This window comes from Breoghania sp. (assembly GCF_963674635.1).
Lineage (GTDB): Bacteria > Pseudomonadota > Alphaproteobacteria > Rhizobiales > Stappiaceae > Breoghania.
In genome coordinates this window covers 3880344-3938014 of sequence record NZ_OY771475.1, presented here as the reverse complement: position 1 = coordinate 3938014, position 57671 = coordinate 3880344, and the positions used below count along the sequence as shown (strand labels likewise).

General features: G+C 63.5%; 52 protein-coding genes and 1 tRNA gene (2 of these 53 cut by a window edge). 20 read left to right on the top strand and 33 right to left on the bottom strand.

All coding sequences use genetic code 11. The features are described from left to right. Window positions 1-645: the 5' end (the start) of a S8 family serine peptidase gene (locus ABGM93_RS17100; protein ID WP_321501509.1), read on the bottom strand. It extends 1014 nt beyond the left edge of the window; 645 of the gene's 1659 nt are visible here — the first part of the coding sequence; it begins with the start codon at window positions 643-645; the stop codon falls past the left edge of the window. 195 nt (window positions 646-840) lie between these two features. Between ABGM93_RS17100 and ABGM93_RS17095 the strand changes: the two genes are divergently transcribed. Beyond that, window positions 841-2466, top strand: a complete 1626-nt coding sequence (locus ABGM93_RS17095) for an acyl-CoA synthetase (protein ID WP_321501507.1) — start codon at window positions 841-843, stop codon at window positions 2464-2466. Window positions 2467-2525: 59 nt separating this feature from the next. On the opposite strand, the gene ABGM93_RS17090 is transcribed toward ABGM93_RS17095, so the two are convergent. After that, complete coding sequence (locus tag ABGM93_RS17090) at window positions 2526-3155, bottom strand: MarC family protein (RefSeq protein ID WP_321501505.1); 630 nt, start codon at window positions 3153-3155, stop codon at window positions 2526-2528. A gap of 308 nt (window positions 3156-3463) precedes the next feature. Then, complete coding sequence (locus ABGM93_RS17085) at window positions 3464-3640, bottom strand: DUF465 domain-containing protein (RefSeq protein ID WP_321501503.1); 177 nt, start codon at window positions 3638-3640, stop codon at window positions 3464-3466. 554 nt (window positions 3641-4194) lie between these two features. On the opposite strand from ABGM93_RS17085, the gene ABGM93_RS17080 reads away from it, so the two are divergent. Continuing rightward, window positions 4195-4401: a DUF465 domain-containing protein gene (locus tag ABGM93_RS17080; protein WP_321501501.1), complete on the top strand. Its 207-nt coding sequence runs from the start codon at window positions 4195-4197 to the stop codon at window positions 4399-4401. 132 nt (window positions 4402-4533) lie between these two features. On the opposite strand, the gene ABGM93_RS17075 is transcribed toward ABGM93_RS17080, so the two are convergent. Then, window positions 4534-5193, bottom strand: a complete 660-nt coding sequence (locus ABGM93_RS17075; RefSeq protein WP_321501499.1) for a GGDEF domain-containing protein — start codon at window positions 5191-5193, stop codon at window positions 4534-4536. 215 nt (window positions 5194-5408) lie between these two features. On the opposite strand from ABGM93_RS17075, the gene purE reads away from it, so the two are divergent. After that, on the top strand, window positions 5409-5906 hold the full coding sequence (gene purE, locus ABGM93_RS17070; protein ID WP_319775080.1) for a 5-(carboxyamino)imidazole ribonucleotide mutase: 498 nt from the start codon (window positions 5409-5411) through the stop codon (window positions 5904-5906). 4 nt (window positions 5907-5910) lie between these two features. Further along, the gene (locus tag ABGM93_RS17065; RefSeq protein ID WP_321501496.1) at window positions 5911-7011 is read left to right on the top strand and encodes a 5-(carboxyamino)imidazole ribonucleotide synthase; all 1101 of its coding nucleotides are present in this window, start codon (window positions 5911-5913) and stop codon (window positions 7009-7011) included. A gap of 59 nt (window positions 7012-7070) precedes the next feature. Here the strand turns inward: ABGM93_RS17065 and ABGM93_RS17060 are convergent, their stop codons facing one another. Next, window positions 7071-8459 carry an MATE family efflux transporter gene (locus ABGM93_RS17060; RefSeq protein ID WP_321501494.1) on the bottom strand — a complete coding sequence of 463 codons (1389 nt, stop codon included), beginning with the start codon at window positions 8457-8459 and terminating at the stop codon, window positions 7071-7073. Between the two features lie 408 nt (window positions 8460-8867). Between ABGM93_RS17060 and rpsU the strand changes: the two genes are divergently transcribed. Together rpsU and ABGM93_RS17050 are read left to right on the top strand one after the other, a co-directional pair. Next, on the top strand, window positions 8868-9095 hold the full coding sequence (rpsU, locus tag ABGM93_RS17055) for a 30S ribosomal protein S21 (RefSeq protein WP_319775077.1): 228 nt from the start codon (window positions 8868-8870) through the stop codon (window positions 9093-9095). Between the two features lie 383 nt (window positions 9096-9478). After that, window positions 9479-10060, top strand: coding sequence for an NAD(P)H-dependent oxidoreductase (locus ABGM93_RS17050; RefSeq protein WP_321501492.1), 582 nt, complete (start codon window positions 9479-9481; stop codon window positions 10058-10060). A gap of 386 nt (window positions 10061-10446) precedes the next feature. Here the strand turns inward: ABGM93_RS17050 and ABGM93_RS17045 are convergent, their stop codons facing one another. The 7 genes from ABGM93_RS17045 to ABGM93_RS17015 form a co-directional block, all read right to left on the bottom strand. Then, complete coding sequence (locus ABGM93_RS17045) at window positions 10447-11844, bottom strand: NAD(P)(+) transhydrogenase (Re/Si-specific) subunit beta (protein ID WP_321501490.1); 1398 nt, start codon at window positions 11842-11844, stop codon at window positions 10447-10449. A 13-nt stretch (window positions 11845-11857) separates the two neighbouring features. Next, window positions 11858-12340, bottom strand: a complete 483-nt coding sequence (locus tag ABGM93_RS17040; RefSeq protein WP_321501488.1) for a proton-translocating transhydrogenase family protein — start codon at window positions 12338-12340, stop codon at window positions 11858-11860. Beyond that, on the bottom strand, window positions 12340-13482 hold the full coding sequence (locus tag ABGM93_RS17035) for a Re/Si-specific NAD(P)(+) transhydrogenase subunit alpha (protein WP_321501486.1): 1143 nt from the start codon (window positions 13480-13482) through the stop codon (window positions 12340-12342). Before ABGM93_RS17035 ends, ABGM93_RS17040 begins: the two co-directional genes overlap by 1 nt. A gap of 190 nt (window positions 13483-13672) precedes the next feature. Beyond that, window positions 13673-13957: an aa3-type cytochrome c oxidase subunit IV gene (locus tag ABGM93_RS17030; RefSeq protein ID WP_321501482.1), complete on the bottom strand. Its 285-nt coding sequence runs from the start codon at window positions 13955-13957 to the stop codon at window positions 13673-13675. 136 nt (window positions 13958-14093) lie between these two features. Then, a complete protein-coding gene (locus ABGM93_RS17025) occupies window positions 14094-15470 on the bottom strand; it encodes an AarF/ABC1/UbiB kinase family protein (protein ID WP_321501480.1) in 1377 nt (458 codons plus the stop codon). 265 nt (window positions 15471-15735) lie between these two features. Further along, window positions 15736-17496 (bottom strand): DUF882 domain-containing protein, encoded by a 1761-nt coding sequence (locus ABGM93_RS17020; RefSeq protein ID WP_321501478.1) that lies wholly within the window; start codon window positions 17494-17496, stop codon window positions 15736-15738. Window positions 17497-17933: 437 nt separating this feature from the next. Next, the gene (locus ABGM93_RS17015; protein ID WP_321501477.1) at window positions 17934-19586 is read right to left on the bottom strand and encodes a sigma-54 dependent transcriptional regulator; all 1653 of its coding nucleotides are present in this window, start codon (window positions 19584-19586) and stop codon (window positions 17934-17936) included. A gap of 314 nt (window positions 19587-19900) precedes the next feature. Between ABGM93_RS17015 and ABGM93_RS17010 the strand changes: the two genes are divergently transcribed. Together ABGM93_RS17010 and ABGM93_RS17005 are read left to right on the top strand one after the other, a co-directional pair. Beyond that, window positions 19901-21724 (top strand): M3 family oligoendopeptidase, encoded by a 1824-nt coding sequence (locus ABGM93_RS17010; protein WP_321501476.1) that lies wholly within the window; start codon window positions 19901-19903, stop codon window positions 21722-21724. A gap of 119 nt (window positions 21725-21843) precedes the next feature. Beyond that, the gene (locus ABGM93_RS17005) at window positions 21844-22782 is read left to right on the top strand and encodes a DUF3445 domain-containing protein (protein WP_321501474.1); all 939 of its coding nucleotides are present in this window, start codon (window positions 21844-21846) and stop codon (window positions 22780-22782) included. Window positions 22783-22868: 86 nt separating this feature from the next. Here ABGM93_RS17005 and ABGM93_RS17000 read toward each other — a convergent pair whose 3' ends face one another. The 3 genes from ABGM93_RS17000 to ABGM93_RS16990 form a co-directional block, all read right to left on the bottom strand. Beyond that, window positions 22869-23138: a DUF2312 domain-containing protein gene (locus ABGM93_RS17000; protein WP_319775067.1), complete on the bottom strand. Its 270-nt coding sequence runs from the start codon at window positions 23136-23138 to the stop codon at window positions 22869-22871. A 170-nt stretch (window positions 23139-23308) separates the two neighbouring features. After that, window positions 23309-23626, bottom strand: coding sequence for a DUF1244 domain-containing protein (locus tag ABGM93_RS16995; protein ID WP_321501472.1), 318 nt, complete (start codon window positions 23624-23626; stop codon window positions 23309-23311). A gap of 81 nt (window positions 23627-23707) precedes the next feature. Further along, window positions 23708-24571 carry an N-formylglutamate amidohydrolase gene (locus tag ABGM93_RS16990; RefSeq protein WP_321501470.1) on the bottom strand — a complete coding sequence of 288 codons (864 nt, stop codon included), beginning with the start codon at window positions 24569-24571 and terminating at the stop codon, window positions 23708-23710. A 216-nt stretch (window positions 24572-24787) separates the two neighbouring features. Between ABGM93_RS16990 and ABGM93_RS16985 the strand changes: the two genes are divergently transcribed. The 3 genes from ABGM93_RS16985 to pyk all read left to right on the top strand — a co-directional run bounded on the left by ABGM93_RS16985 (window position 24788) and on the right by pyk (window position 28082). After that, on the top strand, window positions 24788-25801 hold the full coding sequence (locus tag ABGM93_RS16985) for a DMT family transporter (RefSeq protein ID WP_321501468.1): 1014 nt from the start codon (window positions 24788-24790) through the stop codon (window positions 25799-25801). Between the two features lie 452 nt (window positions 25802-26253). After that, window positions 26254-26649: a DUF1036 domain-containing protein gene (locus tag ABGM93_RS16980; RefSeq protein WP_319775700.1), complete on the top strand. Its 396-nt coding sequence runs from the start codon at window positions 26254-26256 to the stop codon at window positions 26647-26649. Then, entirely contained in the window at window positions 26646-28082 is a 1437-nt protein-coding gene (gene pyk / locus ABGM93_RS16975) for a pyruvate kinase (RefSeq protein WP_321501466.1), read from the top strand. The genes ABGM93_RS16980 and pyk overlap by 4 nt, the downstream gene beginning before the upstream one ends. Before the next feature lie 82 nt (window positions 28083-28164). Here pyk and ABGM93_RS16970 read toward each other — a convergent pair whose 3' ends face one another. The 4 genes from ABGM93_RS16970 to ABGM93_RS16955 all read right to left on the bottom strand — a co-directional run bounded on the left by ABGM93_RS16970 (window position 28165) and on the right by ABGM93_RS16955 (window position 30216). Next, window positions 28165-28953 carry a tetratricopeptide repeat protein gene (locus tag ABGM93_RS16970; RefSeq protein ID WP_321501464.1) on the bottom strand — a complete coding sequence of 263 codons (789 nt, stop codon included), beginning with the start codon at window positions 28951-28953 and terminating at the stop codon, window positions 28165-28167. Window positions 28954-29218: 265 nt separating this feature from the next. Beyond that, window positions 29219-29344 (bottom strand): type B 50S ribosomal protein L36, encoded by a 126-nt coding sequence (ykgO, locus tag ABGM93_RS16965; protein WP_319775061.1) that lies wholly within the window; start codon window positions 29342-29344, stop codon window positions 29219-29221. Between the two features lie 145 nt (window positions 29345-29489). Beyond that, window positions 29490-29564 (bottom strand) — tRNA-Val (locus tag ABGM93_RS16960). Window positions 29565-29853: 289 nt separating this feature from the next. Beyond that, window positions 29854-30216, bottom strand: coding sequence for a response regulator (locus ABGM93_RS16955; RefSeq protein WP_319775060.1), 363 nt, complete (start codon window positions 30214-30216; stop codon window positions 29854-29856). 468 nt (window positions 30217-30684) lie between these two features. Here ABGM93_RS16955 and ABGM93_RS16950 point away from each other — a divergent pair, with 468 nt between their 5' ends. After that, a complete protein-coding gene (locus ABGM93_RS16950) occupies window positions 30685-31620 on the top strand; it encodes an N-formylglutamate amidohydrolase (protein WP_319775059.1) in 936 nt (311 codons plus the stop codon). A 434-nt stretch (window positions 31621-32054) separates the two neighbouring features. Continuing rightward, a complete protein-coding gene (hisN, locus tag ABGM93_RS16945; protein WP_321501461.1) occupies window positions 32055-32870 on the top strand; it encodes a histidinol-phosphatase in 816 nt (271 codons plus the stop codon). Between the two features lie 14 nt (window positions 32871-32884). Here the strand turns inward: hisN and ABGM93_RS16940 are convergent, their stop codons facing one another. Then, entirely contained in the window at window positions 32885-33877 is a 993-nt protein-coding gene (locus tag ABGM93_RS16940; RefSeq protein WP_321501459.1) for an alpha/beta hydrolase, read from the bottom strand. A gap of 131 nt (window positions 33878-34008) precedes the next feature. Then, window positions 34009-34467, bottom strand: a complete 459-nt coding sequence (locus tag ABGM93_RS16935; RefSeq protein ID WP_321501457.1) for a PepSY domain-containing protein — start codon at window positions 34465-34467, stop codon at window positions 34009-34011. Window positions 34468-34861: 394 nt separating this feature from the next. On the opposite strand from ABGM93_RS16935, the gene ABGM93_RS16930 reads away from it, so the two are divergent. Continuing rightward, complete coding sequence (locus tag ABGM93_RS16930) at window positions 34862-35320, top strand: Hsp20 family protein (protein ID WP_321501455.1); 459 nt, start codon at window positions 34862-34864, stop codon at window positions 35318-35320. 107 nt (window positions 35321-35427) lie between these two features. Here ABGM93_RS16930 and modD read toward each other — a convergent pair whose 3' ends face one another. From modD to ABGM93_RS16900, 6 genes are all read right to left on the bottom strand, one after another. Continuing rightward, window positions 35428-36270 (bottom strand): ModD protein, encoded by an 843-nt coding sequence (modD, locus tag ABGM93_RS16925; RefSeq protein ID WP_321501453.1) that lies wholly within the window; start codon window positions 36268-36270, stop codon window positions 35428-35430. A 75-nt stretch (window positions 36271-36345) separates the two neighbouring features. Next, window positions 36346-37395: a low specificity L-threonine aldolase gene (locus ABGM93_RS16920; RefSeq protein WP_321501451.1), complete on the bottom strand. Its 1050-nt coding sequence runs from the start codon at window positions 37393-37395 to the stop codon at window positions 36346-36348. 69 nt (window positions 37396-37464) lie between these two features. Beyond that, the gene (locus tag ABGM93_RS16915; RefSeq protein ID WP_321501449.1) at window positions 37465-38040 is read right to left on the bottom strand and encodes a DoxX family protein; all 576 of its coding nucleotides are present in this window, start codon (window positions 38038-38040) and stop codon (window positions 37465-37467) included. A gap of 40 nt (window positions 38041-38080) precedes the next feature. Next, the gene (locus ABGM93_RS16910; RefSeq protein WP_321501446.1) at window positions 38081-38866 is read right to left on the bottom strand and encodes a DNA-binding domain-containing protein; all 786 of its coding nucleotides are present in this window, start codon (window positions 38864-38866) and stop codon (window positions 38081-38083) included. Then, a complete protein-coding gene (locus ABGM93_RS16905) occupies window positions 38850-39749 on the bottom strand; it encodes a DUF692 domain-containing protein (RefSeq protein ID WP_321501445.1) in 900 nt (299 codons plus the stop codon). Before ABGM93_RS16905 ends, ABGM93_RS16910 begins: the two co-directional genes overlap by 17 nt. Window positions 39750-39756: 7 nt before the next feature. Next, on the bottom strand, window positions 39757-40074 hold the full coding sequence (locus ABGM93_RS16900; RefSeq protein WP_321501443.1) for a DUF2282 domain-containing protein: 318 nt from the start codon (window positions 40072-40074) through the stop codon (window positions 39757-39759). A gap of 607 nt (window positions 40075-40681) precedes the next feature. On the opposite strand from ABGM93_RS16900, the gene ABGM93_RS16895 reads away from it, so the two are divergent. The 3 genes from ABGM93_RS16895 (at window position 40682) to ABGM93_RS16885 (ending at window position 47392) form a co-directional block, all read left to right on the top strand. Then, entirely contained in the window at window positions 40682-40849 is a 168-nt protein-coding gene (locus tag ABGM93_RS16895; protein WP_321501441.1) for a hypothetical protein, read from the top strand. A gap of 396 nt (window positions 40850-41245) precedes the next feature. Further along, window positions 41246-45946 carry a glutamate synthase large subunit gene (gene gltB, locus ABGM93_RS16890; RefSeq protein WP_321505982.1) on the top strand — a complete coding sequence of 1567 codons (4701 nt, stop codon included), beginning with the start codon at window positions 41246-41248 and terminating at the stop codon, window positions 45944-45946. Between the two features lie 12 nt (window positions 45947-45958). Further along, on the top strand, window positions 45959-47392 hold the full coding sequence (locus tag ABGM93_RS16885; RefSeq protein WP_319775048.1) for a glutamate synthase subunit beta: 1434 nt from the start codon (window positions 45959-45961) through the stop codon (window positions 47390-47392). A 281-nt stretch (window positions 47393-47673) separates the two neighbouring features. Here the strand turns inward: ABGM93_RS16885 and ABGM93_RS16880 are convergent, their stop codons facing one another. The 4 genes from ABGM93_RS16880 to ABGM93_RS16865 form a co-directional block, all read right to left on the bottom strand. Continuing rightward, complete coding sequence (locus ABGM93_RS16880; RefSeq protein WP_321501438.1) at window positions 47674-49017, bottom strand: HAMP domain-containing methyl-accepting chemotaxis protein; 1344 nt, start codon at window positions 49015-49017, stop codon at window positions 47674-47676. A gap of 142 nt (window positions 49018-49159) precedes the next feature. Continuing rightward, window positions 49160-50353, bottom strand: a complete 1194-nt coding sequence (locus tag ABGM93_RS16875) for a GDSL-type esterase/lipase family protein (RefSeq protein WP_321501436.1) — start codon at window positions 50351-50353, stop codon at window positions 49160-49162. A gap of 101 nt (window positions 50354-50454) precedes the next feature. Then, window positions 50455-51666 carry a lytic murein transglycosylase gene (locus ABGM93_RS16870; protein WP_321501434.1) on the bottom strand — a complete coding sequence of 404 codons (1212 nt, stop codon included), beginning with the start codon at window positions 51664-51666 and terminating at the stop codon, window positions 50455-50457. 158 nt (window positions 51667-51824) lie between these two features. Then, window positions 51825-53381: an outer membrane beta-barrel protein gene (locus ABGM93_RS16865; protein ID WP_321501432.1), complete on the bottom strand. Its 1557-nt coding sequence runs from the start codon at window positions 53379-53381 to the stop codon at window positions 51825-51827. A gap of 388 nt (window positions 53382-53769) precedes the next feature. On the opposite strand from ABGM93_RS16865, the gene ABGM93_RS16860 reads away from it, so the two are divergent. From ABGM93_RS16860 to ABGM93_RS16850, 3 genes are all read left to right on the top strand, one after another. After that, window positions 53770-54726 carry a KpsF/GutQ family sugar-phosphate isomerase gene (locus ABGM93_RS16860; protein WP_321505981.1) on the top strand — a complete coding sequence of 319 codons (957 nt, stop codon included), beginning with the start codon at window positions 53770-53772 and terminating at the stop codon, window positions 54724-54726. Window positions 54727-55208: 482 nt separating this feature from the next. Next, entirely contained in the window at window positions 55209-55976 is a 768-nt protein-coding gene (locus ABGM93_RS16855; protein ID WP_321501430.1) for a MotA/TolQ/ExbB proton channel family protein, read from the top strand. Between the two features lie 15 nt (window positions 55977-55991). Continuing rightward, complete coding sequence (locus tag ABGM93_RS16850) at window positions 55992-56843, top strand: flagellar motor protein MotB (RefSeq protein ID WP_321501428.1); 852 nt, start codon at window positions 55992-55994, stop codon at window positions 56841-56843. Between the two features lie 122 nt (window positions 56844-56965). Here ABGM93_RS16850 and ABGM93_RS16845 read toward each other — a convergent pair whose 3' ends face one another. Both ABGM93_RS16845 and ABGM93_RS16840 read right to left on the bottom strand, forming a co-directional pair. Continuing rightward, window positions 56966-57427 (bottom strand): NfeD family protein, encoded by a 462-nt coding sequence (locus tag ABGM93_RS16845; protein ID WP_321505979.1) that lies wholly within the window; start codon window positions 57425-57427, stop codon window positions 56966-56968. Window positions 57428-57429: 2 nt separating this feature from the next. Next, on the bottom strand, window positions 57430-57671 hold the final stretch of the coding sequence (locus ABGM93_RS16840; protein WP_321501426.1) for an SPFH domain-containing protein. It continues 772 nt past the right edge of the window; 242 of the gene's 1014 nt are visible here — the last part of the coding sequence; its start codon lies beyond the right edge, outside the window — the gene reads right to left on this strand; the stop codon is at window positions 57430-57432.

Genomic DNA, 57671 nt, shown 5'->3' with positions numbered 1-57671 from the left:
ATCCACGAGCCGGTCACCCAGATGCCACTGGCGCGGCCAGCGCGGCACAGTGCGCAGCACGGAGCGCGGCGCGCGCCTGCGCAGGACTTCCGGATGACAATGGGTGACGGCAGGCTCGTCCAGCAAGGCGAGCGCCATCTCGAAGACCTTCGGCCCCAACCTTTTTTGCGGCCGCAGCACGTAGGTGTGGCGGGCAAAGGGAAGCCTGCGAAAGAGCCCCAGATGCGCCGCATACCTGTCCAGCAGGCTTTTCACGTCCGCTATCCGGCAGTCGTCGGCGAACCGGATGAAGATATCGCCGGAATAGAGGACCGGCTCGCCGGAGACCGCGTCGACCAGCACCTTGCCAGCGAACTCGACGCCCTCATCGGCATCAAGAACGGCACAAAGATCCGTCACGTCCTCACCGCCTGCCGAAAAGATGCCGATATCGGGCCGATCCATGCCCTGCATCGGCTTCAGCCTTTCGCAGGCTGCGCGCGCCTCCCGCCCCAGCTCCATGAACGCCGCCACGCCCTGTGGCCCAACCCCGCCCGTGCTCCCCCGCGCCTCCGCGATCCGCGCCCCGCTTGTCATGCGAAGCGCGATCATCGTGTCGCTGGGAACAAGATCGGCGGCCTTGCCACCGCAAATGTAGCGGACCATCAAACTCTCCTTGCCGTAGGTGGGGCGAAGATGACCTCGCCCGCCCCCTGCGTCAATTCCGTCTTGCCGCCATAAAAGACGTGCACGTCTGTTTGCGACCGCTTGCCCCCCTTTGCGGCTTGGTCTTTGATGTGGACAAACGCGCCATACGTCACCCGACGCAAGCCCCTGGGCCGTAACTCTACGGGAGGAACCGTGACAAGCCCCTATTCCGTCGATCTCGACAAGAACCCGGCCAATTTCCAGCCGCTCTCGCCGCTCTCATTCCTGTCACGCGCTGCGATGGTCTTCCCCGACCATGTGGCGATCGTGCATGGTGCAGCGCGCATCACCTATCGCGAGTTCTACGCCCGCTCCCGCCGCCTCGCCTCGGCCCTCCACAAGGCGGGCATTGGCAAGGGCGACACGGTTTCGGTCATGCTGCCCAACGTTCCTTCCATGCTGGAGGCCCATTACGGGGTTCCAATGGTCGGCGCGGTGCTGCACTCCATGAACACCCGGCTCGACGCCGCCATCATCGCCTTCCAGCTCGACCATGCGGAGGCCAAGCTCGTCATCACCGACCGAGAGTTTTCCGCGGTGATGAAGGAGGCGCTGGAACTGGCGGACGTGAAGCCCATCATCATCGACTATGATGACCACGAGTTCCCGCAAGCCGGGGAGAAGCTCGGCTCCATCGACTATGAGGATTTCCTCCAGAGCGGCGATCCGGAGTTCGAATGGAAGCTCCCCGACAACGAGTGGGACGCGATCAGCCTCAATTACACCTCCGGCACCACCGGAAACCCCAAGGGCGTGGTCTACCACCACCGCGGCGCCGCGCTTCTGGCCCAAGGCAACGTGATCACCGGCTCCATGGCCAAGCACGCGGTCTATCTGTGGACGCTGCCCATGTTCCACTGCAATGGCTGGTGTTTCCCGTGGACCCTGTCGGTGATCGCGGGCACCCATGTGTGCCTGCGCTGGGTGCGCCAGAAGCCGATGTGGGACGCGATTGCCGATCACGGCGTGACGCATCTATGCGGCGCGCCCATCGTCATGTCGACGCTGCTTTCAACGCCCGCCGCCGAAAAGCGCGATCTGGACCACCAGGTGGAATTCTTCACCGCCGCCGCCCCGCCACCGGAATCGGTTCTCGCCGCCATGAAGCAAGAAGGGTTCAATGTCACCCACCTCTATGGCCTGACGGAGACCTACGGGCCGGCGGTCGTCAATGACTGGAAAGCGGAATGGGACGCGCTTCCCGCTGCCGAACAAGCGGTGAAAAAGGCCCGGCAAGGTGTGCGCTACGCGGCTCTTGACGATCTGACCATCCGCGATCCGGAGACGATGGAAGAACTGCCCTGGGACGGCGAGACCATCGGCGAAGTGATGTTCCGCGGCAATGTCGTCATGAAGGGATACCTGAAAAACCGCGAAGCCTCCGACAAGGCCTTTGCGGGCGGCTGGTTCCATTCCGGCGATCTCGGCGTGCGCCATCCGGATGGCTATATCCAGCTCAAGGACCGCTCAAAGGACATCATCATTTCCGGCGGCGAAAACATTTCCTCCATCGAGGTGGAGGATACGATCCACAAGCACCCGGCGGTCGCAGCCGTGGCCGTGGTGGCGCGTCCGGACGAAAAATGGGGCGAAACCCCGTGCGCCTTCGTGGAGCTGAAGCCCGACCAGAGCGCCACGGCGGAGGACCTGATCGAATGGTGCCGCGAGCACCTCGCCCGCTACAAGTGCCCGCGCCATGTCATCTTCGCGGAGATCCCCAAGACCTCCACCGGCAAGATGCAGAAATTCAAGCTGCGCGAGATGGCCAAGGCGATCTGAACGACATCAGCCCGGGGGCGGGACGAAAGACCTGCCCCCTGTTGCGATGCCGTTCCCCCTCAAAGCCCGAAGCGGATGATGATGGCGTTGATCACGTGATCGACCGCGACCGCGGCCAGGATGAGCCCCATCACCCGGCTGACGATTGAGGCCCCGGCTTTTCCAATCATGCGTTGCACGGGCATGGCTGCGAGCATCAACAAGAGGGACAAGCCCAGAACCATCAACGTGATCCCCGCGGTCATTGCCTGCGCGGGAATGGAATGGATGTTGTTGTCGGTGAGCACAACGACAGCCAACATCGCCCCAGGCGAGGCGATGGAGGGGATCGCCAGCGGGTAGACCGCCCATTCCGCAACATTCCTGGAGACCTCGGAAATCTCCTTTTCCGGCTTGGAATCCCCGAAAATCATCGTCAGCGCGAACAGGAACAGCACGATGCCGCCAGCGATCTGGAACGAGGTCAGGTTGACGCTGATGGCATTGAGGACCGGCTGACCGGCAATCAGAAACCCCATCAGCACCAGGGCTGCGAAAAGCACCGCCCGAAAGGCCACCGAGCGACGCCGATCGTGGGCGACGGAGGCGGTCACCGCAATGAAGACCGGCACTGTACCCACCGGATCAATGACGGCGAACAACGTCGCGAACTGATGCAGCGCATTGGCCAAGGATAGTTCGGGTGACATGCTCTCTTGTGGCCTCGATGAACTGGCGTAACGGGAAATGAAGATCAGATGGGCACCGCGCAGGCCCATTATCTCTAGTAAATGAGGCAAATAAGCGGGAAGGCAATTTCCCGAAAAGACAATTTGCTGGGAAGACAGTTTGCCGGGAAGGCAATTTGCATATAGCGCCTTCGCTGTACAGGTCCGCCAACGGCTGGAGGAACAGGACCCAACGGTCGCCGGCAAATAAAAACCGCGATCCCGCATCCGGGACCGCGGTTATATCAAGCCTCACGCGGGCTTTTCAGCCTCGCGGGCCAAACCGAAAATCAGTGAATGGTCTCCTTGCGAAGGCGTACGATCTCGTCCTTTAAATGCAGTTTTCGGCGCTTCAGATCAGCGATTTCAAGATTATCCGTGCTCGGACTGACCATCGCTTTTTCGATTTCGCGTTCCAGGTCAGCATGGCGCCGTTCAAGCTCTAAGAGATGCGACTGCAAGGACATTGGGCAAAGCCTCCTATGTAGTTCGGCTAGAACAACAAGAGTGTGACACAGGCTGAGAACGGTGTCGAACGCCGCGCCGCCCGTGAGTGAACGAATTGATCACATCGGTCGTACGATTTCCGGGCAATTTCTTGGAAATTGCGCGACGTGCACACAATACCGCCCGAGGGGACGAGCCACTAACGCGCTGAAAATAAATGACGTCCGGTCACGGGTGCCTGCCCTGGCGGAATTTCGCAAGGCTCCCGGCGTGACCGAACGTCGCGACCTGAGCAATAACCCTCCCTGTTCTCAATGACATGCGGGAAAACACGCACAGCGATTACGCAAGGACACCCTACACCCCGCTCTGGCAAGACATCGCGCCCCCCACACAGCTTTCCCCCCGCCCGCGCGCTCTTCGATCCCCTTCGCGCTTTCGCTATGCTACATTGCGATCATTGGCAGACTTGCCGCCTTGCCGTTTGGACTGTCCGGTTCGTTCGCGCCCGACCTCTTGTCCCGCCCGTATCCTGGGTGGAGACAGGAAAGGGGCTGCGTCTGTGGAAGCAAAAATGACAGAAGACATGGAAGATGCGCTGCGTTCGGAACTTGCGCAATTGCGTCAGGAGCACCGCGATCTCGATGCCTCGATCGAGGCGCTTATCGAGACCGGCAGGGCCGATGCAATTCAGATGCAGCGTCTGAAGAAGAAAAAGCTCTGCCTGAAGGATCGGATCACCTCCATCGAGGACCGGCTCCTTCCCGACATCATCGCCTGACAGGCATTATCGGGGAAAAACAATTCCGCGCGCCCGCCCAGGGCGCAGCCGCATATTTTTTTTGAAACAACCGCAAGGCGCGCCGTCACGACGCGCCGACATCTTTCATTGTGAACACTCCGCCAGGCAGTGCTAGAAGCGCAAGCCCGTCTTGGCGCGATACATATCGCGATCGGCTCGATCAAGCACACTCCCCGCCCGGTCATCGCCGCAAAGACGCGCGACACCGAGGGAGGCGGAAAGCGGATAGCGCCGCCCCTCATGGCGGAACGGGTTGTCCGCCAGCGCCCGGTTAACCTCCAGCGCCACGGAACGCGCCTCCTGATCGGCGGTCTTCCACAACAGGGCGACGAATTCGTCTCCGCCGAGACGCCCCACCACATCGCAGCGCCGCAGCACACCCGTCAACACGCTCGCCACGTGCTTCAGGGCGGCATCGCCCGCAGAATGGCCCAGCGTGTCATTGATGTGCTTGAAGTTGTCCAGATCGACATAAAGCAGAGACACGTCGGAGGCGTAGCGCGAGACGAAGGCGATCGAGCGATCCAGCACCCTTTCAAAGCCACGGCGGTTCAACAGGCCTGTCAGGGCATCGCGCACGGCGTCATGCCTCAGACGACGGATTTCCAAGCGTTGGGCGGTAATCACATCCATCAATCTCGTCACCTCATCGCTCAATTCCTCGACCAGCACCCGAATGTGCTCTGGCACCACGAGATCGCTTTGACGATACAGTGCCCTGGCTCCGTCACGGCAGATGGCTGCCGTCATCTCTGCATATGCCACCCTCATGGTCGACCCCCGCTTTATTGCGACCCTTAATTTAATTCAAAGGGGGCGCTACGTCAGTGTTTTGACGTACCTTGTCCAAGACCAAGCTGTTTCGTGGTTAACAGACCTTTCAGAGGTGTTAACCGCTTGCCTGTCGGCACATGACTTCTATAATCCGCGCCTTTCCGGCAAAAACTCGGCAAAAGTAGCGAGTTGAGGCACCCCACGGAGCTAGAATGGCGCAGAACAAGCCCCCCGTCGCAATCATCATGGGGAGCCAGTCCGACTGGCCCACGATGAAAAATGCCGCAGACACGCTCGAAGCCCTGGGCATCGCCCACGAGGCGCGCATCGTTTCCGCCCACCGCACGCCCGATCGTCTCGTCGCCTTTGCCAAGGGCGCGAAGGCCGACGGTGTCCAGGTTGTGATCGCCGGTGCCGGCGGCGCGGCCCATCTTCCGGGCATGGTCGCGTCCATGACGCCGCTGCCGGTTTTCGGCGTGCCGATTGAATCGCGCACCATGAAGGGCATCGACAGCCTCTATTCCATTGTCCAGATGCCCGCCGGCATCCCCGTCGGCACCCTTGCCATCGGGCGCGCGGGCGCGGTCAACGCCGCGCTGATGGCGGCAAGCGTGCTCGCATTGAACGACGAGGCGCTCGCAACCCGGCTCGATGAATGGCGCACCCGCCAGAGCGAGGCCGTGGCCGACTTTCCCGTGGACGAGGCCTGACCCCATGTCCGCTGCTGCAAAGTCCGCTGCCGAGACGAAGCTTGAACCGGGCTCCACCATCGGCATTCTCGGTGGCGGTCAGCTTGGCCGCATGCTGGCGCTAGCCGCGGCCCCGCTGGGCCTGAAGTGTCATGTCTATTGCCCGGATGAGGCGAGCCCCGCCTTCCAGGTCGCCGACGCCTTCACCCTTGCCGCCTATGACGATGAGGCCGCGCTTGCCGCCTTTGCCGAGGCCGTGGACGTGGTGACCTACGAATTCGAAAACGTGCCGGAAGCGACGGCACGGTTTTTGAGCGAGCGCGTCACTCTGCGCCCTGGCGCAAGGCCGCTGGCGGTTGCGCAGGACCGGCTTTCGGAAAAGGAATTCCTGAGCTCCATCGGCATTCCGCTCGCCCCCTTCGCCGCCGTTGATGGTCCCGAGGGCATTGCGGCCGCGGCGAAAGTCACCGGCCTGCCCGCCATCCTCAAGACCCGGCGCCTTGGCTATGACGGCAAGGGCCAGACCCGCATTGACAGCCTTGAGGAGGCAGAGGCCGCCTGGGCGCGCATCGGCAAGGCCCCTGCCGTGCTGGAAGGTCTCGTCGATTTCGCGCTTGAATGTTCGGTCATTGCGGCGCGGGGCGCGGACGGCGCAACCGCCGCCTATGACATCGCCGAGAACGAGCATCGCGACCATATCCTGAAATGGACCCATATTCCCGCCCGCCTTGACGAGAAGACGCAGGATGCGGCCCGCGCGATGGGCACGAAGGTGGCCGAGGCGCTGGACTATGTGGGTGTTCTGGCAGTTGAACTGTTCGTGGTGCGCGATGGCGAGGGCGAGCATCTCGTCGCCAACGAGATCGCCCCGCGGGTTCACAATTCCGGCCACTGGACGCAGGACGGCTGCGCGGTCTCGCAGTTCGAGCAGCACATCCGCGCGGTGGCGGGTTGGCCACTGGGAACGCCTGCACGGCGCTGCGACGTGGTGATGGAGAACCTGATCGGCGAGGATGCCGCGAACTGGCAGGCCATTCTGGCCGAGCCTCACGCACGGCTGCATCTTTACGGCAAGGCGGAAATCCGCGCGGGCCGCAAGATGGGTCACGTCAATCGCATCAGCTAGATTGCAGCCGACTGGATGGATGACGAACGGCGGGCCTCGGCCCGCCGTCTTTCTTTCGTTTATACGAGCCCCAGCCGTTCGCGAGCGGAGAACCGCCAGATCGCGGCGACGGCGACGACCGCAAGCCCACTTGCAAGCCCCCACCACAGCCCTACGCCGCCCCAGCCCGCCCAGAAGGCGAGCACATAGGCGAGCGACAGGCCGATACCCCAATAGCCGCCGATCGCGATGAACATCGGGATGCGCGTATCGGAGAGCCCGCGCAACACATTGCCCGCAGCCACCTGCGCACCGTCGAAGATCTGGAAGACGGCGGCGACCGCAAGGAAGCTGACGCCGATGGCGAAGACTGCGTCCGTGTTGGGATTGTCCTCTTTGATGAAGGCCCCGATCAGCAGCTCCGGGAAGCTCACGAAGAACAATGCGGCCATGATCATGAAGCCGACAGCCAGCCCGATCGCCGTCCAGCCGGCCCGTGCGATGCCCGCCAGGTTGCCGCGCCCATGCGCAAGCCCCACCCGGATGCTGCCCGCAAGGCCGAAGCCCAGAGGCACCATGAAGGTGATCGACGCGCATTGCATGGCGATGCCGTGGGCGGCGAGCGGCACCGTGCCGATCCAGCCCATCATCATGGCGGAGCCAGCGAAAAGCCCCACCTCGGCCAGCATAGTGGACCCGATGGGCCAACCAAGCTTTAGGATGCGGAAGAAGACCGGCCAGTCTGGCCGCCAGAAACGACCCAGAATCGAGAAGCGGCGCAACCGGCGCTGACGCATTGTATATGCAACGACCAACAGGAACGTGCAGGTGGCGGTGAGCGCCGAGGCGATACCCGCCCCCATCAGCTCCAGCCGCGGCGCACCGAAATTGCCGAAGATCAGCATGTAGTCGGCCAGCGCATTGAACAGCGCGCCCCCCACCGTCGCCCACATGACCACCTGCGCCTTTTCCATGACGCCGACGAAATTCCGCATGCCGATCGTCGCCAGCGAGGGCGGCAAGGTCCATTGGAGATAGCGCATGTAAAGGCCGGCCGGACCCGCGACCTCCGGGTCCTGCCCGGCCCAGATCAGCAGCGTTTCCGTATGCCACATGAGGATCATGGCCGGGACCGAATAGGCGATCACCACCCAAAGCCCCATGCGCACACAGCGGCGCACATCGCGCATGTTGCGTTCGCCGCGCGCCCTGGCCGCCAACGGCATGACCGCCTGCACCAGACCACAGCCAAACAGCCAGATCATGATGTAGAAGTTGAACGCCAGAACGGCGGCAGCCAGCGGCTTCGTCCCAAGCTGCCCGATCATGAGGACATCGGTCGTATTGATCGCTGTCTGTGCCAGCTGGGCACCGGCGATCGGCACCCCCAGCGCAAGCGTCGCCCGTATTTCGGTCATCCACAGGGACAAACCAGCCCGCGCGGCGCCATCGCTCGCCTGCGAAACCATCGGATAGCTCCGGAAAAAAGTGATTCGCCGCGGTCCGGGATCGAGGGCGAAAACGATGCGGGCATCCGGCACACAAGGGCCACGGACGCTTTAACCCGGCGCAACGTGGGCGAGCTTACCGACCCATGCAGCTCCCGTCCACCCGCATCAGTGGGCATTTTGACGAGCCTGGCCGCCTTGCCTTGCCGGGCGCCAATCCCTCGACAATTGTCATGGGCGGTGTATTCTTTGGCCCTCCACAGTGGACAAGCCACAGAGCATCTGCTAAGGAACGGCCCACTTTCGCGACGCCTTGTGCGGCGCGCCGGAGCATCGCCCCGATCTCGACCGGCCACCCGGCCAACTCTGATCGGCGCTTCGGGTAGACATCAGACAACCTGACCAGTTCGGCAACACGGGATATAACGCGTGCAAGTTCTCGTTCGCGACAACAACGTTGATCAGGCGCTCAAGGCGCTGAAGAAGAAGATGCAGCGTGAAGGCATCTTCCGGGAAATGAAACTCCGCGGCCACTTTGAAAAGCCGTCCGAAAAGCGTGCGCGCGAAAAGGCTGAAGCCATCCGCCGCGCCCGCAAGCTGGCCCGCAAGCGCGCCCAGCGCGAAGGCCTGCTGACCGGTCGTTCCGGCCGCCGCTAAGCTGCCGCGATCAGGTCAACGGCCTGATCGAGCGCCGCCTGCGCCTCCCAAGATCCCGATTTCACTCTCTGCCCGACCCGATGTTTCCGGTTGGAACGCGGGAAGTGAATCGATTCCCGACCTTCGGTCCGGGAGCGCGGGACGGGACCCAGTCGGCTCAGAGCGCAGACTGCCGAGCTGAATAGACCGCGTTCGAAATCAAAACGGACTGTACGGGTCACCGTACGGTCCGTTTCCGTTTGCCAAGACGCGACTGCCCTCCCCGCATTCCCGCTCCCGCCATCCTCCATGTCGCGCCCGGCACCCGTGTGCCGCAAGCCAAAAGGCGCAGACTGGACAATCGTTCGCGAAGGGCGCTCACTGGCAAACAGGGAGGGCGCATCATGGCACGAACGATCACGGTCATTCACGGACATCCCGATCGCGCGGGCACACATCTTTGCCAGGCGTTGGGCGATGCGTACGTGAAGGCTGCGCAAGCCGCAGGTCATAATGTGCGGGAAATCACGATCGGCGATCTCGACTTTCCGATCCTGCGAAACGAGGCCGAATTTTCCGGCCCCGTCCCCGACAGTCTGGCGGAGAGCTACGCCGCCTTGCGCGAGGCGGAGCACATCGTCATCCTTTTTCCCCTCTGGCTTGGCACCTTGCCCGCGCTCACCAAGGCCTTCTTCGAGCAGGTCTTCCACCGTGACACGGCCTTCGAGGACAATGACGGTGGCTTTCCCCACGGCCGCTTCAAAGGGCGCACCGCGCGCCTGGTGGTCACCATGGGCATGCCCGCCTTTTTCTATCGCCTGTGGTACCGGGCGCACGGACTCAAGGGGTTTGAGCGCAACGTACTGGCGATGGTGGGAATGAAGCCACTCAAGGCCATCCTGTTCGGAGGCGCGGGGACCGCCGACGAGGCAACGCGCAAGGGCTGGCTGGAAAAGATGGAGGAGCTGGGCCGAGAGGGTATCTGACGCGGGCGGGAGGCCCGTAGACGCCTTGCGCGAGAGACGCCCACAAATCCCCCTCACGCGCAACACGACAGCCTCACACACCTCCGCACGACCACGCGCAAGGACCATTGGCACCCCTGCGCGTGTGGGGCCCATCCTTCGAGACGGGCGCTCCGCCCTCCTCAGGATGACGTTGAGTGTGTTGCGGCTGTAGGTCGGGGGCAGGCGCAGGCTTCAGATCGGGCCAGCCTTTAAAAGTCCCGCCTCACCCACAACGTCATCCGGAGGAGGCGCCTTAGCGCCGTCTCGAAGGATGGGCCACAGCCCGCAAACGCCGTTCCCGAATACGAAAAAGGCCGCGCCCCTGCGGGCGCGGCCTTCAATCTCTTCGACGAAATCCGCGTCGATTACATCGACTTGACGATTTCTTCCGTCATCTTCTTCGCATCGCCGAACAGCATCATGGTCTGGTCGAGGAAGAACAGCTCGTTCTGGATGCCCGCATAACCGGAGCCCATGCCGCGCTTGACGAAGAGGACCGTCTTGGCCTTGTCCACGTCGAGGATCGGCATGCCGTAGATCGAGGACGAGGGATCGTCACGCGCGGCCGGATTGGTCACGTCGTTCGCACCGATGACGAAGGCGACGTCCGCCTGTGCGAACTCGGAGTTGATATCCTCAAGCTCGAACACTTCGTCGTAAGGCACGTTGGCTTCCGCCAGCAGCACATTCATGTGACCCGGCATACGGCCCGCCACGGGGTGGATGGCGTATTTGACTTCGACGCCTTCCGCCTTGAGCGTGTCGGCCAGCTCGCGCAGGGCGTGCTGGGCCTGGGCGACCGCCATGCCGTAACCCGGCACGATGATGACCTTGGAGGCGTTCTTCATCAGGTAGGCCGCGTCTTCCGCCGCACCCTGCTTGACCGGACGCTCCTCGCCGCCACCGGCACCGCCGGCTGCAGCAGTTTCACCGCCAAAGCCACCGAGAATGACCGAGACGAACGACCGGTTCATGCCCTTGCACATGATGTAGGACAGGATCGCACCGGAGGAGCCCACCAGCGCACCGGTGATGATCAGCGCCATGTTGCCGAGCGTGAAGCCGATACCGGCAGCCGCCCACCCCGAATAGGAGTTCAGCATGGAGATGACGACCGGCATGTCCGCGCCGCCGATCGGAATGATCATCAGGCCGCCAAAAGCAAGCGCCAGCAGCACGATCACCCAGAAGACGGTGTGGCTCTCGGTCATGGTCAGCACAATGATCATCACCACGATGGCGGCAGCCAGCGCGATGTTGATGACGTGACGACCCGGCAGCAGGATCGACTTGCCGGACATGCGCCCATCAAGCTTCAGGAACGCGATCACCGAGCCGGTGAACGTCATCGCACCAATGGCCACGCCGATCGACATTTCCACCAGCGCCTGGGCGTGGATGGAGCCGACTTCGCCAATGCCGAAGGCTTCCGGCGCATAGAGCGCACCGGCTGCCACCAGCACCGCGGCCAGACCGACCAGCGAGTGGAAGGCGGCGACGAGCTGCGGCATGGCCGTCATCGGAATGCGGCGCGCGATGACCGCACCGATGCCGCCGCCGATGGCGAGACCGAGCACGATCAGCAACCAGCCGGAACCGCTCGGAACCGCAATGCCCAGCGTGGTCAGGATGGCGATCGCCATGCCGATCATGCCGAACACGTTGCCCTGACGCGACGTGGTGGGATGAGAAAGACCGCGCAGCGCCAGAATGAACAGGACGCCGGAAATCAGGTAGAGGAAGGCTGCGAAATTCGCTGTCATTGATCCGTTCCTCTCACGACTTCTTCTTGTACATGGCGAGCATGCGGCTGGTTACCAGGAACCCGCCGAAAATGTTCACCGATGCAAGAATGAGGGCGATGAAGCCGAAGCCGTGAGCCCAGGCAGTGTTTGCTTCCTGACCGGCCACCGCGTCCACGCCGACCGCCAGAAGCGCGCCGACCACGATGACGGAGGAAATTGCGTTGGTCACCGACATGAGCGGCGTGTGGAGCGCCGGGGTCACCGACCACACCACGTAGTAACCGACGAAGATCGCCAGCACGAAAACCGCAAAACGGAACACGAACGGATCGATGGCACCGCCGGTCGCCGCATGCGCCAGGGCGCCTGCCGCATCTGCCGCCCCGGACGCGCCGGAGATCGCCTGATCCGCATAAGTCTGTGCGGCATCCGCCGCAGCGCGGGCAGCCGCAGCAGCGGTCTCCGCCGCATCAGCCGCGGCGCGCGCCTTCTCAAGAGCCATTTCGCTCGCCATTATTCATCCCCTTTCGGAGCAAAAGCCGGGTGGACGACCGCGCCGTCGCGGGTCAGCACCGTTGCCGACACGAGTTCATCTTCCCAATTGACCTTCAGCGACGAGGTCTCCTTGTCGACCAGCGTCGTGACGAAGGTCAGCAGGTTCTTGGCGTAAAGCGAAGACGCGGAAGCGGCGATGCGGCCGGCCATGTTCAGGTGGCCGACGATCTTGACGTCGTTCACCGTGGCAACCTTGCCAGGCTTTGCGCCTTCCACGTTGCCGCCACGCTCCACCGCCAGATCGACGATGACCGAACCGGGCTTCATCGAGGCCACCATTTCCTTGGTGACCAGGCGCGGAGCCGGACGGCCCGGGATCAGCGCCGTGGTGATGACGATGTCCTGCTTGGCGATGTGGGAGGCAACGAGCTCCGCCTGCTTCTTCTGATATTCCTCAGACATCTGCTTGGCGTAGCCACCGGCGGTTTCCGCCTGCTTGAACTCGTCATCCTCGACCGCGATGAACTTCGCGCCGAGCGATTCGACCTGCTCCTTGGCGGCCGGACGCACGTCCGTGGCCGTGACGATGGCGCCCAGGCGACGGGCCGTGGCGATGGCCTGGAGACCGGCCACACCGGCGCCCATGACAAAGACGCGCGCGGCGGGAACGGTGCCGGCGGCCGTCATCATCATCGGAAGCGCGCGATCGAATTCCGCGGCCCCCTCGATGACGCACTGGTAGCCGGCGAGGTTGGCCTGGGAGGAAAGCACGTCCATGGACTGGGCGCGCGTGATGCGCGGCATGAATTCCATCGCAACGGCGGCAACGTTGGCCTTGGCCATCGCCTCCACGTCGCTTTCATTGCCATAGGGATCCATGATGCCGATGACGAGAGCGCCGGCTTTCATCGAGCCGAGCTCCGCCGCCGTCGGACGGCGCACTTTCAGCACCAGATCCGCATCCTTCAGCGCAGCGGCGGCGTCGGGAACGATTTTGGCACCGGCGTCCTTGAATTCCGCATCCGGAATCCGCGAAGCCTTGCCGGCTCCTTTCTCCACCAGCACCTCGAACCCGAGCGCAATGTATTTCTTCACCGTATCCGGCGTCGCGGCGACCCGGGTTTCTACGGCGTCGCGTTCGAGCGGCACCCCGATCTTCATACGCATCCCCCTTTGGGGAGCACGGCAAGACACACGAAACGCTTCCCGTTTCGCGCCGACCGTGCCCGGTCTGACATGCAAGCGGCCCGTAACCGTTCAAGGGTGTCCGGGCCACTCGGTTTGTGGATGAAGCGGGGATAACCCAGCCCCAGTCCGAATTAATCTGCCGCCGCTGCGCTCCGAACCGGCCTCAGGCGACGGTGAGGATCGCAAGCAGCCCGGCAAGCCCGAAGGCATATGCCGAGGGAATCCAGCCCTTTTGCCCCAGAGCAAGGCCGACGACGGCTGCGACGATAGTCGCCAATAATGCAACCCAGCCAGCGAGAATGGAATAGCCGCTGCCAAGTCCGAAGATCAATAGACACAAAACCACGTTGATCGTGGTGATCGCACCAATCTTCGAAAAGGCGATGAAACCGGCATAGGTTTTCTCGTGTTCGGCGTAATCCATCGCCGAAGGATTGTTTTCACTCATTGTCGCTCCCTTCGCGAATGCCTGATCGGCCGTCCGCTCACCAGTGAAAGTGAACCATAGACACTGCGACGAAATGAAGCGCAAGCCCTTCGTAGGGTCAACTGGAATTGTTCTTTGGTGCCAGCCCCGCCCCCTGTCAGGCAGGTTGCAGGCCGACGCCGGTCAACAGAGCCTCCTGCCGCCGCTCCACCTCGCCTTGGTCGAACGCCTCAATCTGCTCGTTGAAGAGCCGATAGAAGTTCAATTCCGCCCTCAGGTGCAAGAAGACACCACCGAGGCCGATCGCCGCACGGTCCATGAACACGAATTCCCGCGGCACCTTGACCGGCCCGTGTTCGCGCAACGCCTGATGCACACGAAACGCCTCCCGCCGGCCATATTCCGCCGGACTGACCCCGTCCGCGATGGCGCGGGTGCGGTCATCCAGAAGCGGCCCGTAGATGAACCGGGCCCAGATATTGAGCGCATCGATCAGCTCCCGCGTCAGCCCCTTGAAGCCCCATGTCTCATAGGCCTGGACGACCCACGCTTCATCACCCTCAAGAAGACCGCGATAAAGATCGACGACACCCGCCACGAATCGCCCTGGGAAAATGCGGATGCAGCCATAGTCGAGCAGGTTGATCCCCGCAGGCGCTCCCTCTTCCTCAAACACCGTGTAGTTGCCCAGATGCGGATCGCCGTGAATGAGCCCCACATGGGAGAAGGGATGCCACCATGCCTTGAACATGGTGCGCGCAATGGTGTTGCGCGCCTCAAGCGGATGGTCGCGATAGCCCAGAAGCGGGCGCCCCTCCAGCCAGCTCATGGTGAGAAGGCGGCCCGTGGAAAGCGCCTCCACCACCTCCGGCACGCGGATTGAGGGATCGTCGGCAAAGATCTCGCGATAGGCCGCCATGTGACGCGCCTCGCGAACATAATCCAGCTCCTCACGCACCCGCTCGCCCAATTCTTCCGCGATCTCGCTGGTGTCGATGGCGGGCTTCATGCGGCGGTGGATCGACAGGATCATGCCGAGTTGAGCAAGATCCGCCTCCACGGCGGAAGCCATGTCCGGATATTGCAGCTTCACGGCAAGCTTGCGCCCGCCCGCCCCCACCGCTTCATGCACCTGACCGAGCGAGGCTGCCGCCGAAGGCGTGTCGTTGAATTCTTCGAAGCGGTTTCGCCAGTCGCGCCCGAGCTCTGCCATCATGCGCCGCTTCACGAAGGCGCGGCCCATGGGCGGGGCCGCCGATTGCAGCGTCGCAAGCTCGCTCGCATATTCGGCCGGAATGGCATCGGGGATGGTGGAGAGGAGCTGTGCAACCTTCATGAGCGGGCCCTTGAGCCCGCCGAGCAACGCCGTCAGCTCCGCGGCATTGCGATCGTGATCGCGCCCGCCGCCCACCAGCCGCGCGCCTGCGACCCTGGCGGCGAACCCGCCCATCTGCGTCCCCACCCGTGCATAGCGACCCACCCGCGCGGAAAGCCGGTTTGCCTCGCGGTCGCGCCTTGTCTCGTCATCAACCATGGATGCTGGTGCCCTGTTCCCGATCGTGAATGCCGTCACGGTGAAAGAACATGTAGGGCGCGGACGGGCCATCCACACCCCCAAATACGCATATTCAAACCAGAGTTACCGCCCCATGAACGAGACAGGAGCGCCCTGGCCGAGCGGGTCGGATGCGGTACGTCGGCTTTGGGGCAAGCCGCCCCTGTTTTCAGGGATTTGCAAAGACGCAGCCGTCAGACGCCGCTTGCTGGCCATTCCAGGCCTGCTCTTAACGGCCACGACCCTAGTTGATCGAGACAAGCGACAGCGTCACCACAGCGGGACCATCGAAACGGTCGGTCCTGAGGGAGCCATAGATGCGGCGCTCAAAGCCTGCGTTGAAGAGCCGGGCCGGGCGGTCGAGAAGCCCCGACAGCTGGCGTTGATCGGGATGGTGCAGATCCGCGAAGGCGCTGGTGCGGGTGCTGTGCTCGCCGGAAATCATGCGCGCCTCGTTGGGACGCGGCAGTGACGCGAAGCGAGCGAAAGGATCGCGCGCGCTTGCCGGAATGCGGCCCGACAGGACAGGCGACCGCGCCTTGTCGCGCGCTTTGGCGAGTGTCCGTTCAACACGCTCGGCTATCTCCGCGCCATGATTGGCGGAGGCGCTGGCCAGCGCCGCGCGGGCTTCCTTGCGAAGATCGTCGGAGGCGACCAGATCGCCGATCCCGGAAGCGGACGCAGTTGCGCGGCGCGCGCCCCGCTCGGCGCCCGGAACGCCCGAACCGTTCGAAAGCTGAGAATTGGAAAGCGCGGAAGAGCGCGGACGCAGGGCCGGAACCGGTTCTGATCCCGGCGCATAGGCGACCAGCGTCGGATTGACGGCATCCCCCCCACGTCCCGGTTTTCCAGCCGCGGTGATCGCATCGATGGCATCGATGGCGTCGACCGGCCGGCTCACGCGCTGCGGCTTGGCCAGCGGCAAGGCGGCTACGACGATGGGAGCGGCGGGGGAAGCGATGGGCTCTTCTTGCGCGATGGCAGCGGGCTGGGCCAGCTCACCCGGCTTGGACGGCGGGGTCACGTCGGCAGTGCGCACACCGGGAAGAACCGCCCCCGACCCGGCAGTGGACGCAACGCTCGGCGTCGCGGGTTCGGCCGGCTGCGAGCCGACATTTGCAGGTGGCGTCGGCGTATTGCGGCCGAAGAGCGATGCAAGAAGGGACCCTCCCCCTGCATTGGCCGCGGTGGCCGGCTGCCGGATGGCCGGATTGCTGTCGGCAGCCGTGAGAACCTGGCCGCGCGTGTTGAGCGGAGAGGGACGCACGCTGTTGCGAACCGTATCGCGCGTATTGGAGGCAACCGCGACCGGACGTGTGCGGCTGTCGCGCGACTGCAATTCGGCCAGTGCCTGCTTGTAGCCGGGCATCGGCTTGCCGTCGCTGGGAATGTGGATGGTGCGCCCATTGGGGAAGACGCGCGCAAGCTGCTGGCGCGTCATGCGCGGCCAGTGGCGCACACTGCCCGTATCCATATGGACGAAGGGGGACCCGGAGGTCGGATAATAGCCGACGCCGCCAACCTGCTGACGCAGCCCGATGGCGCGCAGCTTGGCCAGATTGGCGCCGGGAATGAAGAAATCCATCGCCTTGCCGCGCATGTGCTGGCTTTTCTTGGCAACACCGCGCGAGCGGGACCGCAACATGTTGTTGGTTGCCGGGGAGCGATAGCCGGAGACGACGTGAATGTAATCGCTGGAGCCGGATTCGCGATAGACCTGCCAGATGAGGTCAAACAGTTCCGGGTCCATCTTGGTGGCTTCATTGCGCCGCCAGTCGCGCAGGAACTGGTTCAGATCGCGCAGACCCGACTGGATGTAGCGCCCGTTGCGCTTGAACGCGATGGTGGCGCGTTCACCGGTGTGATTGTTGTAGAGCTTCAGCGAGCGCGTCTCGGCCGTGGCCGCCGAAGACAGCCCGGTCAGGGAGACGAGGGTCACGAACACGCCGACAAAAAAGGCGCGTGTCGTGGCACTCAGCGGGAAGCGGAGCAGATACTCGCTCAATGTGTTTCTCGCATTCTGCCGCGAGGTCGCGACGGCATGTCGCCAACCCTTGTTACCCGGCACCCCTGATACCCCCGAGTGTCCTTAAAATACGACAGACTCGGTTAACGAGTTTTTACCGTATTTCGAAAGGAAACAACAACCACGCGGATTGGCGCATGTCCGCTTCGCCGACGTGGAAAATCCTGGGGCAGGACAGCCATGGGAACCGGGAAACTCAGTCTCGGATTGCCTAAAACTCGGCCCTGCCCTCGGTACGGGCACCGAGTCAACATGGCAAGCGGGCGATTTTGCGGCAAGAATGGCTGCGCATTTTGACACAGGTCTTGAGTTCCCCTGCGTCGGGGCCTGTATTGTCTGCATCAAAGGCAAGTCGTCCGCAATGACAGACGCCCCATTCCCCCACGCCGACAGCACGCAAGCCCGGTCGCGGACGCCTATTGTGCGGCGTCCTGGCCGTTGGAGGCCTCCAGACCGTAGTCCTTCAATTTCCGGTAAAGCGTGGAACGGCCGATCCCCAGACGCCGGGCCACTTCCGCCATCCGCCCGCCATAGTGATCGATGGCGGTGACGATCATGTCGCGCTCCACGCTTTCCAGCGTCTGGACATGGCCGTTCTGATCGAGCGCCCTCAAGAACCCGAAAGGCGCCGCGCCTTCGACGAAACCGGCAAAGCCGCCCGAAGGCGCGCCCGCCTGGCCGGAAAGCGCCGCCGGCTGAGGGGCCGTTTGCGCCCCCGAATGATATTCGACATGCCCGACCCAGTCGCCCCGCGCCCCATATCCGGGCACCGGCTGCGGTGTCACGGCCTCGCCCGCGATAAGCGGCGGCTCGATCTTTTCCGGCGTGCCCAGGAGGCTCGCGCTCATGCCGACGCCGCGCGTCGAACTTGCGCTGCGCCCGGCGCACTGGGCCTGGACCTGCGGAAAATCGTCGGGCCTCAGGCAGGTGTCGTCGCACAGCACAACGGCACGGAAAACCGCGTTTTCCAGCTGCCGGATATTGCCCGGCCAGTCATAGGTCTGGAGAAGCTGTACCGTGTCCGGCGCGACGGTGGAAATCTTGGGCTTGTGTTCTTCTGCCGCGAAGCGGGCAAGGAAATGCCGCGTCAGCTCCGGAATATCCTCCAACCGGTCACGCAAGGGCGGGATCCAGATGGGAAACACGTTGAGCCGATAATAGAGGTCCTCGCGGAAACGGCCTTCCTTGACCAGATCCATCAGCCGCCGATTGGTGGCGGAGATCAGACGGAAATCGATCTTCTGCGGACGGCGTGCGCCGACCGGATCGATCTCGCCTTCCTGGAGCGCGCGCAGGAGCTTGACCTGCACTTCGCTCGGCAACTCGCCCACCTCATCGAGGAAGAGCGTGCCGCCATGGGCTTCCTGGAACTTGCCGACATGTTTGTCGACGGCGCCGGTGAACGCGCCCTTCTCGTGGCCGAACAGGATCGATTCCACGAGATTTTCCGGGATCGCCCCGCAATTGACCGTGACAAAGGGTTTGGCGGCCCGGTCGCTCTGGCCCTGAATGGCGCGCGCGATCAATTCCTTGCCAACACCGGATTCGCCTTCGATCAGGATCGGGATATTGGAGGCGGCGGCCCGTTCGCCGAGCCGGATCACGCGCTCCATGGAAGAGGACCGGGTGATGATGTCCTTGAAGGTCAGCGTGCCGCCTGCAAGCTTGCGGAAGCGCACGATCTCTCCCTCAAGGGCGGAGACCTTCAGCACGTTGCGGATCGAGACCTCCAGCCGCTCCGGGCTGATCGGCTTGACCACGAAATCCTGAGCGCCCGCGCGCATCGCGCCGACCACCGTATCGATGCCCGCCTGCGCGGTCTGCACGATCACCGGCGTGGCGTTGCCCTCCGCGCGCAGCTTTTCAAGCGTCGCGAAACCGTCAAGCTCCGGCATCACCAGATCGAGAATGACCAGATCGATGTCGCTGCCTTCGGACGCAAGCATCACCTCCAGCGCCTGAACGCCGTTTTCCACCACCCGCGATGCATATCCGAAGCGGCGCACCGCCTCTTCCAGCAACCGGCGCTGCACCGGATCATCATCGACGATCAGAATACGTCCGCTCATGTGTACAGGCACTCACTCGGTCTGAATTCCACCGCTGCGGCTCTTGCCGGATCGGACACCCCAAGGGCGCAATCCCGGCGCGACTCGGCTCGCTCGCGGCTGTCTCATTTCGATCCATTGTGATTGTGGCCGGTTAACAAATAGCCAAACCCACGCAAGTCCCCGATCCGAAACATCACCAAGCTCGCAGGCCCTTCCGAAAGCGCCGGCGAACCCTATATGCTCCCCCACCAACAGCTTCATCGCGGGCTTTCGCAAAGGGCTTCAGACCCGGCCGCACGGCCCGTGACCTCACCATTCGTTTCGGAGCAAACATGTTTTCCATGAAACCCGTTTCCGCCCCTGCCGACGCCGCCGCAGCTGATACGCTCGGCGACCTGCCGGAATGGAACCTCACCGACCTTTACCCCTCCATGGACGATGCGTCCGTGAAGGCTGATCTTGAAAAATCGGTGGCGGATGCGCGCGCTTTCGAGGCAGCCCACAAGGGCAAGTTGGCGGATCTGGCGCGCGATGACGCGGCGGGCCTTGCGAAGGTTGTGAAGGAATACGAGGCGCTGGAAGAACTGCTGGGCCGTCTGATTTCCTTTGCCGGTCTCGTCTATTCCGGCCAGACCACCGATCCCGCCCGCCAGAAATTCTACGGCGACGTGCAGGACAAGCTGACGACGGCCGGAACGCATCTGCTGTTCTTCACGCTGGAACTGAACCGCATCGAGGACGCCGTTCTGGACGCCGCCATGCATAATGCCGAGCTTGGCCACTACAAGCCCTGGTTCGACGATATCCGCAAGGAACGCCCCTTCCAGCTCGAAGACCGGGTTGAGCAGCTGTTCCATGAAAAGTCGGCCACCGGCCGCGCCGCCTTCAACCGTCTCTTCGACGAGACCATCTCCTCGCTGCAATTCGAGGTCGACGGCAAGACGCTCGGCGTGGAGGCCACCCTCAACTACATGCAGAACCCCGAGCGCGAAAAGCGCAAGGAGGCGAGCGATGCTCTCGCCAAGGTGTTCTCCAAGAACCTCTCCACCTTCACGCTTGTCACCAACACCCTCGCCAAGGACAAGGAAATCTCCGATCGCTGGCGCGGCTTTGAGGATGTGGCCGACAGCCGCCACCTCGCCAACCGGGTGGAGCGCGAGGTGGTCGATGCGCTGGTTTCAGCCGTTCACGAGGCCTATCCGCGCCTGTCGCACCGCTATTACGCGATGAAGGCCAAATGGCTCGGCCTCGACACCATGATGCACTATGACCGCAACGCGCCCCTTCCCAAGGCCGATGATCGCAAGATCCCGTGGGATGAGGCCAAGTCCACGGTGCTTGACGCCTATGCGCGTTTCTCACCCGACATGGCGGAGATCGCGGAACGCTTCTTCGACCGGAATTGGATCGACGCACCGGTGCGCCCGGGCAAGGCGCCCGGCGCCTTCGCGCACCCGACGGTTCCCTCCGCACACCCTTATGTGCTGGTCAATTACCAGGGCAAGACGCGGGACGTGATGACGCTCGCGCACGAGCTTGGCCATGGCGTTCACCAGGTGCTGGCAGGCCCGAATGGCGCGCTGATGGCCCCGACGCCGCTGACATTGGCCGAAACGGCAAGCGTCTTCGGCGAGATGCTGACTTTCCGCTCGCTTCTGGAAAAGGCCCCCGATGCGCAGGCCCGCAAGATCATGCTCGCCTCCAAGGTGGAGGACATGATCAACACGGTGGTGCGCCAGATCGCCTTCTACACCTTCGAGCGCCGCGTCCATACCGAGCGCCGCGAAGGCGAACTGACCGCCGAGCGCCTCGGCGAGATCTGGATGGACGTCCAGCGCGAGAGCCTCGGGCCCGCCTTCACCTTCGGCGAAGGCTACGAGACCTTCTGGACCTACATTCCGCACTTCATCCACTCGCCCTTCTACGTCTACGCCTATGCCTTCGGCGACTGCCTCGTGAACTCGCTCTACGCGGTCTACGAGGAAGCGGAGACCGGCTTCCAGGACAAGTATTTCGAGCTTCTGAAGGCGGGCGGCACCAAGCACCACTCGGAGCTTCTCGCCCCCTTCGGTCTGGACGCCACCGACCCCGCCTTCTGGCAGAAGGGGCTTTCGGTCATCGAGCGCATGATCGACGAACTGGCCGCCATGGACTGAGCGCGAGACACAAATCGAGATCGGAAAGGGCGGCCTTGGGGTCGCCCTTTTTTCTTGCCCGCGATCCCCCCGCCGCTGGCTCCATCGCAACCTTGATCTGGTCCTTGCGTAAAGTGCTGATGCCCGGTCATTCTGGCGGCATGGAACCAGTTCGCACGCCCCTTCCCCACACGCCCTATGATGGCGACAGGTCCCCCTTCACGGTCGGCCTCGCCCCGCTCGATCTCCATGACTGGATCGAGATCGACGACCAGCTTGGCGATTACCTGGAACAGAAGGCTGAGCTTTTCCGGCACGATGAAAGTGCGGTCTTTGCCGCCGAGCCGGAGACGCTCGATGCACAGGCCGAAACGCTGGCGCTGCTTGTCGAGCACCTGCCGAACCGGTTTCCCGATCTCTACCGCTTCGACGGGGCGACGCTCACCGTAACAGCAACGGGCGAAAGCCATCGCATCGCCGACCATGCCGCGGCGCCCCTGAAGCTTGCCGCCCTTCTGGTGCAGGAAGACCTCGTCCTGATGCGCAAGGGGCCAAACGGCTACCGGCTGGCCGCCGCCGCCCTCACCTTCCCCTCGTCATGGTCGCTTCGGGAGAAGTTCTCGCAGGACATGACCGCGATCCATGAAAACGTGCCTGGCTTCAACGGCGCGCGCATGGGGGCGATCGTCGGGCGGATCTTCGAAAACCTGCCCGTGGACGCTCCGGTCTGGCGGCTCAACTGGTCGATCTATGGCGATGGCAAGCTGCATCACCCGGCTGCGAAATCCCTGGAAGCGCAGATCGGTGAGGGCGATCCGTCCTTTTTCGTGCGCGTGGAACGCCAGACGCTGCGCCGTCTGCCGCAATCGGGCGACGTGCTTTTCACCATCCGCGTTCATGTCGATCCCTTCGCAGCCTTTGCCCGCCATCCCGACGGTGCCCGCCTTGCAGCAGGGCTGCGCGCCCAGCTTCTGGCGCTCGATGCCGACCAGCTCGCCTACAAGGGCCTGACAGGGGAACGCGACCGGGTGATCGCCGCGCTTGAGGCCATCGCCGGCGCGGTCAGGCAGGCAGGCTGAGACGCCAGGCGCACATGAAAACGGCCCCTTGCGGGGCCGTTCATCAGAACCGGCAGGCAAAAGCCTGCCCAAAGGAGCCGTGTGGCTCAGTCTTCCTGCGGAGCACCCGCAGACAGCATGCCGAGCGCATGCAGGTAGAGATCGAGGATCGCTTCCTGCTCTTCGCGCTCATGCGGCTCCTGCTTGCGAAGACGCACGACCTGACGCAGGATCTTGACGTCAAAGCCCATGGCCTTGGCCTCGCCGTAGACGTCCTTCACGTCGTCGGAAATGGCCTTCTTTTCTTCTTCAAGCCGCTCGATACGCTCCACGAAGGCGCGCAACTGATCGGCGGCAACCCCACCCGTGTCAGCCATGGTGAGAGCTCCTCATTTGGGTTGATGGAATCGGCGCGCGCGAAACGGCGCGCGGAAAATTCGGGTCGCTTGGGTGCCAGAAACAAGGGAGCCGGTCAAGGCGCGATTGATCCCACACGCAGGACATTGTCAGCTTCCCCGAGGGGACAAAGCCGCGCACCTCAGAACAATCAATGGGCTGGCTTGTTCACCTCGAAGGCCGCCTTCTGCTCGGCGCTCGCCTCGCTCTGATAGCGGGTCTTCCACTCCTCGTAAGTCATGCCATAGACGATTTCGCGCGCGGCATCCTTGGAAAGCTCAAGCCCCCTGTCCGCCGCCGCATCCTTGTACCAGTTGGACAGGCAGTTGCGGCAAAAGCCCGCGAGGTTCATGAGGTCGATATTCTGCACATCGGTGCGGGTGCGCAGGTGTTCAAGCAGGCGCCGAAAGGCCGCCGCCTCAAGTTCCGTGCGCGTGGCCTCGTCGATATCGATCTTGCTTCCGGACATGCCGTCCCTCCCGAACCTGTGAAATCTCTCCGACGCCTTCAGATCGGGCCCCGCACCCGAAACGTCAAGACGCGCGCTGGCTCACGTCCTGTTGCGCTGTGCCTGCCGGGTGCGCGAAGGATCCGCGCGCGAGCCATAGTGGCGGACCACATGGGTCTCCTCCACCGCGTTCACCTCGCGCAGGATCGGCTCCAGCCGGTCCGCCCAGTCGGCGACACCTTGCGCATTGCCGATGAGATCCTGCCTCACCTCGATAAGCGCATGGGCAAGCCCGCGCGTGGTGGCGTGCTTGTACATGGTGTCATTGCGCAAGGCGCCATCATAAGGCTCGTTGTCGCCCACGATCAGCGCCGGATCGCGCGCCAGCGCCGCAAACAGGATATCCGGCACACGCGGGTCAAGATCCCACAGGATCGACGTGTGCCAGGGCCGCGCCCACCCGCGCCAGATCGCCGTGAACGAATGGATCGAGATGATCACGGGCGGACGCCCGCTCGCCGTCATCCGGTCCAGCGTTGCCGAAACCGTCTCGTGATAAGGCCGATAGTAGCGCTCGATCCGTTTCTGACGCTCTTCCGCGCCGATATAGGCGTTTTCGGGAATGAGCGCGCCATCGGAGATGCGCATCACCAGGGTGGGATCGTCCTCACCCCGGTTCGGATCGATCAACAGGCGCGAAAAGGTGGTCAGGACCGCGGGCGCGCCGAGCCGGGCGGCGAGCGTGTGCGTCAGGTCCCTGGCGCCGATATCGTAACCGATATGCCGCTCCAGCTGTGCGCGCGGCAAGCCCAGTGTGCCGTAAGCCTGCGGAAGCTCGTTGCGCGCATGATCACACAGCAGCAACAATCCGCCGCTCTCGTTGCCTGCAAGGATTTCGACCGGTTCAAAGTCTTGCGCAACACCAGCTTCAAGAGGGGACGCGCTGTCTCGGTTCACGCTGTGCATGGGTGGTCCGTTTGGAGCCGGATGGCCCGATTTAGGGTGACGTGGATAATCGCTTGCCATAGGAATGGGCGCATCGTCCACCCTGCGCGATGGATTGCACGATTGAAGCGCCGTGCTGAAACCGCCTTTTGGGCATGCGCAGGCAAAGCGAAACCACCGAAAACCGAATGATCGCGCCCATATGCGCCATGGGCCGATGAAACGAGCCGCCCGCAAATGTCGACCACTCCTCAAACACCCACAGCCCCCATTGCCGAGGCAGGCACCGTCGCGGTCGCCGTCGTGGCTCTTCTGGCGGGCGCGGTCGCAATGGGCGTCTCGCCGGTCTTCGTGCGCTATGCGGAAGTGGGCCCCTTCACCAGCGCCTTTTATCGCGTGACCCTCGCCCTGCCGCTGCTGGCGCTGTGGGCGCGCCTTGAATCGGGCGGCCAGTCTTGCCCGCGCTGGAACCGCGCAACGGTTCTGGCCGGCCTCTTCTTTGCCGGCGATCTCATCTTCTGGCACCTGGCCATCGTCAACACCACAATGGCCAACGCTACGTTCCTGGCGACCATGGCGCCGGTGTGGGTACTGATGGGATCGGGCCTCTTCATCGGGGAACGGGTGACCCGGCAGATGTTTTTCGGCCTCGGCTTCTGCCTGCTGGGCGCGGGCGCGCTTGTCGGCTCCAGCGTGCAGCTGGAACCGGAACGGCTGGACGGCGACCTTTATGGCATCATCACCTCGATGTTCTTCGGTGCCTATTTCCTCGCCGTGCGCGTTGCCCGCCGCCATGCCCGCCCGGGGCTCGTGCTTTATCGCTCCACGCTCATCACCGCCGCCGCCCTCTTCGTGGCCGCCCTTGTCATGGAAAACGACTTCACCCCCGCAAGCTGGGCGGGCGTCGCCGCCTTGATCGCGGTCGCCGTGATCAGCCATGCCGGAGGCCAGGGGCTGCTCGCCTTCGCGCTGGGTCACCTGTCGGCGGGCTTTTCCTCGCTGGTGATCTTCCTTGAGGCCGTGGCGGCCGCCTTCTTCGGCTGGCTGATCTTTTCCGAAACCCTGTCGCCGCTCCAGTTTGCCGGCGGCGCGGCCATTCTCGTCGGCATCTGGGTGGCCCGCCCGCGCCCCTCAAAATCGAACGCCGCCGATCTGGCGGCCCCCGGGGCAGCCCCCTTCACCGGTGTGGAGCAAGGCCCCGTTGCGGAAACCGGCGAAACAGCATCGTCACCTTTCGAAACGCGCCCGTAATCGGGTCGGTTGTACACACCGCGCGATTTCGATGACACGTTCGCAAAGCCGGAAATACTAAGCCCCTGGATCGCCAGAAATACGGAAACGGTAACAGACCGCTCCGGCGGCAGGATCGTCTTGGATAATCAGGGCAAGACCCGTTTGACTACGCACGGCCTTGATACCGCCTCATTTTTCGGGCGAAACCACACTGTCTGTTGAGACATGCGACGCTGCGTTTGTTCGGTCGGACGAAACGCCAATATATACGGGCCTGACTGGAACGTCTCCGGCACTCAAAGAGGGTGACGTTGACAAACGACCGTAACATTCGCAATAAGAACAATAGTTTCCATTGCGGACTTAATGATCACCCCATGAAGTCGTCCAACCTTACAAGACAAGGTTTGCCGCGCAGCCTGAACAAGGCCGTAGCGTGGGCATTCGCGCTGGCTGCCACCAGCGCCTGCATGACGTTTCTGGGCGTGGCACCCGCCGCGGCGGACCTCAGGCTTTGCAACAAGACCGAGAGCCAGGTCGGCGTTGCAATCGGCTATCGCGACAAGACCGAGTGGTCGACGGAAGGCTGGTGGAACCTCCCGGCCAAGACTTGCGAGACCCTGATCCCTGGTCATCTTTCCTCACGTTATTACTACGTATACGCCATTGATTACGATCAGGGCGGGGAATGGGGTGGCCGCGCGTTCATGTGCACAAGGGAAAAGGAATTCACGATTCGCGGCATTGCGGACTGTATTGCGCGCGGCTATGAACGGACCGGATTCTTCGAGATCGACACGGGCGAACAGCGAAGCTGGACGGTCCAATTGACCGAGCCCGTACAACAAGGAACTGGTAGCAGATGAAGCGCAACAGACGGGTCAAAATCCTTGCAACTCTAGGCCCGTCCTCGTCCGATCAGAAAATGATCGAGACTCTATTCAAAGCTGGCGCCGACGTCTTCCGCATCAACATGAGCCACACGGACCACGCGTTGCTGAACACGCTGGTCACGCGCATTCGCGCGGTGGAAGCCGACCTTGGCCGTCCGATCGGCATTCTTGCCGACCTTCAGGGCCCGAAACTGCGTGTCGGCACCTTCCATGAAAAATCGGTGATGCTGGAAAAGGGCGCCACTTTCGTGCTCGACAGCAAGGATGAGCCCGGCGACGCGACCCGCGTCCTCCTGCCCCACCCGGAAATCCTGTCGGAACTGGAACCCGGCCATCGGCTTCTGCTTGATGACGGCAAGATCGAACTCGTCGTCACGGAATGCGACGCCACCAGCGCCACGACACGCGTGGAAGTCGGCGGCAAGCTTTCGGCCCGCAAGGGCGTTTCCGTGCCCGACACCACCATCGCCGTCAGCGCGCTCACGCCGAAGGACCGCAAGGACCTCGACGCCGCGCTGGACGCCAATGTGGACTGGATCGCACTCTCCTTCATCCAGCGTCCCGAGGATCTTGCCGAAGCGCGCAAGGTGACCCGCGGGCGCGCCGGGCTTCTCGCCAAGATCGAGAAGCCCCAGGCGGTGGAACGGCTGGCCGAGATCATCGAGCTTTCCGATGCGCTGATGGTCGCGCGTGGCGATCTCGGTGTGGAAATGCCGCTCGAAAAGGTGCCCGGCATCCAGAAGCAGATCACAAGGGCCGCGCGCCGCGCCGGCAAGCCGGTGGTGGTCGCAACGCAGATGCTGGAATCCATGATCACCTCGCCGGTTCCCACCCGCGCGGAGGTCTCCGACGTCGCCACCGCCGTCTTCGAAGGCGCCGATGCGGTGATGCTGTCGGCGGAATCGGCAGCGGGCGAATACCCGGAGGCCGCGGTCGCGACGATGAACCGGGTGGCCGAGCAGGTTGAGCAGGACCTCAACTACGTCAACATCATGCACTCCCAGCGCACCGAGCCCGAGGCGACCGGCGCGGACACGATTTCCGCCGCCGCCCGCCAGATCGCCGATACGCTGAACCTGGCGGCCATCGTGTGCTACACGACGTCCGGCGCCACGGGCCTGCGCGCTGCGCGCGAGCGCCCCTCAACGCCGATCATCTGCCTGTCGCCGGTGGTGTCCATCGCACGGCGCATGGCGCTCGTATGGGGCACTCATTGCGTGGTCTCCGAGGATGCGGACAACGAGGAGAAGATGATCGACCGCGCCTGCCGCATCGCGTTCTCCAACAAGTTCGCAAAGCCGGGCCAGCGCATCATCATCACCGCGGGCATTCCCTTCGGAACCCCCGGCTCCACCAACATGCTGCGCATCGCCTTCGTCGGCTCCGACGGGCTGGGCGGCATCTAGAGGACGGACTTATCCGTCTGAAGAAATGCAAAAGGCCGCCCCATGGGGCGGCCTTTTTGATGGAAGCCAGCATCGCGGCCTCCTAGAGCGCGACGCCGCCTGTTCTCTTGCGCAGGTCTTCGGCGGCTTTTTCCGCCTTTTCCTGATGAGGATAGATTTCCAGAATGCGCTCATAGGTGCGCAGCGCACCGGCGTCATCATCGGTCGCCTGCTGGATCGCCGCCAGACCCGCCAGCGCGCCCCAGTGGCGCGGCTCAAGCGCCAAGGTGCGCTCGATATCGACAAGCGCCTTGCCCATGTCCCCCGCCATGAAGTGGGCCGCCGCGCGCCTGTTCCAGCCTGCGGCATAGTCCGGCTTGTAGCGCACCACCGCATCCAACAGATCAAGCGCCAGCGCGGGTTTCTTCACCGAGATGGCCTTGGCGGCGCGCGTCATCAGGAGATCCACCGTCGCGCTGCCCGAGCGCAGCCAGAGCATCTGGATGGAATGGGCCGCCCCCGCCCGCGCCTTGTCGCTGTCTTCTTGCCTGAGCATGGAAAACAGCGTGTCGAGATCAGGCCTGGCGTCCTTTTCCGCCGCCCCGTCCCCCTCCTGAGGGGCATCCGCGCGCGGCGGCGGAGGAACCTCGCCGGGAGCGATCGGGCTGTCTTCGAAATCCGGCACCACTTCCTCGCGCAGGTCCGGAATGTCCGGCACCTGCGGCGTCAGATCGGGCACGTTCATCTGAACCGGCACGGGAGCGTTCAACGGCGGCAGATCCGACGCGGCCCTGGCCTGCGCCGAAATGGCCAACAGCAGCACAAGCCCCGACAGGCAGGACCCGGCAAGGCGCCTTGGCGGCGAACAGGTGGACAGAAGGAATGGGCGCATGAACGGATTATGCCCATGGGACGGCCCTGGCGTCAAAAGCGCAGAAGGCCGGATGCGCTCAAGCGCGATCAATCAGGCGTGAAGTGACGCGCCTGATGAGAAATCAGCAAAAGGGAAAACGGCACAGGCCCGCCCGCGTGAAAGACGCGTCAGGCGCCTGGATAGCCGAGAGGTCGCGATAGCCCGAACGCCAAAAGGCGCGCGGGGTCCGCGCGCCTGAAGGAAACGATCACAAGCAGGCCGACCAAAGGCCAGCCGCGCTGCCTCAGCCCTGGCGAGCCTTGAAGCGCGGGTTCCGCTTGTTGATGATGTAGACGCGGCCACGACGGCGAACCATGCGGTTGTCACGGTGACGGCCCATCAGGGCCTTGAGCGAATTCTTGATCTTCATCGTTCTCGTTCCCGTCCGGGATTATCCTCACCGCCCCACCGAAAGGCAGGGCCCTGATCCATAATTTGAAGCACCGGGTTCCGGCGGACCGTAACCCTCCGACAAACTTCCACTCCGCATGCGCGGAGCAAAAAGGCCGGGAAAATGGTGGGCGTGACTGGGATTGAACCAGTGACCCCTACGATGTCAACGTAGTGCTCTCCCGCTGAGCTACACGCCCGAAACTTTTCGGTTGCGACCGGCTTCGCGATCCTTGCGAGCCATCCCCTTTCGACAAGGGCTGGGTCGTTTCAGGGAAGCGACCGGTCGGCGGGTTCGCGGCGAAGCCCGCCGCGGTGGTCAGCGATATAGCGGGAACCGAACCGCTACGCAAGACCGTTGATCGGGTTTTTAATCGTCCCGGCGCCTCGCCGCAACGTCCTGTGGAAACATGGCATGGGTTTTGTGGAAATCCGCACGCCTTGAAACCACGAATGCCGGGCCACCGCTGCCGATGACCCAGCCATAGATCAGGCCGCCAGCATCCGTTCCACTTCGGTGACCAGATCACGCAGGTGGAAGGGCTTGGAGAGCACCTTGGCGTCCTTGGGGGCGTTCGAATCGGGATTGAGCGCCACGGCGGCGAATCCGGTGATGAACATCACCTTCAGATCCGGATCGAGCTGGGTGGCGCGTCGGGCGAGCTCGATGCCATCCATCTCCGGCATGACGATGTCGGTCAGGAGCAGCGTGAAGGGCTCTTCTCGAATGCGCTCATATGCGCTCATGCCATTGTCGAAGGATACGACGTCGTATCCGGCGTTCTCCAATGCCTTGGCGAGAAACCGCCGCATGTCATTGTCATCTTCCGCGAGAAGGATTCGCGACATCACACCCAACCATGATCGAGAAATATGATCGGACGTCCGCTCCGCCACCCGGTCGCGCGGCGTCCCCTGCCCGAAGCCGCTATGAAACCGGCCTTTCGAAACAGGACTGCGAACGACTGCGCAAACGAGCCTGGCGGCTCACACCATCCGAATTCTTTTCATCCCATAACCGCCGAACTATGTAAACATCCGGTGAAACCTGAATGGATCCGGCTGTCGCAGGTGTCGCATGGCGCTGCCAGTGGGCAACCGCACCATCGGCAACACCACAAGGGGCGGCTCCATTCGCGTTTCCTCTGGTCTGGACAGTCCCGCCGCTTTGTGGGCACCTATGATCAACAAGGGAGTTGGCGCGCCGCGAAGCCTGTCGCGGGCCGCTCGAAAACCCCTTTTTTCGGAAAACCGGAAGCTGAAACCGGGTTTCGCCGACACAGGACTTGCGCGCGAGAGGCGCGAAACGGGATAGAGCGAATGGGTGTGGGGAAGAACCTGGGCCGTCATCAGGCCGACGAAAGCCTGATCGTCATTGACGGGTTCAACCAGACGAACTGTCTGGATGTTCTCCTGCCGCCCCGCCAGACCCTGCCTTTCGTTTTCAATTCGCCCCATAGCGGGCGTTCCTATCCGCGCGCCTTTCTCCAGGACGCCAGGCTCGACAGCCTGCAGATCCGCCGGTCCGAAGACGCATTTGTCGACGAGCTTTTTGTGAACGCGGTCCCGCTGGGCGCACCGATGCTGCGGGCGCTTTTTCCGCGCGCCTATGTCGATGTGAACCGCGAGCCCTACGAGCTCGATCCGAAAATGTTCCGCGACCGGCTCCCGCCTTTCGCCAATGTCCGCTCCGTCAGGGTGGCGGGTGGACTTGGCACGATTGCGCGTCTGGTGGGCGAGCGTCTGGAAATCTATGGCCGCAGCCTTGAGGTCTCGGAAGGGCTTGAGCGCATCGAGACCCTCTACAAGCCCTATCACCGCGCCTTGCGCGATCTGCTCACCTCCACCCATCAGGCCTTTGGCCATGCGGTGTTGATCGACTGCCACTCCATGCCGTCCTGTGTGCGTGGCCATAACGGCCTCCAGCGCCCCGACTTCATTCTCGGCGACCGCTACGGGACCAGCTGCTCTGCGGAACTCACCGAAGCCGCCGCAGGCATTCTGACGTCGATGGGATATCGTGTGGCGCGCAACCGCCCCTATGCGGGCGGGTTCATCACCGAACACTACGGCCGCCCCGCCAAGGGCCTGCACGCGCTGCAAATCGAGATCAATCGTGGCCTCTACATGGACGAGGCAAGACACTGCATTCATGACGGCTTCAAGCGCATGGCCAATGACCTGACGACCTTCATCCGGCACCTGACAGCGATCCCTGCGCAGGATCTGAACGACCCCGCGATCGCCGCCGAATAGACGCGCGCCCTCTCCTGCCCCTCCATCGCGGCGCACCGCAAGCCCCATTGCAACCCGCCGCCGACTTGACGACGTGGCCGCGTCTGGGCAGAAATTCTCTTCTGAAAACAAGTGACAAGGTAAAAAAAAGGCCGCTCGAACATGAGCGGCCTGAAGTCTAGGGAGGAAACGCCCAAGAAGGGCTGCGATATGAAGCCATATCGCACTGCACAATCTGCCACCGCAGCGCACAAATGTCAATACTCCCGGCAAGCGAAATCAGCCCACCTGTCCCGTTCGACGCAAGCGCCTGGCACATTGGGCGAATTTTCGCGGGAAAAGGCTGAAGTTGCGACAAAATCGGGCGAAGTTGGAACTATAGTCGCGCCGTTCCTCTCCGTCAGGGAAACACGAGGCCCGATCTGGCCTCCGCCACGCAGAAAGACACAACCGCCATGCAATCCGATCAGGACATCCTCGCCTTCATCCACCGCCTTGCCGATGCGGCGGGAGAGGTTGCGATTTCCGGCTTCCGCACCTCAATTCAGGTGGACAACAAGGGCTCGCGCGACACGCCCGCCGATGACGTGCGCCGCTACGACCCGGTGACGGAAGCCGACCGCGGGGCGGAACGGGCCATGCGGGCGTTGATCGAGGAACACCTGCCCGATCATGGCATCGTGGGCGAGGAATACGGCGCTCACCAGAGCGATGCGGAACATGTCTGGGTGCTCGATCCCATCGACGGCACACGCTCCTTCATTTCCGGCGTCCCGCTGTGGGGCACGCTTATCGGCCTGATGAGGGCAGGAAAACCCGCCTTTGGCATGATGGCTCAGCCCTATATTGGCGAGCGGTTCTTCGGCACCGGCAAGCAGGCCTGGTATCGCGGCCCGCACGGCGAGGGAAAGCTGTCGACGCGCGCCTGCGCAAATCTGTCGGACGCCGTTCTCTTCACCACCACCCCAGCCCTCTTCGATGCCAATGAGCGCCCCGTCTATGATGCCATCGAACGCGCGGCCCGCCTCGCCCGCTACGGCACCGATTGCTACGGCTACTGCATGCTGGCCGCCGGACAGGCGGATCTGGTGATCGAATCGGGCCTTCAGAACTACGACGTGGCGGCGCTTGTGCCCATCATCGAAGGGGCCGGCGGCCTCATCACCACCTGGACCGGGGGTCCCGCGACCGATGGCGGTCGGATCGTGGCGAGCGGCGATCCCGCGCTGCACGAAATCGTGCTGCGCGATCTGGCGAAGTGCCCGGCCTGACAAAGGCGCCCCGCTCAGCCCTCGCTGCCGGGGATGAACGCATCGAAGGCGGCCCAGAACTGCTCCCGGAAGCGCTTCGCTTCCGCCATCAGCTCGTGCCGTGCGCCGGGGATTTCCACGAACCCGGCCGCACGCATGCGCGAGGCGAGCTCTTCCGTCGCCCTGCTTGACACAACCTCATCCGCCCCGGCGGCCACGAACAGAACGGGCAGCGAGACCTGCGGAGCAAAGCCGTCCTCGCGCACATGGCGCATGGCCCGGCAGGCCGCGTTGAGCCAGCCGATCGTGGCGGGCCCGGTATCGAGTTCCGGGGCCTTGTCCAGCAGGGCCATCATGCGCTCGAAGCGATGCGCATCATGAGTGAGGGGATTGCCTTCGAACGGATTGGCCGCAGCCTTTGTATCGGTGAGCGCCAGCGGCCGTTCCGCAAAGCCGGTCAGGGTCGCGACCGCCGCCAGAGGCCCTACGAAGCTCTCGCTGGGGGCGAATTTCCCCAGCCCGAACAGCGGGGCGCACATCACGACCCGTTCAAACACCGTGCGCAGCCGTTTGTGCCCCAGAAGCGCCACCAGCCCGCCCATGGAATGGGTGAGCCCGTAATGGGGGCCGGGACAATCGGGCAGGCTGACCTGTTCGATGACGGCCATCGCGTCATGGACATATTCTTCGAAACTGTCCACATAGCCGCGCCGGGAGCCGGAAATCAGCCGCTCGGAACCGCCCTGCCCGCGCCAGTCGAACGCCACCACGGCAAAGCCGCGGGCGCGCAAGTCCTGCACGGTCTCGAAATATTTCTCGATGAACTCCGCCCGTCCCTGAAAGATGGTCACCGTGCCTTGCAACGGCGATTCCACCGCATCGAAGCGGGCATATCGGATCCTGCGACCATCATCGGTGGTCACGAAACCGGCATGCACACCGGTGGGAATGGGATTTTTGGGATGCGCAACGAGGTCCATGGGCGGGTCCGGCGAACAGGGCGCAGCGCGCTGCGTTGCCTCTGTCATAGCGAAGCCTCACGCCGCCCACAACCGGCCAGTTCGGATCGCCGCCCGAAGGCGACGCCGCAAAGGCTCATGTGTCGAAGTTGCAGGGACGAACCGAGGTCCGTCCCTGAGGCTGAATTCAGGGCCAAGGCCTACCAGCGACGATAGGGACGCCCGTGGCCGAGGCGATGGACATCCAGAATGCGGCCGGTACGGGCGTTCACCGCCACGCGCACCGGATGCCCGCCGCGCCCCACCGCCCGCACCCGGTAGACCGGGCCGGCACGACGCACATCGTGGATGCGATGGAACCCCCGCGCACGCAGGAAGTGGACAACGTCGCGCCGGTTCATCTGACGATGATCACGGCGATAGCGATCATGGCGATAGCGGTCGTGGCGGCGATGATCGATGCGGATGACGGGCGTTGCGCGGTGATCGGCACGATGCAGGCGCTGCGCGGAGGTGGCGGCGGCGGCACGCTGGTCAGTGCGTTCACCGGCCTGAACCCCTTGCGCCATGCCGGCGACCAGCGTCAGTGCGGTGAGTGCGCCCAGGGCACGGGCGGCAAAGCGGCGGAGCCTGCGGGGCTGTGCGGTTGATGCGGTCATCTTGTCTCTCCTTCTCGTGAGGATGTCCCGGTGTGATGGAGGGACTTTCGCAAAGCCGCCCTGAATGCTTCCCGAAGCCCGCGTTCAGGTACCGTTCATGAGAACGCAGCTTGCGCAAATGCGGAGCGAAACGGCCGATTTCCGGAGATTTCAACGCAGGCAGAGGCCAAGCCCTTGAATCGCGAAAAGGGCATGCCCACCTATGGTCTGCGGGTGCCAGACGGGCCCGCTGATCGGCGTTTGCGCCCGGCCAATGACGGCGGGCGAAGAAAAGCGCCGGATCGTTCCTTCCGTGTCCCGCACCCCGTTCTTCAACGGTGTGATGGCGATGATCGGGTGCGCGAAGGAAGGGACGGCGTTTCAACCGATGAGTCGCTCAAAGGAGGACCTTCAGATGCGTCATTTCGATCTTACCCCCCTCTATCGTTCCACCGTTGGCTTTGACCGCCTGTTCTCGATGCTCGACAACGCAGGCAACGAGTCCAATGCCGGCTATCCGCCCTACAACATCGAGCTGACCGGCGAGAATGCCTACCGCATCACCATGGCGGTGGCCGGTTTTGCCGAAGAAGACCTGTCGATCGAATCGAAGGAATCGATTCTGGTCGTGAAGGGCGAGAAGCAGGTGGAGGAAGAGGAAGAAGGCCGCATTCTTCATCGCGGCATCGCCGCGCGTGCTTTCGAACGTCGCTTCCAACTGGCTGATCATGTGGAAGTGCGCGGCGCCAGCCTGAAGAACGGGCTTTTGCACATCGACCTCGTGCGCGAGATCCCCGAGGCCATGAAGCCCCGGAGAATCGAGATCCGCAACGCCAACGAGGCGGACAAGCAGATCGAGGCAACGGCCGCGTAACCGCGCCACCCCGATTTGATATCCTGACCTGAACGGAGCCGGTTTCCCCGGCCGGCTCCCCCTCAAGGCGCTCCGCCCACCTTGGAGCGTCTTTTTTCTTGTGCTCTTCAGCCGATGGGCTCGATCACCGCCTTCACATCGCAAGGCCGCCCGAAATAGCAGCTCGACGTGATAAGCATGTCGCAGCCGGTCGCGGCATAGGCGGCCGCATTGCTCTCATTGACCCCGCCGGTCGCGGCCAGAACACATGACAGGCCCAGCTCCCGGATCCGCGCAACGGCCTCGGCCACGTCCGCCACCGGCATCTTGTCCAGTTGCAGGACATCGGCCCCCGCCCGCGCCAGCCTTATCGCCTCCTCCACGGTGTCGGTCTCGATGCAGATCTTCTTTTCCGGGATCTGAGCCCTGGCGCGCGCCACCCAGCTCTCCACCGGGCCTTTCAGGAACCGGCGATGATTATCGAAAACAAGGAAGGTCTCCGAAAGCCCCAGCCGGTGAACCGTCGCGCCCCCCGCCAGCACCGCCTTGATGGAGATTTCCTTGGTGCCGGGAAAATTCTTGCGCGTACAGCCGACCACGATATCGGGATTTCCGGCCCGGGCAGCCACCACGAGCCGATTGGCGCGCGTAGCGATGCCGGAGGCATATTCAACCAGTGTCAGCGCCACCTTCCAAGCGAGATGGAGCGTGCCTGCGGTGCCTTCGACTTCCCAGAAAAGCTCCCCCGGCTCGACCGCGGTGCCGCTGGGCACAAAGGAAAGCACCTCCCCGCCGCTCAGCTCCACCATCCGCGCGGCTTCTTCGCAGGCACAAGCCACCATTCGATCGCGGGCGCGGAAGGTCATCCGTGCCGGGATATCCTCAATGCCCAGCACATCCGTTGTCAGGTCCCCGCAAGGCACATCCTGCGCCAGCAGTCGGGTGAGGTGTTCATCGCTCAGGAGGATCATCGGCAGCCCCTGCAGCTCAAGGGAGAGGAAACGGGAGGGAGACGGGCGGCGCAAAACACGCCGCCCCTGTTCGCGCTAGAGAAGCTTCATGAAGGCGTCGATATCGGCCTCGCGGGTGCGGAAGCTCGTCACGAGGCGGATCAGCTCTTCATCCGCCTTCAGCGCCTGATCGGGGGCAAGACCATCGGCAGGCCACTCGTAGAAGGCGGCTCCCGCCTCACGCATGGCCGGGATGCGCGCTTTCTTGACCACGATGAAGGTTTCGTTGGCCTGCGGGCGCGCGGGCAGGCGCGCCGTGCTGCTGGCCTCCACCGCATCGGCCAGCTTCTGCGCCATGGCATTGGAATGGCGCGCCATGTCGAGCCAGTGATCGTTGGCGAGATACCCGTCAAACTGCGCGGAGATGAAGCGACTCTTGGAAAAGAGCTGGCCTGCGCGTTTTCTGAGCCATTCCAGTTCGCCAGCCTTGTCCTTGTCGAAGACCACCACCGCTTCCGCGCACCAGCAGCCGTTCTTGGTGCCGCCAAAGGACAAAACGTCCACGCCCGCCTTCCACGTCATGTCCGCCGGGCTCACCCCAAGCGAAACCAGCGCATTGGCGAAACGCGCGCCATCCATGTGAAGCGGAATGGAGCGGGTGTCGGCAACCGCCTTGATGGCGGCGATTTCGTCGAGCGTGTAGACCGTGCCGATTTCGGTGGACTGGGTGATGGTGACCGCCTGCGGCCGACCATGATGGACGAAGCCATCCTGAAAGGCCGACATGGCCTTGGCAAAGCCTTCCGGCGTGATCTTGCCGTTCGGCCCCTGAATGCGCACGAGCTTGGACGCTCCGGTCATGAATTCCGGACAGCCGCATTCGTCCACCGCCACATGCGCTTCGTCCTGACAGAAGATCGCGCCGCCGGGCTTGGAGGAAAGCGACAGGGCCAACGCATTGGCCGCCGAACCGGTGGCGACGAAGAACACCGCCACCTCGCGCTCGAAGATTTCACTGAACCGGGCTTCCACCCGACGCGTAAGATCGTCCGCACCGTAAGCCGGGGCGAAACCATCGTTGGCGGAAGAAAGCGCGGCCATTACCTGATCCGACGCACCCGCCCAATTGTCACTGGCGAAATACATGGAAAAACCCGTAGGACGCACGCGCGTAACGTGCAAGTGCGCAAATTGCGCAAGGGACCCTCACGTCCCCTACCAGCCTCGCATCCGATCCAGCTGACGGCGCGCCAAAAGCCGGTCCAGCGACACCGCGCCCGCACCGTAAATGGTCAGGTAGATGAGCGGAAACAGCCACAAGAGCCGTTGATCCGCAATGAGGGCACCCGGCGCGCGATCGAAGAAACCGCCTATTGCCTGTGCCCCGACATGGTGCGCGGTGATATCCACCCAGGTCATCACCGCGATGAAGATGATGAAGCCGAAACTGGCCAGCCGCGTGAACAGGCCGATGACGATGAGGACAGGCAGGAGAAACTCCGCCCACATGCCCGCAACCACCATCAGGCCATAGGGGAAGAACTCGATCTTCGATACGTCGTAGCCGACCTTTTCCATCATGGACGGCAGGATCTGCGCATAGGCCCCGGCGCTTGGGTGGATCAGCCCCGCGATCCCGGTCCCGACCTTGGTCATGGCGGAATTCAGGAAGAAGAAGAGCAAGACGCTTGCAAAGATGGCGCGCGCCACCAGTCCCGGAAACCAGCCGTGCAACGCACGTTGAACCCGGGCGAAGAACAACGTGTGCAGCTTGAAAATTCCAAAAAACATGACGTCCCAGCCCTTTTGATATCGTTGCCCAGCCTTGAGCTCAGCCCTCTTCGATCACATCCGCGAAGACGCCCGCCTCCAGCATGAGGGCTATGGCTTGCGCGGGATCGAACGCTTCCGCCTCCGCCTGTGCGGCGGCAACCGCCTCCGCGAGGGTCGCCCCCGCAATCAGCGCCTCCAGAAAAACCGCCTCGCCACAAGCAAGGCGGCGGACATGAACGGGAAGTCCCGGTCGCGTCACCAGCGCAGCCTCCGGCACCGGCCTGCCGGGTACGCCCTCGCCAGCGCCCTCGCGATTCGCCTGAAAGAGTGCAACCACAGGATAGCGCGAGCGCGCGACATATGTCGCAGGATGTACCTTGAAGCGCAGTGTCTCCAGCGCAGCCGCGTCGATCCCGCTCAGGATGTGGGGAGAAAGCGGGGCGCTGTCGGCGGCGTGGAACGCGCAAAGCCAAGCGTATTCCAGCCGCGCAACGTCCCCAAGATAGGGATAGCTCGCAAGCGGAGGGAAGCCGTCGATGAAGTCGCCAAACCCTGCCCCGTATTCCAGAAGCACCGGCGAGCGCGGGGGATGGAGGGATACGAACTCCGCCGCCAGCGCACGAAAATAGTCCTCGCCCAGAAGACGGACCAGCGCGGGATAGGTCGCCCTCAACGCCTCCCCCAGAGAAACGGCGACATTGTTGCGATAGACCGCAAAACGCCTGCGAACGCCACCGCCTGCGGGCGCGCAAAGCCCGGCGGGCACAACGAGGTCGCCGTCCCTCGGGACAAGAAGCCCCTCGGCGAAAGCCGTCCGGTTTGAAAGCCTAGCGTCCTGCGCCATGTGCGGCCCTTCGCGGTTCGGCCCTTCGCGGCTCGGCCCGCCGCCCATGCTGCGCCATGATCGCATCCGCCCGTTCCGCCTCGCGCCGCAGGACAGGCCAGGCGGGAATGTCATTGTCCCACTCGATCAAGGTCGGGCGCGGACCGGCGCGCGCGATGACGCGTTCATAGAGCATCCAGACACGATCATCGACGGCGCGATCATGGGCATCGATCAGAAGCGGCCGCCCCTCATCGTCCCTATCGGGCGCATGCCCGCCCAGATGTATTTCCCCCACACGCTCGATCGGAAAGGCGTCGAGATACGCTTCCGCCGAAAAGCCGTGATTGACCGCGCTCACATGCACATTGTTCACGTCCAGCAAGAGCCCGCATCCGGACCGGGTGGAGACCTCGGTGAGAAAGTCGAGCTCTCCCATCGTGCTCGCCTGAAGGCTGACATAGGTGGAGGGGTTTTCCAGCAGCATCGGGCGCCCCATCACCTCCTGCACCCGGTCGATATGCGCCACCACGCGCAAAAGCGTCGCGCGATCATAGGCAACCGGCAGGAGATCGTTGAAATAGACGCCCCCATGGCTGGACCAGGCCAGATGTTCGGAAAAAAGCGCGGGCGAATAACGCTCATTGAGCGCCTTGAGCCGGGAAAGATGCGCCTCGTCGAGCGGCCCCTCGCCACCGATGGAAAGCCCCACCCCGTGCAATGACATCGGATAGTGCGCGCATACCGCGCCAAGCTGGGCATGGGGCGGGCCGCCCGCTCCCATGTAATTCTCCGCATGCACCTCGAAGAAGCCGATATCGGGCATCTGGGCCAGAATCTCGCCCACATGGGCGGGCTTCAGGCCCGCCCCCGCCCTGTTGTCCGGAAGGATCGCCTTGGACATGCCGGCATCAGCCTTGCGGCAGATCGCGCTCAAGCTCGACCAGCGAGCCCACGCGATCGCCCGGCAGCTCCACGCTCTGACAGGTCCCCTTGGGCACCAGCTTCCAGGCATTGCCCTGATAATCGACCGAGGAGGTTCCCGCACAGGTCGTGCCCGGTCCGGCCTTGCAGTCATTCTGTCCGGCAAGCGCGACGCCGTAGCATTTTTCCTGCTCCTGCGCGGCCACCGGCCCGGCCATGGAGCCGACAGCCGCTGCTACGGCCGCGGCCAGAACCACGCCGGATGCCGCCCGTGCTGCCGGACGCTTCGTGTTCGCTTCACTCATGCTTTGCTCTCCCATTGAAAAACCGGCCCACTGCAGGACGCCTCCCGCTGCGACACGTTGCCCCTGTTCCGGGTGCCTTTCAGGCGGCGGGCGAGACCCGCTCCGCCTCGCTTGAGGAGGCCACTGTGCGAAGCCGGTCGATCAATCGGAAATCAAAGCAACGTGACGCTTGCGTGCGACACGCATTCGACACCAGGTGATTCCGGATAAAACCGTCAGGTTCCCCGCGCCCTCGCCTTGCCAGACACGGCGGCGTGGCCGCTGGCGCGTCCCTCGCAGACACAGCCGCCCCCGACGAAGGTCGTAGGCACCCATTTCGAAAAGGCGCTCGCCGGAGGCCTCCCAGCAATTTTCTTGCTTGGAAGCGGGTGAAATTTTATTTTACTGACAATTGGTTGGCCGGGCAGGCAACAAACACAATGTCCAAACCGCAATGCCGCTTGCCGTGCGATCAGAAATCTGGCATGTTGCGCCCCCGAATAGGACAGCACTGCTGTCCAATTATTCGGTCCGGACGGCAATCGCTCCAAGCCCGCGTCGCGCGCCTGCGCGCAGGATGACTGGCAAGGGTCGCGATCGCCGACAGGGACTGCGGATGGAGGCAGGCTTGCCCCCGTCCGGGCGCAATGCCAGACGCAAGACCGGCGTGATGATCGGTGTCATGATTGATGACATCGCCAGCCAGCCGGTCGCGTGGCAAGGCACGGCTGGCGGCAGCAGGACCGCGGAAATGGCGAACCGTCCGACAAAAAACGGACGACAAGGCATCCGCTGACCGGCAACCGCTTGCGGGACGGGATGAACGTCGCGCATACAAAGCCGCGAGCATCGCGCTTGAAAAGGGGTTATAACCCCGCCCGACTAGGGAGCGGCTTGCGCCTGGCCAGCCGTTCACACTCGACAGAGCCGCGGCCCTGGCCGGTCTCGTCGCTCGAGCCGTACCCTGACGGGGTATGACCCGAGAGAGGAGGTCTGACCCAAGGCTGCGGGAAACTGCGCGCGGGCATGATGTCCGCAAGGTCCGACCGCCCCCAGCGGCCGGGCTCGCGAAAAGGGAGAACGGCCATCCGCCGCAAATGGCGCGCTGGCCGCAAATGGGGCAAGGAAGAGCATGAGCAGAACCGATAATGCGCATTGGGACCGGCACGATATTTCCGCCAAGGCCGGAGGCGTGAAAACGACCACCGCCACGACGGCAGCCAAACGGTCCACGACGCGCGCGGCTGCCCATGGCCTGCCCGCCGCGCAAGGACTTTACGACCCGCGCAACGAACATGACGCCTGCGGCGTCGGCTTTATCGCCCACATGAAGGGTGTGAAGTCGCACAGGATCGTCGAGGACGGCCTGCGCATGCTGGTCAACCTCACCCACCGTGGCGCGGTGGGCGCGGATCCGCTGATGGGCGACGGCGCGGGGCTCCTGCTGCAGATCCCGGACAAGCTGTTCCGCCGCGAGGCGGCCAAGCTCGGCTTCGAGCTGCCGGAGGCGAACCACTACGCCATCGCGCAGATCTTCATGCCGCGCGAGGACCTCGTGCGCTCCGAGTGCGAGGCCGTCGTTGCGCGCGCCGCGGCCGAAAACGGCCTCAACGTGCTCGGCTGGCGCACGGTGCCCACCGACAATTCCTCGCTCTCGAAGGACCCGGAGATCGCGGCCACCGAGCCCGTTCACCGGCAGGTCATCTTCTCGCGCCCCGACGGGCTCGACGACGATGCCTTCGAACGCAAGCTCTACCTGACGCGCAAGATCATCTCCAACGCGATTTTCGCGCTCAATGACGGCCGCGACAACGGCTTCTACATCGTCTCCATGTCGAGCCGGACCATTGTCTACAAGGGCATGTTCCTGGCCGAGCAGGTCGGTGCCTATTACAAGGACCTCATCGACCCCGACTTCGAGACCGCGCTCGCGCTCGTCCACCAGCGTTTCTCCACCAACACCTTCCCCTCGTGGAAGCTGGCGCACCCCTATCGCATGGTTGCCCATAACGGTGAGATCAACACGCTGCGCGGCAACGTGAACTGGATGGCGGCCCGTCAGGCCTCCGTCGCCTCGCCGCTTTTCGGCGACGACATCTCCAAACTCTGGCCTATCTCCTATGAAGGCCAGTCGGACACGGCCTGCTTCGACAACGCGCTCGAATTCCTCGTCATGGGCGGCTATTCCATGGCCCATGCGGCGATGATGCTGATCCCGGAAGCCTGGGCCGGCAATCCGCTGATGAGCGAAGAACGCGCTGCCTTCTACGAATATCACGCAGCCCTCATGGAGCCGTGGGACGGCCCCGCCGCCGTGGCCTTCACCGATGGACGCCAGATCGGCGCGACGCTCGACCGTAACGGCCTGCGTCCGGCCCGCTACATCGTCACCGACGACGATCTCGTCATCATGTCCTCGGAAGTCGGCGTGCTGCCGGTGCCGGAGGAAAAGATCGTCAAGAAGTGGCGTCTTCAGCCCGGCCTGATGCTGCTGATCGATCTTGAGGAAGGCCGCATCATCGCCGACGAGGAGGTCAAGCAGCAGCTTGCCACCGCCAATCCCTATCGCGACTGGCTCAAGCGCAGCCAGATCGTGCTGGAAGACATGGACCCGGTTTCCGGTCGCACGCCCCTTTCCAGCGAGAGCCTGCTCGATCTCCAGCAGGCCTTCGGCTACACGCAGGAAGACATCAAGCTTCTGATGTCGCCGATGGCGACCGTCGGCCAGGAAGCCATCGGCTCCATGGGCACCGACACGCCGCTATCTGCGCTCTCCGACAAGCCGAAGCTGCTTTACACCTACTTCAAGCAGAACTTCGCGCAGGTCACCAACCCGCCGATCGATCCGATCCGCGAGGAACTGGTGATGAGCCTCGTCTCCTTCATCGGCCCGCGTCCGAACCTGTTCGATCTGGAAGGCCTGTCCGACAGCAAGCGCCTTGAAGTGCGTCAGCCGATCCTGACCAACGCGGACCTTGAAAAGATCCGCGCCATCGGGGACATCGCCGACAACCAGTTCCAGACCACCACGCTCGACACCACCTACGCGGCGGAAAAGGGCGCAGGCGGCATGAGCCATGCGTTGCAGGCGCTTTGCGAACGTGCGGAAAAGGCCGTCCATAACGGCTTCAACATCATCATCCTGTCCGACAGGCTGGTATCGCATTCGCGCATTCCGATCCCGGCGCTGCTGGCCACCGCCGCCGTCCACAATCACTTGATCCGCAAGGGGCTTCGCACCTCCGTGGGCCTCGTGGTGGAAACCGGCGAGCCGCGCGAAGTGCACCATTTCTGTGTGCTGGCGGGTTATGGCGCGGAAGCGATCAACCCCTATCTCGCCTTCGAGACGCTCCTGCAGATGCACGAACGCCTCGACTTCCCCGAGGAAGTGGACGAGTACGAAGTCGTCAAGCGTTACATCAAGTCGATCGACAAGGGCATCTTGAAGGTCATGTCCAAGATGGGCATCTCGACCTACCAGTCCTATTGCGGCGCCCAGATCTTCGACGCGGTCGGCCTGTCCTCCAAGTTCGTGGACCAGTTCTTCTTCGGCACCGCCACCCGCATCGAGGGTATCGGCCTCGACGAGGTTGCGGAAGAGACCGTGCGCCGCCACCAGGCGGCCTTCTCCAATATGCCGGTGCTGCGCAATTCGCTCGATGTGGGTGGCGAATACGCCTTCCGCAATCGCGGCGAGAACCACATGTGGACGCCCGATGCGGTCGCCCATCTCCAGCATGCGGTGCGCTCCAACCTGCCGGAGAAATATCTGGAGTTCGCACGCGTCATCAACGAGGAGAACGGCCGGTTCACGATCCGCGGTCAGTTCCGCATCAAGTCGGCGGAGGAAATCGGCAACACCGCGATCCCGCTCGACGAGGTGGAACCGGCACTGGAGATCGTGAAGCGTTTCTCCACCGGCGCGATGTCCTTCGGCTCGATTTCGCGTGAGGCGCATACGACGCTGGCCGTCGCGATGAACCAGATCGGCGGCAAGTCCAACACCGGTGAGGGCGGCGAAGAGCCGGAGCGCTTCAACCCGCTTCCCGACGGGACCGTCAACCCCGAACGCTCCTCCATCAAGCAGGTGGCGTCTGGCCGCTTCGGCGTGACGACGGAATATCTCGTCAACTCCGACATGATACAGATCAAGGTCGCGCAGGGCGCCAAGCCTGGCGAGGGCGGCCAGCTTCCCGGCCACAAGGTGGACGCGGTCATCGCCAAGACCCGGCATTCCACGCCGGGCGTGGGCCTGATCTCGCCCCCGCCGCACCATGACATCTACTCGATCGAAGATCTGGCGCAACTGATCTACGATCTGAAGAACGTCAACCCGGAGGCCGATATCTCGGTCAAGCTGGTGTCCGAAGTGGGCGTGGGCACGGTTGCCGCGGGCGTCGCCAAGGCGCGCGCCGACCACATCACCATCTCCGGCTACGACGGTGGCACGGGCGCTTCCCCGCTGACCTCGCTCAAGCATGCCGGCAGCCCCTGGGAAATCGGCCTGGCGGAAACCCACCAGACGCTGGTTCTTAACAAGCTGCGCTCGCGCATCGCGCTTCAGGTCGACGGCGGCATCCGCACGGGTCGCGACGTACTCATCGGCGCGCTTCTGGGCGCGGACGAGTTCGGCTTCTCCACCGCGCCGCTGATCGCGGCGGGCTGCCTGATGATGCGCAAGTGCCACCTGAACACCTGCCCGGTGGGCATCGCGACCCAGGACCCAGTCCTGCGCAAGCGGTTCAAGGGGGCGCCGGAACACGTCATCAACTACTTCTTCTTCGTCGCCGAAGAGCTTCGTGCCTTGATGGCCGAACTCGGCTTCCGCACCATCGACGAACTGATCGGCCGCTCCGACCTGCTCGACAAGCAGCCGATGATCGATCACTGGAAGGGCCGTGGGCTCGATTTCGGGAACATCTTCTACAAGCCCGATGCGCCGGCCGAAGCCTGCCGCCACACCGAGCTTCAGGAGCATCCGATCCACGACATTCTCGACCGCAAGCTGATCGCCCAGGCGATGCCCGCGCTTGAGAACAAGGAAGCGGTGAAGATCGAGACCCATATCGACAATGTGGACCGCTCCGCAGGCGCCATGCTGTCGGGCGAGGTCGCCAAGCGCTATGGCCACAAGGGCCTGCCCGCAAACACGATCTCCGTGTCGCTCAACGGTACGGCCGGTCAGGCCTTCGGCGCCTTCTTGGCCCGCGGCGTGACCTTCGATCTGATGGGCGACGCCAACGACTATGTGGGCAAGGGCCTGTCGGGCGGCACAATCGTCATCCGACCCGATCCCAAATGCGCCGCGGATCCCGATCATTCGATCATCGCGGGCAACACGATCCTCTACGGCGCGACTGAGGGTGAATGCTACATCCGCGGCATCGCGGGCGAACGCTTCGCCGTGCGCAACTCCGGCGCTCTGGCGGTCGTGGAAGGCATCGGCGACCACGGTTGCGAATACATGACCGGCGGTGTTGTCGTGGTTCTGGGCTGGACGGGCCGCAACTTCGCGGCGGGCATGTCCGGCGGCATCGCCTATGTGCTCGACGAGGACGGCTCCTTCCGCCAGCGCTGCAACCTTGCGATGGTGGATCTGGAACCGGTGGCGGAAGAGGACGACCTGCTTGAGAAGCTGCACCACCATGGCGGCGACATCGAGCACAAGGGACGTGTGGACCTGACCGCGGACATGACCCGTCACGATGACGAGCGTCTGCGCCAGATCCTTGCCAAGCACATCCACCACACGGGATCCGCCTGGGCGCAGGAGATCCTGGACAACTGGAACGACTTCCGACCGAAATTCGTGAAAGTGATGCCGGTCGAATACTCACGCGCTCTGCGCGAAATGGAAGAGCGGCGCCTGGGCAACCAGGCAGCGGCCGAATAGGGAGCGCAGAAAATGGGTAAGGTAACCGGCTTTCTCGAGATCGACCGGCAGGACCAGAAGTATCAGCCTGCCTCCGATCGCATTCGCCACTTCCGCGAGTTCACCCTTCCGCTCTCCGAGCCGGAAGTGGTGCGCCAGGCGGCCCGCTGCATGGATTGCGGCATTCCGTTCTGTCACGGCCCGGATGGCTGTCCCGTGGACAACCAGATCCCCGACTGGAACAATCTCGTCTTTGAAGAAGACTGGATGGAGGCCACACGCAACCTCCACTCCACCAACAACTTTCCGGAATTCACGGGCCGCGTCTGCCCGGCGCCCTGCGAGGAAGCGTGCACGCTGAACCTTGAGGACATTCCGGTCAACATCAAGACGGTCGAACAGTCCATCGCCGACAAGGCATGGATGAACGGCTGGATCACGCCAGAGCCTTGCGAAAAGCGCACCGGCAAGAGCGTCGGCATCGTGGGGTCGGGCCCCGCGGGCCTTGCGGCGGCCCAGCAGCTTGCGCGCGCCGGTCATGATGTCGTGGTCTATGAGCGCGAGCCCTTTGCGGGCGGCCTGCTGCGCTATGGCATCCCCGACTTCAAGATGGAAAAATACCACATCCAGCGCCGCGTCCAGCAGATGGAAGCGGAAGGCGTGGTCTTCGAATATGGCGTCGATGTCGGCACCACGGTCTCCGTCGCCGAACTGAAGAGCCGCCACGACGCGTTCCTCTTCGCAACGGGGGCCGAGCGGCCGCGCGATCCGGGTGTGCCCGGCATGGAGCTCGACGGCTGCCACTGGGCGATGCCCTTCCTCGTTCAGCAGAACCGCCGCATCAATGGCGAGGACGTTTCCCACGAGGAGCAGCTGTGGGCCGGCGGCAAGCATGTCGTCGTCATCGGCGGCGGCGACACCGCATCGGACTGCGTGGGAACCTCGTTCCGTCAAGGCGCGGTTTCGGTGACGCAGCTCGACATTCGCCCGATCCCGCCGCTGAAAGAGGACAAGCTGGCGGTATGGCCCTACTGGCCGACCAAGTTCCGCACCTCCTCCTCGCAGGCCGAAGGCGCGGAGCGCGAATTCTCCGCCGCCACGCTGGCCCTGATCGGTGACGAGGACGGACACGTCACGGGTGTGAAATGCGCCCGCGTGGACGAGCGCCGCGTTCCCATCGAGGGCACGGAATTCGTGCTGCGCGCAAGCCTCGTGCTGGCGGCGATCGGCTTCTCCGGCCCGCGCCTCGACACCTACATCAAGGAACTGGGCGACGATCTGGAACTTGATCCGCGCACCAACATCAAGGCCAACACCGAGGACTATCGCACCTCCGTGCCGGGCATCTATGCCTGCGGCGATGTGCGCCGCGGCCAGTCGCTGGTGGTCTGGGCGATCCGCGAAGGCCGCCAGGCCGCACGCTCCATCGACCTGGACCTGATGGGCACGACCGAGCTGCCGCGCTGAGGCAAGCGGGATTGAAACGACAAGGACGGCGTGGTCTTCGGGCCGCGCCGTTTTTTTATGTCTGTGTGAGAAAAGGCGATAGGCACGAGCGGGTGGCCGATCCTTCGAGACGGCCCTTCGGGCCTCCTCAGGATGACGTTAAAGGTGGCGCACACTCCGCAGGTCCGCCCAACCACACAACGTCATCCTGAGGAGGTCGCGTCAGCGACCGTCTCGAAGGATCGGCCGCTTGCTCGACAGGCCCGACAGCCATTTGCGGACAGGGCGCAGACGCCCGTCGTCTACGCCGCGCGCATGCTTGTCAGGAACTGGCCGACCTGCTCCTCCAGGCGGCCCGAGAGCGTTTCAAGCTCCCCTGCCGCCGCACGCATTTCCTGCGATGCGCCGTCACTGGTCGAGGTTGCGGCCGCAAGCCTGTCCACGTTGAGATTGACCTGCTCGGTGCTGCCATTGGCATGAACGACCGAACGCGAGATCTCCTGCGTCGCCTCTGTCTGCGCATTCACCGCGCCGAGTATATGCCCGGAAATCTCGGAAATCCGGGTGATCGTGGAGGCAATGGAACGGATGGCCTGCACCGCCTGATCGGCGACCTTCTGCACGGAAGCCACCTGCGCGGAGATTTCCTCCGTCGCCTTGCTGGTCTGTCCGGCAAGCGCCTTCACCTCATTGGCAACGACAGCAAAGCCGCGCCCCGCCTCCCCGGCCCGTGCCGCCTCAATGGTGGCGTTGAGCGCCAGAAGGTTGGTCTGATCGGCGATCTGGTTGATCAGATCCACCACTTCGCCGATGGCCTTTCCGGTCTCCGCGAGCCGGCCGACAATGACGTCCGTCTCACGCGCCTCGCCAACCGCTTCCTCCGCAATGGCGGCGGCTTGCGTCATTTCCCGCCCGATGCCGCTGATCGCCTCCGACAGTTTTTCAGCCGAGGACGAGACCGCATCCACGGCGGAGTTGGAATCGGCACAGGCCTGCGAAACCGCCGACACCGCATCGCCCGAAGCGCCCACAGCATCGCGCAGATTGTCGGTGTTGGAGCCGACCTTCCCGGCCGCGACGCTTAGTGCCGCCACCACGCTCATGACGGAGCGCTCGAAGTCTTCCGCCACATCCATCATCAGCTGATGACGTTCCTCATCCGCCCGTCGCTGCGCCTCAGCCTGCTCCTCCGCCTGGGTGCGGGCGCGTTCGGCCAACCCGGTTCGAAACGCGATCACCGAGCGCGCGATCGCGCCGATTTCGTCATTGCGCGACCCGCCATCGATATGAACCTCGTAGTCCCCCGCAGACATTTGCTCCAGACCGCCCTGCAGCCGCTTCAAAGGCCGCGCCACCCCGTAGGCGAGCACAATCGCAACGATGACGAAAACAATGCCCACCGGCATGCAGACAAGCGCGATCTGCATCATCTGGTCGATGATCAACGCGTTGATGTTGGCGCTCAGATCGCCGCCGACGAAAGCTGCTGCGAGATCCGGATTGCCGAGGGTGGAGGTAAGCGCTTGGCCGAAAACATAAAAGGAGTAGGCCGTACCGGCCACCATGATCGCGGCGGCACCGGCAACCAGCAGCATGAAACGGGCGAGGATGGTCAGGCGGAAAATCGAGCGGGAAGCTTCAAGCATCTGGGAACCTCGGCTACGCACGGCCCGCAAACGGGAAAAGCAGCTGATGCAACCCTTGCACGCGCCTCCCGTCTACGTGTCGATCCGAAGTCTGCTGGTCATAGGTAAAAATATCGTAGCGAAAGAAGGCGCCTTGCTGCGACTATTCTGTCCGCCGGAAGTCGTCGACACGCCCTTCAACCCTGGGTAACGCCCGCCCTTCCACGATCAACCTGTGCTGAAGCGAGCCTTCCGTTGGGATCGCCGGCGCGATCTCCTCGCCCGCCAGCGTTTCTTCTCGCGACGCGCCGCCCGTCAAAAGGACAACGTTGCTGTCGCCCCCTGGAAAGGCCAGTTCCAGAGCCGGTCCTTCCCCCAGAATTCGCGCAAGACGTTGCTGGACGAAGAACGCGACTTTCCGATAGCCCGGCCAGGTAAAATAAAGGCCATCATTGGTGCGCAGCCTCTGGCGCTGACCATCCACGTCGGCGCCAAAGGAGGTGTATTTCCCCTCCTCCGACAGGAACGCTTCCCAGATATCGACAAAGATGCCGTCGGCGGTTTCCACCTTCTCCTTGTAGAAATCGTTCAGATAGCTGAAGTCGGAGCGCCGATCGGGGCCGCTGACCGGCGGCAGCCCCACCCAGACAAGCGGCCTGCGCCCATCGCGAACGGATGCGACCGTCCTCTGGACGAGAGCCCGATAGACCTCCTGCCACGCCGGATCGCGGAAATTCGTGCGCTGACCATCCAGCACGAGGCCACGGCGATCATCGGTGCCCAGCATCACGACCACAACATCGGCCTCGCCCCTTTCCAGACGCGCCTTGATGCGTGTCGGCCAGTCGGGGTCGGCCTCGCGCAAGAGCCCGTAGGAACGCGAAATTTCGCTGTCCACCTTGATGGTCGGCGTCTTTGCATAGGAGGCCTGCAGACCGCGCGCGAGCCCTTCGGCCATCTTGTCGCCAACGACCAGAACCGTTCGCGCATTCTCGGTTTTCGGTTCTTCCACAACCTTGGGCTGGGTGGGCACCGCACGGGTGATCGAGCGCTTGGGCCTTTCCGGCTCACGCAGCTTTCGCGTGGGGCGGGAACTGCGCCCACCCCGGAATAACCGCAACAAGGGCGACAGCGGATGCCAGCCGCGATCGTTCTGGGCGAGCACGATCTGGCCATCCTGAAGAGAGGGGGCGGACGTCGACGGCTTCATCACCGTCAGTGTCGCAGAGACGGAGGACGGGCCGGACAAACCCGCTGTGGCGGGTGCGGCGGACGCGGCGGTCCCTGTTCCGGCAACGCCAAGCGTCGTCAGAAACGTCACGACCAGACCGAGAGATCGAATGCCCGACGCGCGCATGATTGCTCCGTTTTTGCCTTTTCGCGCACCATATACCGGCCACGGGCGCGCGCAAGCCATCCATCCGCCAAACACCGGCCTGTCACCGGGAAAGACCAAGCCTAGCTGCCCTGCAGACGCTCCAGAAGATGCAGGCTGGCAAACCCGTCGGGAGCCATGCCGCGACGGCGCTGATAGGAGCGAATGGCGGCGCGGGTCTGGTTGCCGACCTTGCCATCCACGGTTCCGGCACTGTGCCCGCGGCTGTTGAGGAGCGCTTGCATGCGCTTGGTCTCCTCATCATTGAGCGGGCGATCGCCGTCCGGCCAGTTGCGCGCGAAAGCGTTGCCGCCGCGCAGACGATCGGAAAGATGGCCCACCGCCAGCGCATAGGAATCGGCGTTGTTATAACGCTTGATGACATCGAAATTCTTCAACATCAGGAAGGCCGGGCCGCGCGCGCCGGCCGGCGCCAGCAGGTAAGCCTCGTCGGATGGACGCGGGAAAGAGCGGCCCATGGAGCGCGTCACGCCCAGCTTCGACCATTCCTCCAATGTGCGCTTCTTGCGGGTATCGCCAAGCGCATAGTTGAAGCCCTTCGGCAACTGGACCTCGTAGCCCCATGTCTTGCCCGGCTCCCAGCCTGAGGAATTCAGATAGGCCGCGGTGGAGGCCAGCGCATCGGGGATGGAGCCCCAGATGTTGCGCCGCCCATCGCCATCGAAATCGACCGCATAGGCGTTGTAGGTGGTGGGAATGAACTGGGTATGGCCCATCGCCCCCGCCCACGAGCCGGTCATGCCCGCCAGATCGATATCCCCGCGCTGGAGGATCTTCAGCGCGGCGACGAGCTGCGTCCGCCCGAATTTCTTGTAGCGTCCGCCATCAAAAGCGAGCGAGGCCAGCGAGCGGATGACCGAGCGCATGATCTTGTCGTTGTCGAGCACCGCGCCATAGGAGGATTCCATGCCCCAGATGGCCACGACCACATGCCGGTCGACGCCGAAGGACTTCTCGATCTGATCGAGCACGGGCCCGTAACGGGCGAGCTTTTCCCGCCCGTTCTCGATACGCGAGCTGGAAACCGTGCGCTCCAGATAGCCCCACACGGGCCGCACGAACTCTGCCTGATTGTCCGTCTTGGCAATGACCTCCCGATCGAGCGTGACGCCACGCATGGCGTGATCGTAGGTCGTCTTGGAAATACCGGCGGCCTGTGCCTGACGCCAGAAGGCCCGTTTCCAGCCATCAAAGCCGGACTGGGCCTGCGCCGGGATCGCGAGTGTGGCCGCAACCAGCATGGCGGCAGCCATGCGCGCGGCACGTGATCGCAAGAAACGTCCGTCGAAGGATCGAATGGCGGATTTTGCCATGGAAAGCATCTCTACTCCGTTATCCGAAAATCGATGTTCATCTGGCGATCGAAACAACAGGATCCCCGGCAAATCCGGCAGAGGAATGGCGGGGTCGCCCCCAACCATCCAGCTCCGCCTCAACGCCGGATGCGAACCCCTGCTTCGATCGTGTGACTGTTGTAATCCTGACCGACCCGCGAGCTGTCGACCCGCTCGAAGCTGTATTGCGCCTGCAAGGCGGCGATGTCGGAGATGGCATAGGTCGCCAACGCGCTGCCGGTATAGGTCAGCTCGCTCAACTCGACGCCCTGATAGTCACGCCGCGCAACGCCGCCCGACACCGTCACGGCGAGGTCATTTGTCAGCGAATGCGCCACCGACAGGGTGCCCGAATGCACGAGAGACCCGGACGCTCCGGCCAGGGATGAGGCCTCGAAGGCCGTTGATGCGTTCAACCGCACCGTGGTGAGCCGGGACGGCGACCAGACGAGATCCGCATCGGCCAGAAGTCCCTGCAGCTTCTTGTAAACGGCCCCTTCAAGATCTTCGGAACGCCAGCCGATCCCGACCTCGCCGGTCAGTTTCGGCCCCGCATTGAGGCCAAGGCCCGACCGCAACGCATAGCCCTTCGCATTGCGTTTCGAACCGTCGTCGAAGAAGCGTCCGAGAACGGTCGCCTCGGCAAAGGGTGAAAGGGTCGCGCGCAGATTGTATCCGAGCCGCACCGACCCGGAGGCGACCATGTTGTCCCGGTTTCCAACCTCTGTCCCGCCGCTGTAGAGCGTCGCGTCGAGATTGCCGCGCAATGTCACCGCGACGAGCCCCGCATCGCGCGTCACCGCCAGCGAGCCACTCACGCCGTGCTGATAGGTGCGCTTCGCCCCGCCCGCGCTTTCCGGGCTCGACTGCGATTCCGGTGAAACCGTATAGCCCGCGCGCGTCTCAAGCGTCGTCACCTCGCCCGCGTCGATGCGCAGCGTGGCCGACGCCTCGGCACTGCTTTCGCTGGAGGATGTCCCCGCTGGCGGATCGGGATAGCCGGTGAATGTGCCCCTGAACGTCGCTTCAAGGGAATGGCGATCCCAGTCGCTGGAAAGACGCAAGGAAGGCTCCACACGCGCCAGCGTTCCGCCCTCGCCGCCCGCAACGCCTTCCACGTTCGAACTCGCGCCTGCACGCAGGATCAGTTCCGGATAGAGAAGAAACGTGCCGACGCGGATGCCCTGCGGCTGGTCGCGCAAGGTATCGCCGCCGAAGGGCGCATCCCTGTCCGTGGCCGCCCCGATGGAGCCCGTCGTCAACGGCGCGGCAGGCGCGACCGGCGCCAGCGGTCCGGCGGACTGGATGGGCCGCGAGGGGGGAACCGGCCCGGCACGGGTATCGGTGATCCTGTTGGCAGACGACGTTCGCCCTGAACCACGCACCTCATTGCCAGAGGCCGTCTTATTGTCGGAGGCAGCCTTTTGAGCTCCCGGGGACACCTTGGAACCGGCTGCATTGCTTGCAGCCGCATCGCTCGCCCCGTCGAAAATCAGGAAATCATCGCCGGCCGCGCCATCCTCGACATCGCCTCCCGGCTGCCCAGTCTCCAGCGTGCCGCGCAGGAAATCCGAATCGTATGCCGATTCAGATGTCTGTGCAGCGGCGGCCGTTGCGACGGCCATCACGCAGAATGCGGGCAGGATGCGGTTCATTCGCCTATGTGATCCGGTCGCGAAACAGGCCGGACACACAGCCCGGCATACTTTCCGGAGTGTGAAAAACTTTGGTTAATTTTGTCTTGTAAATGACGTCACGACCGCAGTCGGTTGTAACAGGCTCTCACCGGCCCGTGCACAGCTTTGCACCGCCCCCCGGCGCGTTCGTCTCGCAATTGCCGCAAATGTTTGATGTTCAGGGCAAAGAATGCGAAACAGGGCGCACGCGGAAACGCATGAATGCGCGCCTGACGGGCGCGTGTCAGCGATGCAGACCGCTTTGGTTTGGCCGCGCCGTTTCAGACAGGGATGCTCGAAGTTGAACCCGGAAAACAAACCCGGATCGGAGGCGGAAGCCTCGACCGATGAACGCGCCCGTGGTTGGATCGCCTCCGCCGAACGTACGCTCGATACCGAAATCGCCGCCATCCAGGCGCTGCGCGCCGCCCTCGGCAATGGCCTCTCGGCCAAGTTTTCCCGGGCCGTCGATGTCATCGGCAAACTGACGGAAGGCCGCCTGATCGTGACCGGCGTCGGCAAGAGCGGTCATATCGGCACCAAGATGGCCGCCACCTTCGCCTCCACCGGAACGCCTGCCTTCTTCGTTCATGCAAGCGAAGCCAGCCACGGTGACCTCGGCATGATCACCGAGCGCGACGCGGTGATCGCCATTTCGTGGTCGGGCGAAACACAGGAACTGGCCCCCACCATCGCCTACACGCGCCGCTTCAATGTCCCGCTGATCGCGGTAACCTCGCGCAAGGACAGCGCCCTGGGCCGCGCCGCCGATGTCTGTCTCGATCTGCCGCGCGTTGATGAGGCCTGCCCGCTCGGGCTCGCCCCCACCTCCTCCACCATCATCCAGATGGCGATCGGCGATGCACTGGCCATCGCGCTTCTGGAATCGCGCGGCTTCACCGCCAAGGACTTCTCCGTCTTCCACCCCGGCGGACGGCTGGGCGCCAGCCTGCGCCTGGTGCGTGACATCATGCATACGGGGGACGACCTGCCGCTGATGCCGCTGGGCACGCCGGTGCGCGAAGCCATCGTCCTGATGACGCAGAAGGGCTTCGGCTGTCTCGGTATCGTCAACGAGTTGCACAAGCTCGTCGGCATCATCACCGACGGTGACCTTCGCCGCCATATCGACAGCAATTTCCTCGACCGCACGGTGGAAGAGATCATGACGCCGTCTCCGAAGGTCGTCGCCCCCGACCTGCTCGTCGCCTCCGCGCTCGAACAGATCAACACCTCCTCCATCACCGCGCTGTTCGTCGTCGAGGATGGCCGTCCGATCGGCATCGTGCATTTCCACGATCTGCTGCGCGTCGGCGCGGCCTAGCATCGCACCCTGCGCGGGGCGCTCCCTTCAGGCGGGTGCCCCGACAAGACTGCAGGCTCATGCGCGCAAACCGGATCGCGTCGCTGGAAAGTGCGCTTATATTCGGGGGGGCTGCACCTGGGCCGGGCCGGGTCCACTCCCGCGGCCCCGCGCATTTCGGCCATTTCTTCGCAGGAAGGACGACGACCTGCGAAGAAATTCATGACACTTCCCACATTGCAAAAATCCGCTTGCAAGGCCTCCGCGTTTTCCCTTTGTAAACCATAAGCATGGCGAAGTGCTTCTGGCAGCTATTTGCGGCCGCGATTAGCAATTGTTTAGCGACGCTCCCGCTATTGTGGCGCGAACAATCGGGACATAAAGAGATCGGGAAACCACGCTCAGGTCGGGGCACTCGTCGGTAAACCACTGAGTCTTAACGTAAACGAGGATAGACGGCGCGTCCCTTTGATGCGCGTCTGTCTGAGGAGCGACATTCGGTTATGGATCTGGGTAGTATCATCGGCGTTGTCGGGGCCATGGCAGTCGTCCTTGCGGCGATCTTTGTCGGCGGCAGCTTCAGCCAGTTCGTGGATATTCCGTCCATTCTCATCGTCATCGGCGGCGGCTTTGCAGCAACCCTCGTCCGCTTTCCCATCGGCGGCATCGGCGGTGCGCTCGTGCTCGGCTCCAAGGTCGCCTTCTCGCACAAGAAGGTGGATCCGCGCGAATTGGTGGAGAAGATCTCCGAACTTGCCGACATCGCGCGCAAGTCCGGCCCGCTGGGTCTGGAAAATGTCGAGATTTCCGAGCCGACGCTGGCCCGTGGTGTGCAGTACATCGCCGACGGTTATGACGGCGATTTCATCAAGGGATCGATGGAACGCGAACGCGACCTTTTCCTTGAGCGTCTGTCGGAAGGCAAGCGCGTCTTCAAGGCGCTGGGCGACAGCGCCCCCGCCTTCGGGATGATCGGCACACTGGTGGGCCTCGTGCAGATGCTTGCCAACATGGATGACCCTTCCACCATCGGTCCCGCCATGGCGGTGGCTTTGCTGACGACACTTTACGGGGCGTTGCTGTCCAATGCGGTCTGTCTGCCGCTGGTGGACAAGCTCGACAGCAAGTTCGACATCGAGGAACTGAACCAGACGCTGATCATCGACGGCGTGATGCAGATCCGCGAGTCCAAGAGCCCGGCGATCATCCGCGAGATGCTTATCGCCTATCTGCCGGAAAAGAGCAGAGCCGACTTCCAGGAAGCCGCGTAAGGCGGAGGACGACCAGTGGCCAAGAAAAAACAAGCAGCCGGCGGCGCTCCCGAATGGTTGGTGACATTCGCGGACCTCATGTCCCTGCTCGTATGCTTCTTCGTGCTCATCATCTCCTTCTCCATTCAGGACAAGGAAAAGCTGCAGGTCGTCGCCGGGTCCATGAAGGACGCCTTCGGCGTGAAGGAAAACTCGCGCCGCAACGGCATCATCGAAGTGTCCGGCATCCCGATCCGCAACTTCATGAAGGACGTCTCCCAGCGCCCGCAGGAAGAAGAGTCCGATTTCGCCACCGAGCGCCATGAGCGGCGCTCCAAACAGGGCCCGGAAGCCAATACCCACGACGTGGAAAAGGCGAATATCGAGCGCCCGCGCCAATTCGCGACCGCCGCCGCCTCCATTCGTCAGGCCTGGCAGGAAATGCCGGAAATCACGGAGTTCCAGTCCAATCTCGTGATCGAAGAGAACGAGGAAGGGCTGAACATCATGCTGGTCGACCAGGATGGCCGCTCGATGTTCCCGGAAGGCTCCAAATACCCTTACGAGACCACCCGCACCCTGCTGTCCAAGATGGCTCCCGTGCTGATGAGCATGCCCAACCGCATCAAGATCACCGGGCACACCATGTCGGGAAGCGGCGTTCAGGGATCGGGCTACACCAACTGGGAACTCTCCGCCGACCGCGCCAATGCCGCGCGCCAGATCCTGTCCGAATACGGCGTGAAGGACGATCGCTTCTTTGCGGTGGTCGGCAAGTCCGACACCGATCCGCTGTTTCCCCACGACCCCTATCTGGCGGCCAATCGGCGGATCTCGATCCTGCTGATGAATGAAAGCCCGCCATTGCCAATCGACTACAAGCCCTGACGATTGCCAAGCCGGGCAAATACCCGGGAGGATGAGAAGAACAACGCTCCTCATCGCTCTTGTCTGCGGAGGCCTGAGGGGCCTCCGATCTGCTCTGTCTGGCCCTGGGGAAAAGCGCGACCCTATTCCTCGGCCGTCATCACCCGAAGCACCGTCCCGTCCACCTCCACCACACGCACCCGTGTGCCTTCGGGCAGATCCGGTCCCGTGATACGCCACACCGTATCATCGACCTGCAGACGTCCCGAGGCCTGCCGGATCGGTTCGCTCAGCACGAATTCACGCCCCACATAGCGCGCGCCGCGACGATTGAGGCCAGGTTCCCCTTCCCGCTCGCCCCCGCGCAGATTGCGCAGGATATAGCGACGGCCGGCGAACAGGCAGGCAAAGGCGATCACGACAAAGATCACCACCTCCACCTGCCAGCTGAGGTCCACGAAGATCGCCAGCGTGCCGACGATCAGGGCGGACACGCCGAACCACAGGAAGAAGGTGCCCGGCGCGAGGATCTCCAGTCCGAGCAGCAACAGGCCCAGTATGTGCCAACTCCAAGGCCCCAGGTGGCCGATGATGGTTGCGAACAGGCTCACGGACGATCATCTCCCGAGGTCTGCCCGACCCCGCCGGAGCGCGTGGCGGGAATACGGCCGGAACGCCGATTGCTCGATGCCGGCGCTTCGCCCGTGAAGGTCTCACGCGCGATCTCGCCGATACCGCCCAGCGCACCGAGAATGGAGGTCGCTTCCAGCGGCAGCATGAGCGTCTTCTGGTTCGGCGACTTGGCCATCGCCTCCAGCGCCTCCACATAGCGGTTGGCGACAAAATAGT

Bases quoted from the DNA above. Each gene is read 5' to 3' on its own strand.
- ABGM93_RS17035 (WP_321501486.1), bottom strand. From the start codon at position 13,482: ATGAAGATCGGGGTGCCGCTCGAACGCGACGCCGTAGAAACCCGGGTC.
- ABGM93_RS17040 (WP_321501488.1), bottom strand. From the start codon at position 12,340: ATGGCGAGCGAAATGGCTCTTGAGAAGGCGCGCGCCGCGGCTGATGCG.
- ABGM93_RS16885 (WP_319775048.1), top strand. From the start codon at position 45,959: ATGGGTAAGGTAACCGGCTTTCTCGAGATCGACCGGCAGGACCAGAAG.
- ABGM93_RS16930 (WP_321501455.1), top strand. From the start codon at position 34,862: ATGCGTCATTTCGATCTTACCCCCCTCTATCGTTCCACCGTTGGCTTT.
- ABGM93_RS17060 (WP_321501494.1), bottom strand. From the start codon at position 8,459: ATGGTTTCGCAGGCGAGCGATGGCGCCGCGCGGGCTGGTTTGTCCCTG.
- ABGM93_RS16980 (WP_319775700.1), top strand. From the start codon at position 26,254: ATGACGTTTCTGGGCGTGGCACCCGCCGCGGCGGACCTCAGGCTTTGC.
- hisN (WP_321501461.1), top strand. From the start codon at position 32,055: ATGCAATCCGATCAGGACATCCTCGCCTTCATCCACCGCCTTGCCGAT.
- ABGM93_RS17025 (WP_321501480.1), bottom strand. From the start codon at position 15,470: ATGGTTGATGACGAGACAAGGCGCGACCGCGAGGCAAACCGGCTTTCC.
- ABGM93_RS16990 (WP_321501470.1), bottom strand. From the start codon at position 24,571: ATGCACAGCGTGAACCGAGACAGCGCGTCCCCTCTTGAAGCTGGTGTT.
- ABGM93_RS16915 (WP_321501449.1), bottom strand. From the start codon at position 38,040: ATGTTTTTTGGAATTTTCAAGCTGCACACGTTGTTCTTCGCCCGGGTT.
- ykgO (WP_319775061.1), bottom strand. From the start codon at position 29,344: ATGAAGATCAAGAATTCGCTCAAGGCCCTGATGGGCCGTCACCGTGAC.
- ABGM93_RS16880 (WP_321501438.1), bottom strand. From the start codon at position 49,017: ATGCTTGAAGCTTCCCGCTCGATTTTCCGCCTGACCATCCTCGCCCGT.
- ABGM93_RS17085 (WP_321501503.1), bottom strand. From the start codon at position 3,640: ATGTCCTTGCAGTCGCATCTCTTAGAGCTTGAACGGCGCCATGCTGAC.
- ABGM93_RS17050 (WP_321501492.1), top strand. From the start codon at position 9,479: ATGGCACGAACGATCACGGTCATTCACGGACATCCCGATCGCGCGGGC.
- ABGM93_RS17080 (WP_321501501.1), top strand. From the start codon at position 4,195: ATGACAGAAGACATGGAAGATGCGCTGCGTTCGGAACTTGCGCAATTG.
- ABGM93_RS17005 (WP_321501474.1), top strand. From the start codon at position 21,844: ATGCCCGGTCATTCTGGCGGCATGGAACCAGTTCGCACGCCCCTTCCC.
- ABGM93_RS16900 (WP_321501443.1), bottom strand. From the start codon at position 40,074: ATGAGTGAAGCGAACACGAAGCGTCCGGCAGCACGGGCGGCATCCGGC.
- ABGM93_RS16905 (WP_321501445.1), bottom strand. From the start codon at position 39,749: ATGTCCAAGGCGATCCTTCCGGACAACAGGGCGGGGGCGGGCCTGAAG.
- ABGM93_RS17030 (WP_321501482.1), bottom strand. From the start codon at position 13,957: ATGAGTGAAAACAATCCTTCGGCGATGGATTACGCCGAACACGAGAAA.
- ABGM93_RS16855 (WP_321501430.1), top strand. From the start codon at position 55,209: ATGGATCTGGGTAGTATCATCGGCGTTGTCGGGGCCATGGCAGTCGTC.
- ABGM93_RS16940 (WP_321501459.1), bottom strand. From the start codon at position 33,877: ATGACAGAGGCAACGCAGCGCGCTGCGCCCTGTTCGCCGGACCCGCCC.
- ABGM93_RS16875 (WP_321501436.1), bottom strand. From the start codon at position 50,353: ATGCGCGCGTCGGGCATTCGATCTCTCGGTCTGGTCGTGACGTTTCTG.
- ABGM93_RS16970 (WP_321501464.1), bottom strand. From the start codon at position 28,953: ATGCGCCCATTCCTTCTGTCCACCTGTTCGCCGCCAAGGCGCCTTGCC.
- ABGM93_RS16920 (WP_321501451.1), bottom strand. From the start codon at position 37,395: ATGTATTTCGCCAGTGACAATTGGGCGGGTGCGTCGGATCAGGTAATG.
- purE (WP_319775080.1), top strand. From the start codon at position 5,409: ATGGCGCAGAACAAGCCCCCCGTCGCAATCATCATGGGGAGCCAGTCC.
- ABGM93_RS17015 (WP_321501477.1), bottom strand. From the start codon at position 19,586: ATGAGCGGACGTATTCTGATCGTCGATGATGATCCGGTGCAGCGCCGG.
- ABGM93_RS17075 (WP_321501499.1), bottom strand. From the start codon at position 5,193: ATGAGGGTGGCATATGCAGAGATGACGGCAGCCATCTGCCGTGACGGA.
- ABGM93_RS16985 (WP_321501468.1), top strand. From the start codon at position 24,788: ATGTCGACCACTCCTCAAACACCCACAGCCCCCATTGCCGAGGCAGGC.
- ABGM93_RS16865 (WP_321501432.1), bottom strand. From the start codon at position 53,381: ATGAACCGCATCCTGCCCGCATTCTGCGTGATGGCCGTCGCAACGGCC.
- ABGM93_RS16995 (WP_321501472.1), bottom strand. From the start codon at position 23,626: ATGTCCGGAAGCAAGATCGATATCGACGAGGCCACGCGCACGGAACTT.
- ABGM93_RS16935 (WP_321501457.1), bottom strand. From the start codon at position 34,467: ATGACCGCATCAACCGCACAGCCCCGCAGGCTCCGCCGCTTTGCCGCC.
- ABGM93_RS16950 (WP_319775059.1), top strand. From the start codon at position 30,685: ATGGGTGTGGGGAAGAACCTGGGCCGTCATCAGGCCGACGAAAGCCTG.
- ABGM93_RS17090 (WP_321501505.1), bottom strand. From the start codon at position 3,155: ATGTCACCCGAACTATCCTTGGCCAATGCGCTGCATCAGTTCGCGACG.
- pyk (WP_321501466.1), top strand. From the start codon at position 26,646: ATGAAGCGCAACAGACGGGTCAAAATCCTTGCAACTCTAGGCCCGTCC.
- ABGM93_RS17010 (WP_321501476.1), top strand. From the start codon at position 19,901: ATGTTTTCCATGAAACCCGTTTCCGCCCCTGCCGACGCCGCCGCAGCT.
- ABGM93_RS17045 (WP_321501490.1), bottom strand. From the start codon at position 11,844: ATGACAGCGAATTTCGCAGCCTTCCTCTACCTGATTTCCGGCGTCCTG.
- ABGM93_RS17000 (WP_319775067.1), bottom strand. From the start codon at position 23,138: ATGGCTGACACGGGTGGGGTTGCCGCCGATCAGTTGCGCGCCTTCGTG.
- modD (WP_321501453.1), bottom strand. From the start codon at position 36,270: ATGATCCTCCTGAGCGATGAACACCTCACCCGACTGCTGGCGCAGGAT.
- ABGM93_RS16910 (WP_321501446.1), bottom strand. From the start codon at position 38,866: ATGGCGCAGGACGCTAGGCTTTCAAACCGGACGGCTTTCGCCGAGGGG.
- ABGM93_RS17065 (WP_321501496.1), top strand. From the start codon at position 5,911: ATGTCCGCTGCTGCAAAGTCCGCTGCCGAGACGAAGCTTGAACCGGGC.